A 57671-nucleotide genomic window follows, 5' to 3' on the forward strand; every position below is an offset into this window, starting at 1 on the left:
ATGCTGAAGAAGGACGTTTTGTAGCAAGCACAATTTTTGAACAAAAAATGCAAAACCAATTGCATAATGGTTCGTTTGCCATTTTGTATCGTACCAATGCACAATCGCGTGCAATGGAAGATGCCTTGAGAAAACGTGATATTCCGTATCGTATTTATGGTGGATTATCATTCTACCAACGTAAGGAAATTAAAGACGTTCTGTGCTATTTAAGATTAGTAATTAATCCTAAGGATGAGGAAGCATTGGTTCGTGTTATTAATTATCCGGCTCGTGGAATTGGTGATACTACTGTTGAAAAATTGACAATTGCAGCCAATCATTATAAGCGTTCGATTTGGGAAGTGATGGTCAATATTGATAAAATTGACTTGAAACTGAATGCAGGGACAAAGAAAAAAATCAATGATTTTGTAACGATGATACAGAGTTTTCAAGTCATTGATCAAAACCAAGATGCTTTTTATATTACCGATCATGTTGCTAAAAAAACAGGATTAGTACAAGAACTTAAAAAAGATGCTACACCTGAGGGTATGGCAAAAGTTCAAAATATTGAAGAATTACTAAATGGTATAAAAGATTTTACCGAAGGTCAGAAAGAAATTGATGGAGCAAGAGGTGCATTATCCGAATTCATGGAAGATGTAGCACTTGCAACCGATTTAGATAAAGATACTAGTGATGAGGACAGAGTTGCCTTAATGACGATTCACCTTGCAAAAGGGCTAGAATTTCCTCATGTTTTTGTTGTCGGAATGGAAGAAGATTTGTTTCCTAGCGCAATGAGTATGAGCACAAGAAGTGAATTAGAAGAAGAACGTCGTTTATTTTACGTAGCTTTAACACGTGCAGAGCATCAAGCTTATTTAACATATGCACAGTCACGATACCGATGGGGAAAATTAACAGATAGTGAACCATCCCGTTTTATAGAAGAAATTGATGCTCAATATTTAGAATATCTAACACCCGCTGAAAGTAATTACCGCTATAAACCAATGATTGATAGCGATATTTTTGGTGACGTTGATAAATCTAAATTGCGATTAGCAAAGCCTATTGGAACCACACCTCCTAAAACAGCTAATAATAATGAACCAAAAACGGATTTAAATATCCGTAAATTAAAACCAGTATCTAGTAATCCAAATAATGCAAGTGCGCCAAATTTATTCGATAGTAAATTTACAATTGGAAATATTGTAATGCATGAACGATTTGGAAAAGGTGAAGTTGTAAATCTAGAAGGAGTAGGAGCAGACAAAAAAGCAGAAATAAAATTTGAAGTAGGCGGAATTAAAAAATTATTGTTACGATTTGCTAAATTAGATGTAATAGGATAACCAATGTTTCAGGTTTCATGATTCAAGTTGCTGTCGGCTAACTTGAATCATGAAACAAATTAAACTTTAAACAAAATAAAAATGGCAGAATTTATAAAAATATATACTGATAAACCAAATGAAGCTGCTATTGCAAAAGTAGTAAAGGTTCTAAAAAATGGAGGTTTAGTAATTTATCCAACAGATACTGTTTATGGTTTAGGTTGCGATATCACCAATTCACGCGCATTAGAACGAATTGCAAAAATAAAGGGAGTTAAATTAGAAAAGGCAAACTTTTCATTTATATGTCATGATTTAAGTAATATTTCCGATTATGTACGCCAGATTGATACATCGACTTTTAAAATATTAAAAAGAGCATTACCTGGACCTTATACTTTTATTCTGCCAGGAAACAACAGTTTACCAAAAGAGTTTAAAAAGAAAACAACAGTCGGAATCCGTGTACCAGACAATTCAATAGCACTAGAAATTGTACGTCAGTTAGGAAACCCTATTGTTTCTACATCTATACGTGATGAAGATGATGTTATCGAATACACAACCGATCCAGAGCTAATTTTTGAAAAATGGCAAAATTTAGTAGACATGGTTATTGATGGGGGTTATGGAGATAACGTTGCATCAACTATAATTGATTTATCCGAAAATGAACCAATTATAATCAGAGAAGGAAAAGGAAGTTTAGATATTCTGTAAAAATACTTGGCTTCGGCAAGATATTTGAAGTTAATTACCTAAATTAGAGCTATATTAATAAATTATCATATACAATATACACGATAATGTTATTCTTAATTAGTATTTAATTGGTTATTAAAAAAGATTAAGGATACATAAAAGCAGGTCAATCGACCTGCTTTTTCTGTTTTTATAAATAAACATATAAGACATAAAAAAAACCAGTGAAATGATTTCACTGGTTTTAATTTATTCTAGAATCTTAATCCTAAAGGAGGATTCTAATATGAAATCATCAGATTATTTACCTGATTGTTTTTTCATTTCTTTTTCAATCATATCATAGAATTGATCAATTTTTGGCATTACAACAATACGAGTTCTTCTGTTACGCGCTTTGTTGTCAGGTGTATCATTTGCAACTAATGGAATATAAGAACTTCTACCAGCAGCAATTAATTTTGCAGGATTAACACCAAGATCATTTGTTAATACACGAACGATAGATGTAGAACGTTTAACACTTAAATCCCAGTTGTCTAATATTATACCATTACTCTTGTATGGAACATTGTCTGTATGACCTTCAACCATACATTCAAAATCTGGTTTGTCATTAACTACTTTTGCAACTTTAGCCAAAACTGTTTTAGCTTTGTCAGTTACTTCATAGCTACCGCTTTTAAATAATAATTTATCAGCAATAGAAATAAACACAACTCCTTTTTCAACATTAATTTCGATATCTGGATCACTAATACCAACAGCTCCTTTTAAACTAGTAACCAAAGCAAGAGTAACACTGTCTTTCTTAGTTAAAGCATCTTGAAGTCTAGATATCTTTAAATCTTTTTCTTTTAAACTTTCTAAAGATTTTTCTAAATTTTCAGCTCCTTTAGAAGTAAGCATTGTTAAGTCTTTAGAACTGTTAATCAAATTCTGATTGTGATCTTTTAATGAAGCAACTGTAGCAGTTAATCCAGCTTTTTCTTCTAAACAAGAATTTAATTTTACAGTACAAGAATTTAATAAATCTTGAGTTTCTTTGTTTTTAGCTTCTAAATCAGCATATTTCTTTTTAGAAACACACGAAGATAGTACCATTAGTGCAGTTAGAGCGATGAATATTTTTCTCATAAAAAATAAAATTTAATTAGACTTATGTCTACAAAGTTAAGGGTTATTAATTTGATTATTGTTAAAGATATCTTTAAATACGCGGATTCTCTTCACATAGTACAAGAAAACGATACTTTTAACTATATAGTATTCTTGTGTTTGAAAATTAATTCTTGTTTTATAGTATTTATAAAAAAGGCTATAAAAAGAAAAATGAGCTTTTACAATTGCCCAAGTGTGTTTAAACTTTCCTTGTGTTAAAAATTGTACCCCAGCGATACCATCAAGTACTAATCTAGCAAAAAGAATGCCATAAAAACCTTCTTTAGGCAAGTTTTTAGTAAGCATCAATAGAGAATTTCTAAAATTTAAAAAGGTCTTTCTTGGGTTTCCTTGTTGCAAAGTTGCACCACCTACATGATACACAACTGCTTGTGAATTATATTTAATAGTATGACCTAGATTAATTGCTCTCCAGCACAAATCAATTTCTTCCTGATGAGCAAAAAAACCTTCATCAAAACCTTTTAATTCTTTATAAACTGTACTTCTAATAAAGAAACACGCCCCAGAAGCCCAAAACAATTCACAATTATCATCGTACTGATTATTATCTTTTTCGATAGTATCAAAAATGCGTCCTCTACAAAACGGATATCCATATTTATCAATAAATCCACCTGCAGCGCCAGCATATTCAAAGTAAGCCTTACTTTTGAAATCTAAAATTTTTGGTTGAATAATAGCTGTCTTTGGTTCTTTTACGAAAGTGTCCAAAATAGGTTGTAACCAGTTTTCAGTAACTTCAATATCAGAGTTAACCAAGGCATATATATCGGCATCAATATATTGCAATGCATCATTGTAGCCCTGAGCATATCCATAATTACCATCATTCACTACAATTCTCACAGTAGGAAAATGCTCTTTTACATAGGCAATAGAACTATCAGTCGAGGCATTGTCGGCTACATATATAATTGCTTCGGGTGAAAACTGCACTACCGAAGGCAAAAATTGCTCTAATAATTTTACTCCATTCCAATTTAAAATGACAACTGCTATTTTATTCAAGTGTATTGCGTTTTATTAATTTACAGAATTATAGTTGGGTAATTCCCTTAGGAATTCATATTTTTCATTTTCAAAATCCATTTGACAGAAATAATGATGTAATCCGTTAGTAACAGTCAAAAACTGCGCATTCATAGTCATATTATATCGGGCAATCTGGTCAAATGTCGCTTGCGAAATCTTTACTTCAGGCGCTTTGCATTCTACTAATATGTATATAGTACCATCGGGATTATACACTACAATATCATATCGTTTTCGCAACCCATTGACTTTCAAAACCTTCTCTACATTAATCAATGATTTAGGGTATTTCTTCTCTACCATCAAAAACTGGACTACGTGCTGACGAACCCATTCTTCAGGAGTGAGAATGATAAATTTTTTCCTGATTTCATCAAAAATAGACACTTTATTTTCGCTATTTTTGAATCGAAATATATAAGAGGGAAAATTTAGTTTTTGCATGAAGCAAAAATATAAAATAGTTTTAGGTTTCGGGTTTAAAGTTTCAAGATATTGAAACAACAGCCTTAAACATTAAACTTGAAATAATAAAGAAATGGATGAAGTTATAAAAATTGTTAATGATATTAAAGCGGGAAACATCAAGCCTATCTACTTCCTTATGGGAGAAGAACCTTATTACATTGATAAATTAGCCGAATATATAGAAAAAAACATCCTATCTGAAGAAGAAAAAGGATTCAATCAAACTGTTTTGTACGGTCGTGATGTATCTGTAGATGATGTTGTTTCAGCTGCAAAACGTTATCCAATGATGGCAGACCGACAGGTTATTATTGTAAAAGAAGCACAGGATTTATCGAGAACAATAGATAAACTAGAGACTTACGCAAGTAATCCAATGGAAACAACGGTTTTGGTATTTTGTTACAAATATAAAACGCTTGATAAACGTAAAAAAGTAACCAAATTATTAGGTCAGAAAGGACTAGTTTACGAAAGTAAAAAGCTATATGAAAATCAGGTTGGTGACTGGATCAAGAGAGTTTTATCTGGTAAAGGGTATTCAATCGAACCCAAAGCCAATGCAATGTTGGTAGAATTTTTAGGAACTGATTTAAGTAAAATTAATAACGAACTTGAAAAACTGCAAATAATTTTACCAAAAGGTACCGCAATCACACCAACACATATTGAGGAAAACATTGGTTTTAGTAAAGATTACAATGTGTTTGAACTACGTAAAGCAATCGGAGAACGCAATCAAATTAAAGCATATAAAATTGCCGAAAACTTTGCACATAACCCCAAAGATTATCCGTTAGTTATGACAACAGGATTAGTTTTTGGTTTTTTCATACAATTATTAAAATACCATGGATTGAAGGATAAAAATCCAAAAAATGTAGCAACAGCTATAGGTGTAAATCCCTATTTCTTAAAAGAATACGATTTGGCCATAAAAAATTATCCCATGAGAAAAGTAAGTCAAGTAGTATCTGCATTACGTGATATTGATGTTAAAAGTAAAGGAGTGGGAGCCAATGCATTACCACAATCTGATTTATTAAAAGAAATGCTCTACAAAATATTTAATTAAGCCACTAAAATTACCGATATTTGTAAGCTTATATAATATAAAAAAAATACCGCGATTATGGGGATGAATAAAAACACAATCTTAGGATGGGCGACTTTTATAATGTTTATAATGGGATTTCTCCTAATTGGACTTGGAATTTTTAGATATAGAGATGTTTCAGGTTGGGGATTTGCTGCAACAGGAGTAGGATTTTTAGCCAATGCATGGGTTTTCAATGCATTAAAAGGAAGAGTTTAAATAAAAAAGTAATAAAATTTTAAAATAAATTTATAATGTCAGACGATAAGAAAGTAATTTTCTCCATGTCAAAACTGAGTAAAACATACTCAAGTAGCGACAAGCAAGTGCTAAAAAATATCTATCTAAGCTTTTTTTACGGAGCTAAAATTGGTATTTTAGGTTTAAATGGTTCAGGAAAATCTTCACTTTTGAAGATTATTGCTGGTGTTGATAAAAATTACCAAGGTGATGTAGTTTTTGCTCCAGGCTATACAGTAGGATACCTAGAACAAGAGCCGCAATTAGATGATGAAAAAACAGTTATTGAAATTGTTCGTGAAGGAGTTGCTGAGACAATGGCAGTTCTTGAAGAATACAATAAAATCAACGACTTATTTGGTCTTCCTGAAAACTACGAAGACGCAGATAAAATGGATAAGTTGATGGATCGTCAAGCTGCTTTGCAAGATAAAATTGATGCTTTGGGAGCTTGGGAAATCGATACCAAACTAGAAATTGCAATGGATGCGTTACGTACTCCAGACGGAGATACACCAATCAAAAACCTTTCAGGAGGAGAGCGTCGTCGTGTTGCATTATGTCGTTTATTGTTACAACAGCCTGATGTATTGTTACTTGATGAGCCTACCAACCACTTAGATGCTGAGTCGGTACTATGGTTAGAACAACACTTAGCTCAATATGCTGGAACTGTAATTGCTGTAACGCACGATAGATATTTCCTTGATAATGTTGCAGGTTGGATTTTAGAGTTAGATAGAGGAGAAGGTATTCCTTGGAAAGGAAATTATTCTTCTTGGTTAGATCAAAAATCAAGCAGAATGGCACTTGAAGAAAAAGTAGCTTCAAAACGTCGTAAAAACTTAGAGCGTGAACTTGACTGGGTTCGTCAGGGAGCAAAAGGGCGTCAGACAAAACAAAAAGCACGTTTACAGAATTACGACAAATTATTAAACGAAGATCAAAAACAACTAGATGAAAATCTAGAAATCTATATCCCGAACGGTCCACGTTTAGGAACAAATGTTATCGAAGCTAAAAACGTAGCTAAAGCTTTTGGAGATAAATTATTGTATGATAATTTAAATTTCACTTTGCCACAAGCTGGAATTGTTGGAGTTATCGGACCAAACGGTGCTGGTAAATCGACTATTTTCAGAATGATTATGGGCGAGGAAAAGCCAGATAGCGGTGAATTTGCTATAGGTGAAACTGTGAAAATTGCTTATGTCGATCAAGCGCACTCTAATATTGATCCAAACAAATCAATCTGGGAGAATTTTTGCGATGGTCAAGAATTAATCATGATGGGCGGACGTCAGGTAAACTCTCGTGCTTACTTAAGCCGTTTCAACTTTGGCGGAAGCGATCAAAACAAAAAAGTTTCGACATTATCTGGTGGTGAGCGTAACCGTTTGCACCTTGCAATGACATTGAAAGAAGAAGGAAACGTACTTTTATTAGATGAGCCTACCAATGATTTGGATGTAAATACACTTCGTGCACTTGAAGAAGGTTTGGATAATTTTGCTGGTTGTGCAGTAGTTATTTCTCACGACAGATGGTTCTTAGACAGAATTTGTACGCACATATTGGCTTTCGAAGGAAACTCAGAAGTATATTATTTCGAAGGAGGTTTCTCTGAATACGAAGAAAACAAAAAGAAACGTTTAGGTGGAGATTTGACTCCAAAACGTCTGAAATACAGAAAATTGATAAGAAACTAATATTCTTATCAATCACAAAAAGCCTCAAATTTAATTATTTGAGGCTTTTTTTTATATAGTAAACGTAGTATTTTTTGGAGCTATCCCGATAAATATCGAGACTTGTTGTATTTTTTTATTTTTAAAGAAAAATTCGAAATAATGAGATTGAATTAAAATTTAGTATAAAATAAAATCTGCCAAATCTGTAAAATCTGCGTTCAAAAAAACTTTTTTAGCAGAACCAATTTCTAAAATCTCTTTTTCATTTTAAATGACAGGATTGCGTGCAACCAAATTTAGTATAAAATAAAATCTGCGTGCAAAAATAAATTCTTATAAAAACTTAGCTTTTAATTCAGGTGTAGGAATCATACAACTTTCCTTTTTGCCATACCATTTATATCTATTCTTGGCAATATAATTATATAGCGGATCTCGCAAAAAAACAGGAATTACTTTAAAAACAGAAAACCAACTCCATAAAACACCAAGATTTTCGGCAATTGCAATTGCGGCTCCGGATTTATAATAATAAGCTATTCCTGGTTCATAAAATATAATACTATCAACCTTGGATGTATCAACTCCTATATGTTTGCAAATTTCTTTTCCGATTTCAGATTCTAAAGCTGCAAATCGAAAAACATCTTTTTTATCATTCTTAATAATAAATTGTACCGCCGAATCACATAAATTACAAACTCCATCAAAGAGAATTATTTTTTTGTTCTCAGCATTCTTTGCAAGAAACGAGGCAATTCCATCTTGTGAATTCATTTTTTTTATTAAAATTTAAAAAGCTATATATAGTTATTCGTTAAAAATGTCCCTTTTATGTAGTCATTAGTTTAATCTATCGAAATTTATATTTATATAAGTTTTACAAATCAAAAACAACCTCTATAAATAACATATAAGCTGTTTTTAAAAACGTTTTAATCTATTAGTCGTTTTTCAATAAATACGTACTTAAATCGCTTTATTTAATTTTTTATCTAAATTTCACGTTTATAAAGATTGAAAACTGCGACCAAGAACTAAAAACTTACTTTTTCCCAGCTTCTACAAATTCTAATTCATCTAAATTTACTTTTGAAGTAAAAATACCATAATTTACTGTAGCCTTATTTTTTTCGATAGCATCAATACTTCCAACAGATCTTCCGTCAATCATTCGCACTCGATCTCCAACTTTTAAAGTTACTTTTGGTTTTTCGACAACAGCTTTTAATTTCTTTTCTTTTTTCTCTTTTCGAATTTCTTCTACCTGAACTGTTACTTCAGCAATAACTTCTTTTTTCTTTTCAACTATTGCTTTTGCTTCTTTTGGAGTTGCTTTTTTACGTTTTGAGTTTTCAATTTCAATAATCTTCAAAAATTCTCCTATCAGTTCTTTTTTATTTTTATTATTGAAATACTTCTCCGAAATATCTTCAATTTTTTGCCCAATATAAATTGTCTTCTGATTACTATCATATAATTCCTGATAGCTTTCTAGTTTTTGTTTTATCTTGACATTTATATTTTCCATTTTATTACTTTCGGCACGCGCTCTAGTTTCTTCCTCTTTTAAGTTCAAAGAAGTTTTTTCTAATTTAGAACGCTCTTTTTGTAAAGTGGCAATAGTTTTATCAAAACGAACTTTTCCAATTTCGATTTTCTTTTTTGCACGATTAATTAAACCATATGGAATTCCATTTTTTAATGCGACTTCAAATGTAAACGAACTTCCCGCTTGTCCAAGAACCAACTTATACATAGGCTCTAATGATTTTTCATCAAAAAGCATATTTGCGTTTGTTGCATAAGGCAGTTCATTTGCCAAAATCTTAAGGTTAGAATAATGCGTAGTTATAATCCCGAATGCTTCACGATGGTAAAATTCTTCTAAGAAAATTTCAGCTAAAGCTCCCCCTAATTCAGGATCTGAACCAGTTCCAAATTCATCAATCAAAAACATAGTTTTACGATTGCATTTTTTAAGGAAATAATTCATGTTTTTTAATCTATAGCTATAGGTACTCAGATGATTCTCAATAGATTGATTATCTCCAATATCTGTTAAAATTCTATCAAACAAAAAAGTTTCACTACGTTCATGCACAGGAATTAACATTCCAGATTGTAACATCAATTGCAATAGCCCAACCGTTTTAAGAGAGATCGTTTTTCCTCCCGCATTTGGTCCAGATATAACAATAATCCTATTATCTTGCTTTAATTCAATTGTTTGTGGATGCGTAACTTCATTCTTTTGTTTGTTATTTAAATACAAAATCGGATGAAAAGCATCTCTAAAATACAAGCGACGTTCTTCAGTAATTGTTGGTAAAATACCATTTATCTTATTAGCATATTTTGCTTTGGCCGCAACAACATCTATATCACTTAAAAAAGCCTGATATTCAATCAATAAAGATAAATAAGGACGAATTGCATTCGACAATTGTTTTAAAATACGAGTAATTTCTTCTTTTTCCTCATATTCTAAATTACTCAATTCTCTAGAGTATTGTAAAGTTGTCTCTGGTTCAATATAAGCGATACTCCCTGTTTTAGAACTTCCTAAAATAGAGCCTTTTACCTTACGACGGTACATTGCCAAAACTGCCAAAACTCTACGGTTTTGTACAAAACTCTCCTTAATATCATCCAGATAGCCTAAGCTATTATATTGTGTTAAGGCTACACCAAAACTTTGATTTACTTTTCCTCGGACCAAATTCATATCGCGACGAATGTTAGATAATTCAGGAGATGCATTGTCTTTTATCTCACCATACTTATCAACAACTACGTCTATCTGCGAAATAATTTCTTTGGTAAACTCAACTTGAGAAGCTCTCGCATTTAGGTTAGGATAATAGTCATCGAATTTTTTTAAGAAATTCAATAAAAAATTTACTGTAGATGATAACGTTGCAATTTTTCTAAAACTTCCAACTTCAAGAAAACTATCTTCAATTGCCAAAAATTTTATTTCATAACTAATTGCATCAAAACCGTGATTTGGAATTGCATTATTATTTTGGAAAGACGAAACGTACTCTGAGGTTTGCATTAATGCCTGCATCAAAGTTTCTTTATCTCTAAATGGTATTATTTCTAAAGCTTTTTGCTTGCCTATATCAGTATTACAAATATCCGAAATAGTTTCGAGTACTGTAGGGAATTGTAAATCTTGTAATGTTTTATCAGTAATAGATATCATATTATAACATAAGTTGTAAAGTTTCAAAGTTACAAAGTTTTGAAACTAAATAGTAGTATTAATTGGTACTTTGCAAAAAACTTTACTTAATTTGTAGTAAAATTTATTGAAATGAAAATTAACCTCAATCCAGATTGGCAAACCATATTATCAGAAGAAATAGCAAAGCTTTACTTTAATGATTTAATAACAAATGTAGAAGAAGAATATAAAAATAATGTTTGCTTCCCGCCAATTGATTTAATTTTCTCAGCATTTAACCATTGCACATTTCAAGATATAAAAGTGGTCATCATCGGACAAGATCCATATCATGGAGTAGGTGAAGCAAATGGTTTAAGCTTTTCTGTAAATGACAATATAAAAATACCTCCTTCGCTACGAAATATTTACAGAGAATTAAACACTGATTTTGATTCTGTATTTATGCCAACTTCTGGTAATTTAGAATCTTGGGCAAAACAAGGCGTCTTACTTTTAAATGCTTCATTAACCGTTCGAAAAGACACACCAAATAGTCATAAACATTTAAAATGGAATTTATTTACAGATGCAGTGATTCAAGCCATATCAGATAAAAAAGAAAATGTGGTTTTCTTATTATGGGGAGCGTTTGCACAAAAAAAAGGGCGAAAAATAGATACTACAAAACATTTAGTTCTTGAGTCTGGACATCCATCACCTATGAGTGCCAATCAAGGGAAGTGGTTTGGAAACAAACATTTTAGTAAAACAAATGTTTTTCTGAAATCAAAAGAAATTCCCGAAATCAAATGGCTCTAATCAGCTTGTTTTTTTTCTATAGATTCTAAAACAGCTTTTCCAGGATAATTAATTACTTTAAGTAGTACTTTTTGGTTCTTTAAAGTTTTACCTTCAATAACATATAATTTTCCTTTTTTATATTCTGTGTTGCTTTTATCAAAATCGATATCACCAAATTGTAATGTATTTTTAATATCTGAAGTATCGATCCATTTTTCTGCTAGAACTTTAGAAGCTTCATCTGAATAGTGGAATGGTTTGTTTCTTAAATCATTTAAAACTCTTGCATTTGGAAAATAATTACAACGTGTGTCTTTTCCACTAAATACAAGGCCTACAAAGAAACATCCAATAACCAAACCAACTAAATAATAAGCAAAACGATGTGTAAATTTCATGAATTCTATTTTTGGCAAAGGTACGCTAAAGATGCCTTAGAAAACAAGTAAATTAATATCATTATCAGGCAAATCAAACCATTCACCTATAGCTTTGTTGGTTAAAATTCCATGATATATATAAACACCATTTTTTAAACCTTTATCACGTCTTATCGCACTTTCAATTCCACCATCTTCTGCAATTTGCAATAAATAAGGTGTAATAATGTTACTTATTGAAAGTGAAGCTGTTTTAGAATATCTTGAAGGAATATTAGGTACACAATAATGTAAAACATTGCTCTTTATAAACGTTGGTTTTTCATGTGTCGTCACTTCCGAAGTTTCAAAACAACCACCTGTATCAATACTCACATCTACAATTACTGCGCCTTTTTTCATATGTTCCACCATAGTTTCAGTTACAATAATTGGGCAACGTTCTTTTCCACGCATAGCACCAATTGCCACATCACAACGTCTTAAAGCTTTCAACAAGGCCTTTGGTTGTATGGTTGATGTAAAAACACGCTGATTTAGATTGTTTTGTAATCGACGTAGTTTAGTAATTGAATTGTCAAAAACTTTGACGGTCGCTCCAAGTCCAATAGCAGTTTTTGCAGCAAATTCACCAACAGTTCCCGCTCCTAAAATTACAACATCAGTAGGAGGGACCCCAGTTATATTACCAAACAATAGTCCTTTTCCAATCTCATCAGTAATCATTAATTCAGCTGCGATTAGTATTGATGCTGTTCCTGCAATTTCACTTAATGATTTCACAGCAGGATAGGAGCCATCTTCATCTTTTATATATTCGAATGCTAATGCTGTTATTTTTTTCTGAGCTAAAGCTTCAAAATAAGATTTTTTCTTAGTTTTTAATTGAATCGCAGATATCAAAATTGTTTCTGGATTAATTAATTTAATTTCTGCTATCGTTGGCGGTTCAACCTTTAACAACATCGGACAGCCAAAAACTCGTTTAGTATCCTTTGTTACTTCTGCACCCGCGTCACTATATTCTTTGTCAGTATAACTTGAACTTTCACCAGCACCAGATTCGATCATTACTCTATGTCCCTGATAAGTGAGTGAATTCACTGCATCTGGCGTTAAACAAATACGACGTTCCTGATAACTTGTTTCCTTAGGAATCCCAATAAAAAGTTCTCTCTTGTATTTGCCAATCTCAAGTTTTTCTTCTTGAGGCAACAATTCTTGTTTCGTAAATGGAGTTATCGTTATTGACATTGTTTATGCAAAATTAAGAGTACAAATTACGTAAAAAGTTTTTAATAAAACAGTATTCCCAAGGCTAATACGCTTTACTTCAAGAAGTATAAATTCAGTTTAGAAAAATCAAACTAATTTTAATAAACGCTTCCCGTCAGGTAATAATTCAATTGTAATAACAGAATGTTCATTTGGAATTAAACTTGGAATTTTCTCAGACCATTCTATAAAACACCAATTTCCTGAATATAGATAATCATCAACTCCCATATCCAAAGCCTCAGTTTCATGATTTAATCTATAAAAATCAAAATGATAAACCGTCTGATTGTCATTTGTTTGATATTCATTAACTAAAGAAAAAGTAGGGCTGCTTGTAGCATCCTCAATCCCTAGACTTTTACATAACTGCTTAATTAGCGTTGTTTTACCAGCACCCATTTCTCCATTAAAAAGAAGAATTTTATTTGGATTTTGAGCTAAAATTTGTTCTGCAACTTCCTGAATTTGATCTAACGAAAAAGTAACTTCCATTTTTTATTTATATTTTTTTTAAGCTAATTTCTATTACTGAGACTGATACTCAAAACTAAAAACTTTCTTTACTTAGGATTAAATATCAAGAATGGGATAATCATTTCTTCTAATGAAATTCCACCATGCTGATAGGTGTTTTTATAATAACTCACATAATGATTGTAATTATTTACGTAAGCCAAAAACAAATCATTTTTTGCAAAAATAAACGAACTGCTCATATTTATGGCAGGTAATCCTATTTTTTTTGGTTCTTTTACAACATACACATCTTTATGCTCATAGGTTAAACTGCGCCCTGTTTTGTATCGAAGATTTAAACTTGTATTTTTATCTCCTACTACTTTTGATGGGTTTTTTACATTAATTGTACCATGATCTGTAGTAAGAATTAATTTAAATCCTAAGTGCTGAGCCTGTTGTATAATTTCTAACAGTGGAGAATTTTTGAACCAACTCAATGTCAGCGATCGGTACGCTTTATCATCTGAAGCTAATTCTTTTACAACATCCAGTTCTGTTTTGGCATGTGACAACATATCAACAAAATTATAAACTACCGTAACAAGATCATTGTTTTTTAGTGCCTTAAAATTTTCAGCCAGTTTTTTTCCACTTGCCAAATTGGTAATTTTGAAATAATCTTCTTTAATATTTAATCCCAAGCGTTTTAATTGTGCACTTAAAAATTCAGCCTCAAATAAATTTTTCCCACCATCTTCTACATCATTTTTCCAATATTCCGGAAATTGTTTTTCCATTTCTATAGGTAGCAAACCTGAGAATATTGCATTTCGGGCATATTGAGTTGCTGTTGGAAGTATTGAGAAATAAGGAACTTCTTTTTCTAACTTATAATAGTTTCCTACTACAGTTTCAAATGATTTCCATTGATCATAACGCAAATTATCTATTACCACAAACAAAATTGGTTTGTCTTTCTTCTTAATTTCCGGAACCACCAATTCTTTAAACAAGGTATGCGATTGAATTGGTTTATCTGCTTTTGGCTCAAACCAGTCTTCGTAATTACGCTCTATGTATTTACCAAATTGCGAGTTAGCTTCAACTTTTTGAGATTCTAAAATCTGAATCATTCCTTGATCATTAATATTCTCAAGTTCTAACTCCCAAAAAACTAGTTTTTTATACAGTTCAATCCAATCTTCGTAAGAATTTACCATTGCCATTTCCATAGCTATTTTTCGGAATTCCTTTTGATAATCTAATGTCGTTTTTTCAGAAATTAATCTGGAGTGATCCAGATTTTTCTTTAAACTCAATAAAATCTGATTTGGATTCACAGGTTTTATCAGATAATCAGCTATTTTAGAACCGATAGCCTCTTCCATAATATACTCTTCTTCACTTTTGGTAATCATAATCATCGGAATGGTTGATTTTTTTTCTTTCATTTCAGAAAGTGTTTCTAATCCGCTCATTCCAGGCATATTTTCATCAAGAAAAACTATATCAAAATTGTCTTCTTCAAAAATTGTAATTGCATCAAGACCATTATTACAAGTCGTTACTGCATAATTTTTTTTCTCCAAAAATAGTATGTGTGGCTTTAATAAGTCGATTTCATCATCAACCCAAAGTATTTTTATCTTGTCCATAATTATATAGCTTGTTCAAAATTGTTAAATCTAAGTGGCAATTTACTTCTTTTTAAAACGGCTATTTATTAATATTATGATAATTTTTAGTATAAAAAAACAAAACCACTGAATATAAAAATACTCAGTGGTTTAAATATAAAAATTAATAAGTAACCTAACTATGAAATCTTACTGCCATCCACCACCAAGGGCTCTATATAATTGAATAATGGCATTATATTGTGAAAATTTATTATCAATTAAAGTTAATTCTACATTTAACGCATTGTCTTTTGCAGTAAGAACTTCTAAATAATTTACTAAACCATATTTAAGCAATTCATCTGAATAATCTGTAGCTACTTTTAATGCATCTACTTGTTTCTGACGAATTACAATTTTTTTGGTTTCGTTGTTATACTGTGCTAATGCATCTGAAACTTCTTTTCCCGCATTTAGCAATGATTGCTCAAATTGTATGTATGCTTTTTCTTGATTTGCTTTAGCTATTTCTAAATTTGTTTTATTCAAACGTTGATTAAAAATTGGCTGTGTTAATCCTGTTACAATATTAGCAAAAAATGAATTTGAACTAAACCATTCTTTAAGATCTATACTTTGTAATCCTCCAGTTGCAGTAATCTTAAATGTTGGGTAAAAGTTACCTCTTGCAACATTTGTTCTTTCAAAATTTGAAATCAAATTATACTCTGCTGCAATTACATCTGGTCTGTTTCTTAATAAAGTTGCAGGCACTCCAAGAGTGATATCTGGTTGCATTTTTTGAACTTCAAAACTGCTTCTTTCTACTTTGGTAGGTGCTACTCCTAAAAGAATACTCATTTTGTTTTCAAAAAGTATCGTGCTTACTTTTAAGTCAGCGATGATAATTTCTGTAGCATATTTTTGAGCTTCTGTTTGTTTAACTCCAACTTCGGTTACATTTCCTGCATCTTTTAAAGCAATAATCGTTTCAACACTTTCGATTCTGTTAATCAAAGTCTCTTCTGATAATTTAATTTGCTCATCTATTGCAATCAACTGATAATAAGTTGCAGCAATATCTGCAATTAACTGTGTTTTTACAGCTTGATTTGCAGCAGTAGTTTGTAAATAAGCTGCATTTGTTGCACGTTTATTACTTCTTATTTTTCCCCAAATATCAGCTTCCCAACCTAATGTTCCAGCTACTTGATATTGATCGGTACTACGATTTTGAAGTAAAGCACCAAATTGGCTGTTTTTTGATAACTGTTGATGCGTCCAGTCTGTACCAACCGAAAGAGTAGGGAAGTACCCTGCTTTTCCTTGTTTCATTGATGCTTCGGCCGCTGCAATGTTTTGCATTGCAATTCGAATATCTAAGTTATTTTCCAATCCTTTTCTGATATAACCTTGCAAAATAGGATCTGTAAAAATTTTATCCCAAGAAAGATTTGCCATTGAAGTACTATCTTTTGCGACTACTTCAGTTCTATATAAATTCTCAGTTTTAATATCCTTAGGTCTTTCGTAATCTTTTGCAACGAAGCAGGATTGCATAACTGTTGCCGTGAAGGCAACAGTTACTATTTTATATACATTATTTTTCATTTTCTTCGTCTAAAAGTGTAACATCTGATTGTTGCTCTGTAAATGGTTTTCCAGAGATTCTTTCTTGTAAGCTTTGGAAAATAATAAACAATATCGGAATTACAAATACTCCAAAAATTGTTCCTATCAACATTCCACCTACAGCTCCCATACCGATTGAACGGTTACCTACTGCACCTACTCCTGAAGAAAAAGCCAAAGGCATTAAACCAAAGATAAAGGCAAGAGAGGTCATTAAAATAGGACGTAAACGTGCTTTTGCACCTTCTATCGCAGCCTCTGTCAAGTCCATTCCGTGTCGTCGTCTTTGTATAGCAAACTCAACTATCAGAATGGCATTTTTGGCCAGTAGTCCTATAAGCATTATCAGGGCTACCTGGAAATAAATGTTATTTTCTAATCCAGCTAGTTTCACAAAACCAATAGCTCCAGCAATACCTACAGGTAATGAAAGCAATACTGATAATGGTACTAAATAACTTTCGTATTGTGCACTTAATAAGAAATATACAAATATCAAACTCAACAAGAATACACCCGCAGCCTGACTACCTGCAAGAATCTCTTCACGTGTCATTCCAGAGAATTCATAAGTATAGGTTTTAGGCAAATGCTGCGCTGCTACTTCCTGAACTGCTTTAATTGCATCTCCAGAGCTATATCCTGGTTTTGCTTTACCATTTACGTTTACAGCTTTTAATAAGTTGAAACGGGCAACAGCTTCTGGTCCATAAATTCTTTTAAAATCAACAAACTGATTTATAGCTACTTGTTTTCCTGCGGCATTCTTAACATAAATAGTATTAATTGATTCAAGAGTTGCTCTTTCAGAAGGTTTTGCTTGAATCATCACACGATATTGTTTACCAAATTTATTAAAATCTGTAGTATACAATCCTCCATAATACCCTTGCATAGTATTAAAGATTTCTGAAACTGAAACTCCTGCATTTTTAGCTCTTTCTACATTAATATCCATTTGATATTGTGGAAAGTTAGGGTTGAAGTTTGTAATAGCATATTGAATTTCAGGTCTTTTCATTAATTCACCTAAGAACTCATTACTTACTTTACTTACTGTTGCCCAATCATCATCACCTTTATCTTGAATTTTTAACTCAAATCCGTCTGCAGATCCAAAACCTTGTACACTCGGAGGTGTAAAAAATAATGCTTTGGCATCTTTAAAATGTGCTGTTCTTCCAAATAGCTCACCAACTACAGCATCTACCGATTGATTGGCTTCCTTACGGTGTTCCCAGTCTTTTAATTTAATTACAGAAAAGGCATAAGACCCACCATTTACACTATTTAACAAACTAAAACCAACAACACTCATTCGTGATTCAACAATGTCCATTGAGGCCAAAATAGAATCCAATTCATTAACTGCCTTTTGAGTTTTCTCGATTGTTGTTCCTGGAGGAAGTGTTAAATCGGCAAAGATAATTCCTCTATCCTCATTAGGAATAAATCCTGATGGTGTAGTTTGGAACAAAATGATAGTAATAGCACAAAACGCTATCAATCCTGATATTGCAACCCATTTCTTTCTTGCTAAGAACCCTAAAGACTTAACATATTTATTATTCATCCTATCAAAACTAGTATTGAAAGCAATGAAGAATCTATCTTTAAAATTTTTATCATGATGCTCTGATGCTTCGTGAGGTTTCAAGAATAGTGCACATAAGGCCGGACTTAAAGTCAATGCATTAATAGCCGAAATCAAAATCGCAATTGCCAATGTAATAGCAAACTGTTGATAGAAAACCCCTGAAGGTCCACTTAAGAATGATACTGGTATAAATACCGCTGACATTACTAATGTGATAGAAATAATAGCTCCTGTAATTTCGCTCATTGCAGAAATAGTAGCTTCTTTTGCAGATTTCACTCCTTCATCTAACTTGGCATGTACAGCCTCGACGACGACAATCGCATCATCGACCACAATACCAATAGCCAAAATCATTGCAAACAATGTTAACATATTGATAGAGAATCCAAATACCTGCAGGAAGAAAAATGTACCAACAATTGCTACAGGAACTGCTATTGCAGGAATTAACGTAGAACGGAAATCCTGTAAGAATAAAAACACTACTATAAATACTAATATAAAAGCTTCAATCAATGTTGAGATTACTTTTTCTATCGATGCATCAAGGAACGTTTTTGTATTATATGGAATTACGTAATCTACACCCTTTGGAAAATCTGGTTTAGTGTCCTCCAAAATGGTCATAACTTCGGTAATAATATCTTGTGCATTCGAACCAGAAGTTTGGAATATACCAACAGCAACACCTTGTTTACCCATTGCTATGTTCTTGTTTCCATAATTAAAAGCTCCCAACTCTACAGTTGCAACATCTTTTAAATGAACGAAATTCCCATTACCTGTAGCTTTAATTACAATATCTTCGTAGTCTTTAATTTCAGAAAGACGTCCTTTATATTTAATTACATATTCGTAAATACCATCAGCATTTTCTCCAAATTTACCTGGAGCAGCTTCTACGTTTTGCTCTTGCAATGCTGCCTGAATATCTTTTGGCGATATTTCGTAAGCAGCCATTTTTTCTGGATTAATCCAGATTCTCATAGAGTAATCTTTGGCTCCAAAAACATTTACTTGTCCTACACCTTTAACACGCTGTAATTTAGGTACAAGGTTAATTTTAGCATAATTCTGAATATAAGTTTCATCAAAATCTTTGTTGTTCGAATACAAAGCAAAGAACATCAAAGCACTCGTCTGACTTTTCAGTGTCGTAACCCCAGTTTGTACAACTGCTTGTGGCAATTTACTGGTAGCTCGAGAAACTCTATTTTGAACGTTTACCGCAGCAATATCTGGGTCAACTCCAAGTTCAAAATAAACAGATATTTTTGCAGAACCATCATTCGCTGCTGAAGATGTCATGTATGTCATTCCTTCTACACCATTTATTTCTTCTTCTAGAGGAATTACAACACTATTTAATACTGTTTCAGCATTAGCACCTGTATATGTTGCAGTTACTTGAACTGTTGGAGGGGCAATTTCGGGGTATTGCTCTATGGGTAATGACATCAATCCTAAAACACCCAGTATGGTGATTAAGATAGATATTACCGTCGAGAGAACTGGTCTTTCTATAAACGTCTTTAACATCTTGTATATTATTTTTTAGCTGTAGTATTTTTTGTTTCTGCTGTTTCAACAGCTGGATCTTTAACAGGCTGTGGTGTAATTTCCATATCATCTTTTAATTTAGATGCACCTTCTACAACTACAACGTCTCCATCTTTTAGTCCACTTGTAACAATAAAGTCTAAACCTGAAGTTCCGTTTGTTTCAACAATTGTAGATTTTACTTTGTTTCCTTTTTCAACAATATAAAGTGTTTGTTTTCCCTGCACTTCGAAAATTGCATTTTGGGGAACCAACATTACATTTTTTTGTTCGATAGGCAAACGAATAATTCCAGTACTACCACTTCTTAGGATACCTTGAGGATTATTAAAATCTGCTCTAAATTGTGTATTTCCTGTTGCAGGATCTACTAAACCATTCATTGTAGCGATTTTTCCTTTTTGGTCGTATTCTGTGTTATCAACTAAAATCAATGAAACTGGTGGTGCAGCTTTCAATTTTTCTGCTGTAGTTGCACCTTTAAATGTTTTATTAAAGAATAACAATTGTTTTTCATTCATTGAGAAATAAGCACGTACGATTTTTGTATCAGATACAGTTGTCAAAGGCACTTCACTAGTTGCACTAACCAAGCTTCCTTCTCTAAAAGGTAAACCTCCAATTACTCCACTTACAGGAGAAACAATTGTTCCGTACCCAATATTTGCAGCAATACTACCGTAAGTACTTTTTGCTTGTGCTAATTTAGCTTTAGCAGTTTCTAATTGAACAACACTAATGATCTTTCTGTCAACTAGTGGTTTTAATCTATCAACTTCTACTTGTGCAGCCTGAACAGAAGCTTTGGCAGCAGATGCATCTTGATTTAAAGTTTGAGTTTCAAGTTTAAAAAGTAATTGTCCTTTTTTAACAACTTGACCTTCATCAACATATATTTTTTGAATATACCCATTCACTTTTGGGCGGATTTCGACATTATGCTGTCCTTCGAGGTTTGCACTATACTCTTGATATACTACAGCATCTTGTACTGAAATTGTTCTAACTGGGAACGGAGCTGGACCTTGTGGTGGAGCTTGTTCTTCCTTTTTTTTACATGACGCAAAAACCAGCATGATAGCTATTAGGGAGAATGAAATATTCTTCATTTGTATTAAAATTTGATTTATGATTTATTATTAACTTTTTCTATTTCTATAATCTCAGTAATTGTTTCTTTAACTAATTCTTCAACTTTTATGATGTGGCTTTTATATGCTTTTGCATGCTCCATATTCATTCTTTCCTCAGGGCTACTCATTGTTTTCTCTCTGTAAAAAATCATTTTATCAATTATTTTATTCTCAAACTCAAGAATTTTTAAATAATTAGTAAATCGTTCACTAAACGGAGGAGGTCTGAAATATTTTTTTCGATCACCATGTAAAGTGTAATAATCTATCTTTCCTATTTTTAAAAGGAAATTTAAATTTGTAGACACTGAACTTTTACTAGCGCCCATTTTTTCTACTATTTGTTCAAAAGTGAGCCCATCTTTATAAGCTTCAACAATTAATAATCCCAGAATTCTTGAACAAAGTGGAGCCATGTTATACACTGATTCGAAATGAATGCCGAATAACTCTATAAGCTCTTCTCTTTCTTTTTCTGTATTAGTATTCATGGTTTTTTTGGCAAAGATAAAATTGGTTCGTAATTTACCGAACTAAACGAACTTAAATTTGTGTTAATTGTTTGTTACCTAAAAAAAAGCGTAATATTGTCTTTTCGTTGTACTAATTTAAAGAATTATGATAACATTTCGTCATAAAAATTTATTTGTTTGCTTTTTTACCGAAAATGTAAAACAGAATAAGTCTTTAATTAGTTATATTTGTTGACCTAAAAAAGAACCCAATAGTGAATATTATTAATAAGCTGAAAATTTTCAATGATCCCATTTATGGCTTCATTTCCATTCCAAATGCTTTAATATATGATTTAATAGAGCATTCCTATTTTCAGCGTTTACGCCGAATTTCACAAATGGGACTGTCATATTTAGTATACCCAGGAGCAAATCATACTCGTTTTCATCATGCCTTAGGTTGTATGCATTTAATGCAAAAAGCAATTGAAACATTACGTTTCAAAGATGTTACAATTTCTGCAGAAGAAGAAAACGCATTATATGTAGCTATTTTACTACATGACATAGGGCACGGACCATTTTCTCATGCTATGGAGAGAAGTATTGTTGAGGATGTAAATCACGAAGCGATTTCGCTATTATTTATGAATCAATTAAATATAGAATTTAACGGAAAACTAAGCTTAGCTATTCAGATATTCAAAGGAGATTACCATAGAAAATTTATGTTACAATTAATATCTAGTCAACTAGATATGGATCGTATGGACTACCTTAAACGCGATAGTTTTTATAGTGGCGTAGCTGAAGGGAATGTTAATTCAGAACGCTTAATTCAGATGATGAATGTTGTAGATGATGTTCTGGTTATCGAAGAAAAAGGAATTTACTCTGTTGAAAAGTTTTTACTTTCTCGCAGATTAATGTATTGGCAGGCTTATTTGCATAAAACAAGTTTAGTTGCTGAACTTATTTTGACGAAAGTCTTAAAAAGAGCCAAAGAATTAACTTTAAAAGGAATTCACCTTCCTTGTAGCGAACCTTTGTTATTTTTTATGCAAAATAAAATTAACTTAGAAACATTTACTCCTGAAACATTAGATTTATTTTCTCAATTGGATGATTTCGATATAATAGGAGCTTTAAAATCTTGGCAAAAACACGATGATTTTATACTTTCTACCTTAAGTAAAATGATAGTAAACAGAGATTTATTAAAAATTAAACTAACTAGCGAAAAAGTATCACTAGAAGAATTACAAAGTTTAAAAGAACGATTTGCCGCTCAGAACAATATCTCAGCAATTGACGCAAGTTATTTTATATATAGAGGAAAAATAAAAAATCAAGCTTACAGTAAAGAAGCTGAACCTATACGAATATTAAAAAAAGATAAGACAATTGAGGACGTTGTTGAAGCCTCAGATCAGCTGAATTTGAAATCGTTATCTAAATTGGTAACTAAGTATTACATCTGCTTTCCAAAACAACTGATCTAAAATTAACATTTAAAACCTATTTTTTTATATTTTTGTCGCAATGAAATTTACAGCAGAACAAATAGCAGAAATTTTAGGAGGTGAGGTAGTTGGTAATCCCAATGCAGAAGTTTCTCGCTTATCTAAAATAGAAGAAGGTACAGAAGGATCTCTTACTTTCTTAGCTAACCCTAAATATATCAATCATATATATTCGACAAAAGCATCAGTAACAATAGTTAACGATACTTTTGTACCCGAAACAGAAATTAGCACAACATTAATTAAAGTTGATGATGCTTATGCGTCGTTTTCTAAATTATTAGAGTTTTATAATCAAGTAAAATTGAATAAAAACGGAATTGAGCCACAATCTTTCTTATCTGAAAGTGTAAAATATGGAGACAATCTATATTTAGGTAGCTTTAGTTATGTAGGTCAAAATGTAGTTTTAGGTAACAATGTCAAAATTTATCCTAACTCTTTTATCGGAGATAATGTTGTTATTGGCAATAATGTACATATTTTTGCAGGCGCTAAAATTTATTCCGAAACAATAATTGGAAACAATTGTACAATTCATTCGGGAACAATTATTGGTGCTGACGGATTTGGTTTTGTGCCAAATGAAGAAGGCATTTATAGTAAAGTCCCGCAAATTGGTAATGTAATTATCGAAGACAATGTTGATATTGGAGCAAATACAACTATAGACAGAGCCACTTTAGGATCAACAATTATCCGAAAAGGAGTGAAGTTAGACAATCAAATACAGATTGCCCATAATGTAGAAATTGGTGAAAACACCGTAATTGCAGCACAATCTGGCGTTGCTGGTTCTACAAAAATCGGTAAAAATGTTATGATTGGAGGACAAGTAGGTATTGCAGGACATTTAACTATTGGAAACAATGTTAGATTGCAAGCCCAATCTGGAGTTGCCAGAAATATTAAAGATGACGAAATTTTACAAGGAACACCTTCACTTGGATATACTGATTTTAACAAATCGTATGTTCACTTTAAGAATTTACCTAAAATCGTTGCTGAACTAGAAGAATTAAAAAAACAAATATTAAACCAAAAAAATGGAAATAATGGTTAAACAGAAGACCATCAAGAAGGAAATTTCACTAACAGGAGTTGGACTACACACTGGGAAAGAAGTAACAATGACTTTTAAGCCTGCTCCAATAAATAATGGATTTACTTTTGTGAGAGTTGATTTGCAAGGTCACCCAATTATTGAGGCTGATGCTAATTATGTAGTAAATACTCAAAGAGGGACAAATTTAGAAAAATTAGGTGTTAAGATTCAAACACCAGAGCACGTTTTAGCTGCATTGGTTGGTTGTGATTTAGACAATGTTATAATCGAATTAAACGCATCAGAACTTCCAATTATGGATGGTTCATCAAAATATTTTGTTGAAGCAATTGAAAAAGCCGAAATAGAAGAACAAGAAGCACAACGTAATGTATATGTTGTTAAAGAAGTTATCTCTTTTACAGACGAAGCAACAGGAAGTGAAATCCTTGTTATGCCAAGCGATGATTACCAAGTTACAACTATGGTTGATTTTGGTACTAAAGTTTTAGGTACACAAAATGCAACCTTAAAAAGTATTGCCGATTTTAAATCAGAAATTTCTAATTCAAGAACATTTAGTTTTTTACATGAATTAGAATCTCTATTAGAACACGGATTAATTAAAGGTGGAGATTTAAACAATGCAATTGTCTATGTAGATAAAGAAATATCTGACTCTACAATGGAAAATTTAAAGAAAGCTTTTGGAAAAGATAAAATAACGGTTAAACCAAACGGTATTTTAGACAATCTTACTTTACATTATCCTAACGAAGCAGCAAGACATAAATTACTTGATGTTATTGGAGATTTAGCCTTAATTGGAGTAAGAATTCAAGGTAAAATCATTGCTAACAAACCAGGGCATTTTGTAAATACTCAGTTTGCTAAAAAATTAGCAAAAATTATAAAAATTGAGCAAAGAAACCATGTGCCAGTTTATGATTTAAATCAAGAACCATTGATGGACATTCATAAAATCATGTCGGTTTTACCTCATAGACCTCCATTTTTATTGATTGATAGAATTATTGAGATGTCTTCTAATCATGTTGTAGGATTGAAAAATGTTACCATGAACGAAAACTTCTTTGTTGGTCACTTCCCTGAAGCTCCGGTTATGCCGGGTGTTTTAATAGTAGAAGCAATGGCACAAACAGGAGGAATCTTAGTATTAAGTACAGTTCCGGATCCAGAAAATTACTTGACTTATTTTATGAAAATAGATAATGTTAAGTTCAAACACAAAGTGTTACCTGGAGATACATTAATATTTAAATGTGAATTAATTTCTCCAATAAGAAGAGGAATTTGTCACATGCAAGCTAATGCTTATGCAAATGGTAAATTAGTTACCGAAGCAGAGTTAATGGCACAAATTGCAAAAAAACAATAAATAAAATAGTTAGTTATTTAGATTTATTGTTTCAAAAAAAGACAATTTTAATTTAAAATATAAAAAATACAGATGAATCAACCTTTAGCTTATGTTCATCCTGGCGCCAAAATCGCTAAAAACGTTGTAATAGAGCCATTTACAACAATTCACAATAATGTAGTTATTGGTGATGGTACTTGGATTGGTTCAAATGTAACCATAATGGAAGGCGCGCGAATAGGGAAAAATTGTAATATTTTCCCAGGCGCAGTTATTTCTGCAGTACCTCAAGATTTAAAGTTTGGAGGAGAGGATTCTTTAGCAATAATAGGAGATAATTGTACCATTAGAGAATGTGTTACAATTAATCGTGGTACAGTTGCATCAGGACAAACAATTCTTGGTAACAATTGTTTAATTATGGCTTATGCTCATATTGCTCACGATTGTGAGATTGGTAATAATGCTATTATTGTAAACGGTGTTGCATTGGCAGGACACGTTGTAGTAGGAAATCATGCTGTAATTGGTGGTTTGGCTGCAATTCATCAATTTATTCATATTGGAGATCATGCAATGATATCAGGAGGTTCTTTGGTAAGAAAAGATGTTCCTCCATATACCAAAGCTGCAAAAGAGCCATTATCATACGTAGGAATTAATTCAGTAGGTTTGAGAAGAAGAGGTTTTAGCACAGATAAAATCAGAGAAATTCAAGAAATTTATAGAATTTTATACCAAAAAAATTATAATACAACTCAAGCACTTAGCATAATCGAAGGTGAAATGGAAGCAACTCCAGAAAGAGATGAAATCTTAGATTTTATTCGAAACTCATCACGTGGAATTATGAAAGGATATTCAGGAAATTACTAGAAAAAGTTCTATCGTGGATTTGTTTCATCGTTTAATCGAAAGCAAATAAACGGTTAAACGATGAAACAAAATAATAAATAAAACAAAATCATAATGGCATCAACATCAGACATAAGAAACGGACTTTGTATCAAATACAATCACGACATTTATAAAATCATTGAATTTCTTCACGTAAAACCAGGTAAAGGCCCTGCTTTTGTTAGAACAAAATTAAGAAGTTTAACAACTGGAAAAGTATTAGATAATACATTTTCTGCAGGACATAAAATCGAGGATGTTCGTGTTGAAACACAAACATACCAATTTTTATATGCTGAAGGTGATGATTTTCACTTTATGAATAATGAGACATTTGAGCAAATTTCTTTAAATAAATCAATTTTGGATGCTCCAGGATTATTAAAAGAAGGAACTAACGTAATGGTTCAAATTAATACTGAAACAGATTTACCTCTTTCAGTAGATATGCCAGCTTCTGTAATCCTAGAAGTTACTTATGCTGAGCCAGGAATTAAAGGAAACACAGCGACAAATGCAACAAAATCTGCAACTGTTGAAACTGGAGCTACAGTAAACGTTCCTTTATTTATTAATGAAGGCGACAGAATTAAAATCGATACTGCTTCAGGTTCTTACATGGAGCGTGTAAAAGAGTAGTTTATTAATTAAGATAATTTGTCAATGAGTCAATTAGAAAATTGATGGACTAGTAGCAATTCAAACTAAAAGTTCTTATTTTTCTAATTGACACATTTTTTTAATTGACACATTCTCTAATTGACAAATTTTCTAATTATAAAATATGAAATTTCAAAAAGTTTACTCTTTAGAAGAAATTGCAAATTTGCTTAATTGCGAATTTGTTGGTGATAAAAACTTCCAAGTCTCAGGTATGAATGAAATTCATGTTGTCGAGCCTGGAGATATTGTTTTTGTAGACCATCCAAAATATTATGACAAAGCTTTAAATTCAGCAGCAACTATTGTTTTAATCAACAAAGTTGTAGATTGCCCTGAAGGCAAAGCACTATTAATCTCTGATGATCCTTTTAGAGATTTTAATAAACTTACAAAACATTTTAAACCTTTTCGATTTGCTAATGTTGCCATATCGGATTCTGCGATAATAGGAGAAGGTTCATTAATACAGCCTAATTGTTTTATTGGAAATCATGTTACAATTGGTAAAAACTGCTTGATACACTCTAATGTATCAATATATGATCATACTGTAATTGGTGACAATGTTATCATACATGCTGGAACAATATTAGGAGCAGATGCTTTTTATTACAAAAAACGCCCTGATGGTTTCGACCAATTAATCTCAGGAGGAAGAGTTGTAATAAAAGACAATGTTGGAATTGGAGCGCTTTGTACTATCGACAAAGGTGTTACAGGCGACACAACTATTGGAGAAGGAACCAAACTTGATAATCAAGTTCACGTAGGGCACGATACTGTTATTGGAAAAAAATGCTTAATCGCTTCACAAACTGGTATTGCTGGTTGTGTAATTATAGAAGACGAAGTAACCATTTGGGGTCAAGTAGGCACAACAAGCGGTATTACGATAGGAGAGAAGGCTGTGATAATGGGACAAACAGGAGTTACTAAATCGGTAGAAGGAGGGAAATCTTATTTTGGTACGCCAATTGAAGAATCAAGAGAAAAGCTAAAACAATTAGCTAATATCAAGAAAATTCCTGAAATTCTAAATAAATTAAAATAACTATGACTGCTAAAGAATTTATTCAGAAATTTTATAAGTCGGATGCTTTAATTGATAGCGAAACCTTCAAATTATATTTACATCCAGAAGTAATCGTAGATTGGCATAGTACAAAAGGACCTATCCAATTAGATTACAATGGAGTATTAGACTTATCTAACGAATTAAGTAGAGCCTATGTACGTTCTAAAGTTCGAATTAGTCATATAATCGAAGAGGATGATTTAGTTTCAGTACGTTATTCACATTATGTAAAAACTATCGAAAACCCAAGAGAAGAAATGTTATTAGCCCATTTTATGGCTATTTGGCAAATAAAAGATAATAAATTATACCGAGGTTATCAAATGAGTCAATTATTATAAGATATTTTGATAATAAAAAGGTTCAAAATAATTTACAAAACCTTACTTTTGCATCACAATTTTAAAAACTACATAAAATATATATCATGAGTGTTTTAGTTAATAAAGATTCCAAAATAATTGTTCAAGGATTTACAGGAAGCGAAGGAACTTTCCATGCTTCTCAAATGATTGAGTACGGTACTAATGTTGTTGGTGGTGTTACTCCAGGAAAAGGGGGAACTACACATTTAGATCGTCCAGTTTTTAACACAGTAAAAGATGCTGTAGAACAAGCTGGAGCTGATACAACAATTATTTTTGTACCACCTGCATTTGCTGCTGATGCAATTATGGAAGCAGCTGACGCTGGAATTAAAGTTATCATTGCTATTACTGAAGGAATTCCTGTAGCAGATATGATTAAAGCCAACAGTTATGTAAAAGAAAGAAATGCTAGATTAATTGGTCCAAACTGTCCAGGTATTATTACTCCAGGTGAAGCAAAAGTTGGAATTATGCCAGGTTTCGTTTTCAAAAAAGGAACTGTAGGAATCGTTTCTAAATCAGGAACTTTAACTTACGAAGCTGCTGACCAAGTTGTTAAACAAGGATTAGGAATAACTACAGCAATTGGTATTGGTGGAGATCCAATTATTGGAACTACTACAAAAGAAGCTGTTGAGTTGTTAATGAACGACCCAGAAACAGAATGTATCGTAATGATTGGTGAAATTGGTGGACAATTAGAAGCTGATGCTGCTAAATGGATTAAAGCTGATGGTAACCGTAAGCCAGTTGTAGGTTTCATCGCAGGAGTAACTGCTCCAGCAGGACGTACAATGGGTCATGCAGGTGCAATTGTTGGTGGTACTGATGATACAGCTGAAGCTAAAAAGCAAATTATGAGAGACAACGGAATTCACGTAGTTGATTCTCCAGCTGAAATTGGTAAAAAAGTAAAAGAAGTATTAGGATAATCTCCAATATTTAAAATAATAAATTCCAAAAAAAAGTCTCAATATCTGTTGAGACTTTTTTTACATTAATAGAATGTATGGAATATAACAAACACTTAGTAACTAAGTTTCTTTAGAATCTTAGAACCTTCGTGAAAAATCTGAAGAAATATGTACAAAGAATTAGAAAATTTTACAGTAAAAGGAAATTTTACTTACACACTAAACGATAGTCTAGAAGAAGTATGCAATGCATCTGAATCTGGAAGTGGAGTTTTTGTTGTTTACGCTGTTGATGGTGAAAACAAAGAATTAATCATGGTAGGTTCTACTGGAACTGTTCAAAATGATGGAACTCTAAAAAGTAAAAATGGTGGATTACACGATAAAATCGTAAACGGTCACCAATTTGCAAAAACAGGAAGAAAATATTCTTGGCCAGCACAAATGAAAATTGAAGGAATCGAAAGATTAGAAGTTTCTTGGTATGAGACTTTTAATGCAGATGTAAAAATAATCCCAACTTACATTGAAGGGAAAATTCTACAAGATTTCTTAGATGAAAACGGTAGATTACCAAGATGGAATGTAGCTTTCTAGTTATTCTCCTGATAACAATATAAAAAAGCTTCACCTTGGTGAGGCTTTTTTGTATTACAAATTTTATAAAACGCCTAAATAATCTATATTTGTATTTAGAAAATAAAAAACGAATACCATAATATGAAATTACTAGAAGGAAAAGTAGCCATTATAACTGGCGCAAGCCGCGGAATAGGAAAAGGAATTGCTGAAGTTTTTGCAAAACATGGTGCAAATGTGGCTTTTACATACAGTTCATCTGTAGAATCAGCTTTGGCTTTAGAAAAAGAATTGAACGCTCTAGGTATTAAAGCGAAAGGATATCAATCAAATGCAGCTGATTTTACAGAAGCTCAAACTTTTGTTGAAGCTGTTTTAGCTGATTTTGGAACTGTAGATATTTTGATAAATAATGCTGGTATTACAAAAGATAATCTTTTAATGCGTATGTCTGAAGCTGATTTTGATCAAGTTATTGATGTTAACTTAAAATCAGTTTTTAATATGACTAAAGCAATTCAAAAAACATTCTTAAAACAACGCTCTGGATCGATCATCAACATGAGTAGTGTTGTTGGAGTAAAAGGAAACGCAGGTCAAACTAATTATGCAGCTTCAAAAGCTGGTGTTAACGGATTTACAAAATCAGTAGCACTAGAATTAGGTTCTCGTAACATTCGTTGTAATGCAATTGCACCAGGATTTATTGAAACTGAAATGACTGCAAAATTAAGCGAAGATGTAGTAAAAGGTTGGAGAGAAGGAATTCCGTTGAAACGTGGAGGAACTACTGAAGATGTTGCAAACGCTTGTCTTTTCTTAGCTTCAGATATGAGTGCTTACGTTACAGGACAAGTTCTTAATGTTTGTGGAGGAATGCTTACTTAGAAAGCTACTGAGGTTCTGAGTAACAAAGATTCAAAGGTTTACTATTAAAATCTTTAAAACATAATTTTTTTTAATAAAAAACATGACTACAAACACGATTCTATTATTGGTACTTTCATTAGTAGTTGCAGGAGGTTTGTCATTTTTTCAATATTATTATAAAGTCAAAAGCAAATCAAAACTGAATTTGTTTTTGGCTTTTTTACGTTTTCTATCCATTTTTGGGATATTAGTTTTATTGATTAATCCAATCATTACCAAAAATTCATTAGAGATCATTAAAACTCCATTACCAATTGTAGTGGATAATTCCAGTTCAATAGCTGCTCTGAATTCGAAAGAGAAAGTTATCGAATTGTATAAAAAACTGACTTCGAATAAAGAGTTACAAGATAAGTACGAAATTCAATCGTATCAATTTGATGCTGACTTTAAGCAATCGGAAGAATTCGATTTTAAAGGAACTCAAACTAATCTAGACGAAATTGCAAAGAATCTAAAAAGCATCAATAAGAATGTAGTTTTCCCATCTGTAATTATTACTGATGGAAATCAAACTACAGGAAATGACTATGTATATCGTTTTGACCCAAACAATAAAGTTTATCCTATTATTGTGGGAGACACAACCACTTTTTTAGATTTAAAAATAAATCAGCTCAATGTAAACAAATACGCCTTTTATAAAAATAAATTTCCAGTTGAAGTATTCCTTCAATATTCGGGAACAAAAAATATAAATTCTGATTTATCGATTTCTCAGGGAGGTACAGTTTTAATAAAAGAAAAGATTTCTTTTTCTCCATCAAAAAAAACAGCTACTTTAAATATACTATTGCCTGCAGATAAAGTAGGAGTCCAAATTTTTAAAGCTACTATTTCGTCAAGCGAAAAGGAAAAAAACTCTTATAACAATACAAAGAATTTTGCTGTTGAAGTTATAGACCAGAAAACTACGGTAGCCATTGTTTCGGCAATAAACCATCCAGATATTGCAGCTTTAAAACGTTCAATCGAAACTAACGCGCAACGCAAAGTTGTTCTAGTTAAGCCAAACGAAATTAAGTCATTACAAGATTATAATATTTTAATTTTATACCAACCATCGGGTGCTTTCAAACCAATTTTTGATTCAAACAAAGCGGCTGGAATTAATACCTTTATTATAACTGGAAATAATACAGACTTCAATTTCCTAAATCAACAACAAACTGCTTTCTCATTTAGAATGAGCAATCAGAAAGAAGATTATTTGTCCGAATTTAATTCGCAATTCAATCTTTTTGCAGCTGAAGAAATTGGATTTGGAAATTTTCCTCCTTTGCAAAATTCATTTGGAACAATTACTACAAATGAAAATGTTTCCGTTTTACTTTCGTCAAAAATTAGAAATGTTGCAACCAATGCTCCTTTATTAGCTTTTACAGAAAATCAAGGAAAAAGAGGCGCCTATCTTTTTGGTGAAAACACATGGAAATGGCGCATGCAAAGTCATATCGACAATCAATCATTTACCAAATATGATATTTTTATCGATAAAATCATTCAATATTTAGCTTCAAATAATACTAAAAAATCTTTGGTAGTAAACCACGAAAGCTTTTATAATTCAGGAGATGCTCTGGAAATTAATGCACAATATTTTAATAAAAACTATGAGTTTGATGAGAAAGCAAATCTCTCCATTTCAGTAACCAATACAGAAACCAAACAAACCAAAAATTACGATTTATTAAAAGGAAACAATTCTTACTCCGTAAACCTAGATGGACTTCCTGCTGGGAAATATTCTTTCTCTGTTAAAGAATTAAATTCAAAAACTACTTATTCAAGTCGTTTTGAAGTATTAGATTTTGATATCGAAAAACAATTTGTAAATCCAGATGTTCAAAAATTACAGCAATTGGCATTACAAACTAATGGAAAAGCATTTTTTCAAGATCAATCGGATGCTTTGATAAAAATACTTTTGGAGAATCCTGAATATAAGGCAATTCAAAAAAACGTGAGTACCAAAACTCCTTTAATTGATTGGGTTTGGCTTTTAGTTTTAATTGCTTTCGCTTTAGCAACTGAATGGTTTGTTAGAAAATACAATGGGTTACTTTAATAGTTATAAAGGTTCAAAGTCGCAAAGAATCAAAGTTTTCTTAACTTAAAATAATATGTAATCTCTAGAAGCTATATTTTTTTGAATATCATGTCGATAATATGTTATCAATATAATATGCATCTATAATAAGATTTCATTTTTAAATATTAAATTCGTGATAATTCGTGAAATTTGCATTTCACTTTCAATAAATAAATTATGGATTTCAGGCTAAAAGTATTTTCTGCTGTTGCAAATAGGTTGAGTTTTACCAAAGCTGCAGCTGAATTGTATATTACACAGCCAGCAGTTTCTAAGCATATTCAGGAATTAGAAGAAACCTATAAGACCAAGCTTTTTGAACGAAATGGTTCTAAAATTACTTTGACCAAAGCTGGAGAAATTCTTTTAAAACACACCAAAGACATATTCGAAATTTATAGAGAAATCGATTTTGATATGAGTACGTTTATCAACGAACGTCAGGGATTATTGCGATTGGGAGCAAGTACAACCATTTCTCAATACATTATTCCGCCTTTATTAGCACGCTTTCATCAGAAATTGCAGGACATAAAAGTCAATTTACTAAACGGAAATACAGAGCAAATCGAGAGTGCTTTAATCAACAAAGAGATAGAAATTGGTATTGTCGAAGGGCAATCTAAAAACCAATCAATCAAATATACTGAGTTTTTAAAGGATGAATTGGTCTTGGTTTGCAGTAGTAAAAATCCATTAGTCAATAAAAACGAAATTTTATTAGAGGATCTACAGAATTTACGCTTTATTACACGTGAAAGAGGTTCTGGAACACTTGAAGTTATTGAATACGCTCTAAAACAATTCAATATCAAGCTATTAGAACTACAAATCGAAATGCAGCTAGGAAGTACCGAAAGTATTAAATCCTATTTATTAAATTCTGATTGTGTCGCCTTCATGTCTATCCATGCCGTTGATAAAGAACTAAAAAATAATGAACTAATTGTTCTTGATGTAGAAAAATTAACAATCGAGAGATACTTTTATATCATAACGCTACACGGAAAATCGGATGCTCTTACCGAATTGTTTATAAAAAATATGGCGAATTACTATAACTTGAAGTTATAGCCTATTGCGATTTACAATTGGCAATTGTTGCAATAACTACAGATCTTTGTACTGTAATTATTAAATACTATTACCTTGAAAACAAATCAACATACAACAAGTCATTTATTTGAGATTAATACAATCTCGAAACAAATTATTTTTGCCCTCTTATTACTACTTTGCTTAACTTCAATTATATCACCTCCAGTAGCTTTATTATTAGGCTTATTGGTAGCCAATTTGTCTGGAAACCCATTTTTACATTTCAATCATAAAGCAATTACTATTTTATTACAATTTTCTGTGGTAGGATTAGGATTCGGAATGAATGCTACAAGCGCATTAACTGCTGGAAAAGAAGGATTGGTTCTTACTATTGCTTCGATATTTAGCACTATAATATTAGGATATTTTTTAGGAAAATGGTTTAAAATCGATAAGAAAACATCTCACTTAATCTCTTGTGGAACTGCTATTTGTGGAGGAAGTGCCATTGCAGCAATTGCTCCAGTAATAAAATCAGACGAGAAACAAACATCTGTAGCATTAGGAGTAATTTTTATATTAAACTCAATTGCCTTATTTTTATTCCCTTATATAGGACATCAATTAGACTTATCCCAAAGAGAATTTGGCTTATGGTGTGCTATAGCAATTCACGATACAAGTTCGGTAGTTGGTGCAGCTAATAAATTTGGAGCTGAAGCTTTGCAAATCGCTACTACTGTAAAACTAGCGCGTGCCTTATGGATTATTCCTATTGCGCTTCTTACAACTGTACTTTTTAAAAACAAACAAACAAAAATTAAAATCCCTTACTTCATCGGATTGTTTATTTTGGCGATGTTGTTAAATACTTATGTGCCACAAACTGCAATCATTGCACCAACATTAGTTCTCTTGGCTAAAATCGGGTTAACAGTAACTTTATTCTTAATTGGAGCAGGATTAAACCTAAGTGTTTTAAAAACTGTAGGAGTGAAGCCTTTAGTACAAGGAGTGCTGCTTTGGATTGTTATTGCTAGTTTAAGTTTGATTTCAATTTTATACTTCAATTAAATAAGTTTAAAACTTGAAATTATTTTATATTTGATAATTTTACAATTGGTTCACCTACGACGAAATACCACTTCCCATTAAAGGAAAGACGCTTTTCGATTATAAAATTAAATTGTTTTTTTGTCTTTGCAATTTCACTAATTTCCTTTGGCATATCTACTTCATAATCTTCTTCAGTTCCTTTAGCTTTGTGATAAAATCCAGTTGTTGTAATTAAAAAATCCTTGAAAAACTTTTTCTTGCCATCATTAATCACTTTATAAACGCTTGACCACTGTGTATTTTCCGGACCATTATTTGTGAGGTTATAATAACCTAAGTCCATTATAGGTTGGTATTTTCCACCGAAACCAGCAATAAGATAGAGGTAACCTGAATATGGAGCACCTGCACCTCCGTTTGCCTGAATTAATGTAAATGCATATTGGTCTTCTCCTATTTCTACCAACTTAGGTGAAGGAGCTCTAGAAAATGCTCCAAAGGCAGCAATTGCAGGCTGAAAGGATCTCATTTGCCAAATATTATCATTTTTTGCAAACTTGGCAATTCCTATCAAACCACCAGAGAATCTGCCAGTTTGAGCCCCATCAGTATCATAATCAGAATGATTGAACAACAGCAACTTAAATTGATTACCTTTTGAATCTACGTAATCAATATTATCAAGAACCCTTGTGGCAACCCCTTCTTTATATGGGAATAATTGATCTCCTTCAATTTCATTAGCATCAGCATAAGGTAAAGGTTTACAGCTATTACATTTCCAACTTACAAAAACATTGTCACCAGAAAGTTTATATAATTTACCAGGAAACAATTTTTGCATTGTTTTTACAGGATTAAACGGATCTGACACATTTAATGCTCTTTTCGAATTTAAGATTGTATCACTAACATTTTTTAATTGTATAATATCTTCTTGTGCTGAACTAATTAAAGAAAACAAGAATAAAAGAATGCTGAAGTAGTTGGAACGCATATGCCTAATTTTAGAGTAAAAATAAGGCAAAATTTTAAATGACATCTACTGATATTGAAAATAAACGAATATAAATTAACATAATCTTAATTGATATTCTTTTAAATCATATTTAATAAATTACATTTGCACCCCTAATAAATATACAAATGAAAAATTTCAGAATGAAACCTAAATTTATTGCAATCATAGCGATTGGAATTGGTTTTTTAACATTATCGTGGGGGATTGTTGGTCATGAGCGCATCAATAAAGCAGCAGTTATGGCTCTTCCACGTCAATTACAAGTGTTTTTTTATAATCACATCGATTTTATTACACAAGAAGCTTCAGTACCAGATATTCGTAAATATGCCTTGAATTATAAAGATGAAAATCCTAGACATTACTTTGACATGGAAAATTTTGGTTCTGCAGATAGCATACCAAAAACCTTAGAAGAAGCAAAGAAAAAATACGATGATAAATTCTTGCAAGTAAATGGAATTTTACCTTGGTACATCGAAGATATGATGGTTAAATTAACCAAAGCATTTAAAGATAAAAATCGTGCAGAAATTTTATTTCTTGCTGCCGATTTAGGTCATTATATTGGTGATGCACACATGCCTTTGCATACTTCTGCTAATCATGATGGACAATTAACAGATCAAAAAGGAATTCATTCGCTTTGGGAAAGTAGACTTCCTGAATTATTTGCTAAAAATTACAAGTTAAATGTTCCTCAGGCACAGTATTATGAAGATGTTCATAAAGCAACTTGGGATATGATTAATGATACACATAGTTTAGTTCAGCCATTATTAGAGGTTGATAAAAAACTAAGAACTGCAACTCCTGAAAATCAAGTTTTTAAAATCGATGCTGATGGAAAAGTAGTAAAGAGCAAATACAATTCGGCTGTTTTCTCTGATGAATATGCTAAGAAACTGCATAAAGAATTAAACGGAATGGTTGAAAGTCAGATGAAAAAAGCTATTACAGCAACTGCAAGTTTTTGGTACACTGCATGGGTAAATGCAGGAAAACCTGATTTAAGCGATTTAGATGCTCCAGCGGTTACACAAAGAAACAATCAAGCTTTAAAAGATGATTTAAAATTATTTCAAAGCGGAGATTTATTCGGAATAAAGAATCAAAATGACTAAGGAGAAGGTTCAAAGGGACTGAGGTTCTGAGGTTCTGAGGTTCTGAGGTTCTGAGGTTCTGAGGTTCTGAGGTTCTGAGGTTCTGAGGTTCTGAGGTTCTGAGGTTCTGAGGTTCTGAGGTTCTGAGGTTCTGAGGTTCTGAGGTTCTGAGAAAGACAAAAAGGCTCAAATTCTATTGAATTTGAGCCTTTTTTATTACTTTCACTTTGCGAACTTAGCGGTTAAATCCTTTGAGCCTTTGTACCTTTGAGCCTTTGAGCCTTTGAGCCTTTGAACCTTTGTACCTTTGTACCTTTGTACCTTTGAGCCTTTGAGCCTTTGAGCCTTTGAGCCTTTGAGCCTTTGAAACCTTTGAACCTTAATATCTTAGAACCTCAGAAACTTTAATTCTTCTCATATTTCTTATGCTTCAACATATCCGAAGCTGTTTGATAATATGAAATTGTTTCGTTTACCAAATCCGTTCTTTCTTTGGTTAATGGAATTTCATCATAAAAAATTTGATATTCGGGTGCAATACCCTCTTTTGGGATCAGATTTAATTGAAACTGTTTTACCTTTTGCTTTGGCGAAAGTATCGTTAATACATTATCCTTTATCAATCCCATATCCTGATATGTTGCGATAAAAGCTCTTGGTTTATAATCTGATTTTAAAACATCTTCTCCATAAAACTTACTTTCGTAACTAAAGTTCAGTAAACCAAATAAAGTGGGCATGATATCAATTTGTGACATTAGCATGTTGTACTTCTGTGCTGGAACAAACCCCGGACTGTAAATAAAAGCAGGAATTCTATATTTATCAAGCGGAAGTTCTGTTTTTCCTGCACTCGATGCACAATGATCGGCAACAATTACAAAAACGGTGTTTTTGAACCAAGGTTGTTTACTTGCCATTGCAAAAAATCTTTTCAGTGCATAATCTGTATATTTAACACCTCCATCACGAGATTTGACATCTCCCGGAATATCAATCTTACCATTTGGATACGTAAACGGACGGTGATTACTCACTGTCATGATATGATTAAAGAAAGGTTTATTTGTTTTAGCTTCAGCATTCATAACCTTTATTGCTTTATTAGACATGTCTTCATCACAAACTCCCCAAACATTTGAAAATGTAACTTCGTCGCGGGTGAAACTCGATTTATCTACAATATCATAATTATTACCCGCAAAAAAATCTTTCATATTATCAAAATAAGCATCACCTCCATAAAGATATTTTGTAGTATATCCTTTTTTCATAAAAACAGAACCTGTTGAGAATTTATTCTTGTTGTCCTGTCTTTTAACCACACTTTCTCCTGCAGTAGGAGGAATACACAAAGTTACTGCCTCCAAACCACGAACAGTTCTATTTCCAACAGCATATAAATTGGTAAATTCTAAACTTTTATCAGCCAAACTATCCAGAAAAGGAGTGATATTCTGATCATTACCATATCGCTTCATGAACTCAGCACTATAACTCTCAATCGTAATTAAAACTACATTTTTACGTTTTTCGGCAGAATCACTTTCTATTTTTCGTAAAGTACTTTCACCAGAAATCGTTGGCAGTTGCTGTTTCAATATTTCATATGCTTGAGCATTAGGAATTGTTTTGTAAAATTTAAAATAATCTAAACTACTATTTTTATAAGCTAAATAAAATTTATACAAACCATTTGATTGTAACTCATTAGAAAATGTGTTTTCAGAATTTTCACTTAGTGCCAAGCGAGGAATCACAAATAAAGAAAAAGCAAAAAGTGTAATGTATAATGCTGAAATTTTTATCTTCTCTATAAATGTGGGGATATTGTCGATATAAATTCTCGTTCTTTTTACAATAAAATAAGTTACCGTTCCTGCAGTTAAAAATAAAGCTGAGAACAACGGAATAACAGGGTAAGACTGCATTATATTACCAATTACTTCATTGGTATAAACCAAATAATTCACTGCAATGAAGTTATATTTTACTCCAAATTCATTCCAGAAAAAATATTCACTAATTCCATTTTGTAAAATTAGCAACACATATAAAAAGATTACAAATGCAAATAACCAAAATCTAATTTTATCGCGATAATTAGGAAGGAAAAGTAATAAGCCGAATAAAAATGTTTTTATACCAATGAATATAAGCACAATTTTTGGCAAAGCTCCTCCATACTCATTAAGAATACTTTTGCCACTTGCTATATAAAGAAATAAAGCTAGAAACACACCAAAAATAATATAACCGGTAGGTTTTAAATATTTAGAATTGGATATAAAAATAAGATACAACCATAAAAAAATACTAGCAATAACAGAAACAAATACATCTGAAACCAATCCAAGTCCAAATATTTTTATCGTATCAGTAAAACTAAAGGATGTTTCGGTTATCGGATGAAAAAATAAAACTAGTCTTAATACGAAACTTACTAGCAAGTAAAAAAAAGTGAGATAATAAAACGGGGCGAGCTTTTTATATAATACCATATTAAAAAATTTGTTGCAAATTTAACTGTTTCTCCTTGTTAGCTATTAGCCTAATCTTTTGTGTAACTTAGCATTACCTTAAGATTACCTTAAGATAATAGATTTTTTCTGTTTTAACAAATATTAAAGTCGTTATTTTTAAGAATACTATTCTTGTTAAAATATATTTTTCAATCAGAAATACCAAGTCATTGCTAACAGAGTCCAAAAACATTTATCTTTGAAAGGAGTAAACTGGCTTATTAATAAATTTTATTACAGACAGTACAAACAAATTTAAAATACAAATAAGTTAAAAATGCATATTTTAATAGTCGAAGATGAAGCAGGTATTGTGCAATTTCTTAAACAAGGTTTAGAAGAGGAAGGGTATGAAATAACCACTACTTCTGATGGTTTGGCCGGCTTTGAATTAACACAAAAGCAAAAATTTGATCTAATTTTACTCGATTGGATGCTTCCTAAAATCAATGGATTAGATTTATGCAAAGCCATTAGAATTAAAGACACAACAACACCAATACTCTTTTTGACTGCAAAAGACACTGTCCTTGAAACCATAGAAGGATTAAAAGCAGGTGCAAATGATTATATAAAAAAACCATTTAGTTTTGAAGAATTGATTGAACGAATTAAAATCCATTTCAGAAACCAAAATACTCCCGAAATACTTACACTTGGAACTATCAAAATTAATTTGGCACAACATACTGTTTGCACAAATGGCATTGAGGTTTCGCTTACACAAAGAGAATTTGATTTATTAACTTATTTGGTTAAGAATAAAGGAAATGTATGCACTCGAAATCAAATATTACAAGCCGTTTGGCAAATTAATTTTGAATATGACACCAGCGTTATTGACGTTTTTATGAATGCAATTAGAAAAAAATTGAATTTAAAAATCGAAGAAGATTATATAAAAACAATTCGAGGTATTGGTTACATCGCAAACGACTAATTTTAGATGCTACAGTTTTCATTTAAGGACCGAATCGCATTTAATTATATTGCGATCACTGCATTGTTAATTTTTGTAGTGTTTTTTACTATCTATACAATTGTAAAACAAAATGTTTATAGTCATATCGATAATGATATCATAGTAGAAATTAAAAATCATTTAGACGAGATAAATGTTAAAAATGGTACTCTAACTTTGATTGATGTAGAGGAGTGGAATGAAAGAGAACACAATACTGTTGACGTAAACCCAGTCTTTGTTCAGTTTTTAGATTTAAACGGGAAAATTATAGAGAAATCCCCCAATTTAAAATCCGAAACCTTAGTTTTTCATAGTCAAAAGGAGAATTTTGAATTCTTTAATGCTAAGTTATTAAAGAATATTATCAGACAGATACAGGTGCCTATTTATGTAGAAAATAAAAAAATAGGCTCCTTAATAATCGCCATGTCTTTAACCGATTCTACGATGGTGCTCGACAACCTATTTTATATATTAGTTGTTGCTTTTCCACTTATTTTGATATTATTATTTTTTATCGCACGATTTTTCGCAGGGAGAAGTATTAAGCCTATTAATACTATTATCGAAACATCAAATAGTATTACTAAAGACAATTTAAAAACTAGAATTCCACTACCAGGAAATCGAGACGAATTATATATATTATCGAAAACAATAAACAGCTTATTAGACCGAATTGAGAATACTCTTGAAAAAGAAAAACAATTTACATCTGACGCTTCACATGAGTTAAGAACACCACTTACTATTATAAAAGGTACACTTGAAGTTTTAATACGTAAACCCCGTGGAAATAAAGAATATGAAGAAAAAATAAACTCCTGTATTTCTGAAGTTGACCGACTAAATACATTGGTTGATCAATTGTTATTATTGGCTAGATTTGAAAATAAAGATCCTGATTTAAAAAAAGAAAAAGTATATCTAAATGCTTTAATTTTAGATACAATTTCACGACATTCAAATACAATACAATCTAAGAAGATTCATCTTTCAACAAAATTCCAAAAAGATTATTGCTTAGATACTGATCCGTATTTGCTGACTATAATCCTTAACAACTTAATTTCTAATGCCCTAAAGTATTCTAAACAAGATGGCAAATTAGATATTATTGTTACAGATGTTTTAAATGAAATCGAATGTCAGATTATCGATTACGGAATAGGAATTCCATCTGAAGATATACAAAAAGTATTCAATCAGTTTTTCCGTTCACATGCAGAATTACATCCCGAAATAAAAGGAATTGGCTTAGGATTATCTATTGTAAAAAAAATAAGTCTATTACTAAATATTCCTATTTCAGTTTCAAGTAAGTTAAATGAAGGAACAACTGTAAAATTAGTTTTTTATAAAAATCCAGCCAATTAAAACTTAATAAAACAAGTGTGTTTTCTTTAAATAAATAGCAATGATTACTGGCTACATCCCAGCAGAATTATTAAATTTAACAATAAAATCATTTTAAGTTAAATTAAAAATTGTTTTATAATTAATTTATCCTGTATATTTGCAAACGAAACAAAGAAAAAATAAACTTTAGTTATGTCATTAATTCAATTACATCATCATCATTTTCATTATTGCTCTCAAGCGATGTGTTAATGGTATGCATGTAAATCATCATATTTTAAAACCCGTTTGAGTACTCAAACGGGTTTTTTTGTACCCAATTCTTTGTACTCAAACTATTAATTTAAACTAAAAAACTAAAATGAGTACGTTAAAAATTGCAATTCAAAAATCAGGTCGTTTAAACGAAGAAAGCATTCAAATCTTAAAAGATTGCGGAATTTCGATAGACAATGGTAACGACCAATTAAAAGCAGAAGCCACTAATTTTCCTTTAGAAGTTTTATTCCTAAGAAATTCTGATATCCCACAATATTTAATCGATGGCGTTGTAGATGCTGCCATTGTTGGAGATAACCTATTAGTCGAAAAAGGAAAAGGAATTCAAATTGCACAAAAATTAGGCTTTTCAAAATGTAAAGTTTCAGTTGCAGTACCTAAAGCATTCGAATACAATTCAATAAAAGACCTTGACGGATTACGCATTGCAACTTCATATCCCAATACTGTTACTGATTACTTTAATTCATTCGGACTGTCTGTAGACATACACCAAATCTCAGGATCGGTAGAAATTGCACCAAATATTGGTCTTGCAGATGCTATTGTAGATATTGTATCAAGCGGAAGTACATTGTTTAAAAACAACCTGAAAGAAGTAGAAGTGATTTTGAAAAGTGAAGCTGTTCTTGCAGTTTCTCCAAAAATAAATCCTGAAAACCAAAGACTAATTGATACTCTTAAATTTAGAATAGAATCTGTTTTAAGAGCCCGAAAATCAAGATATATCTTAATGAATATCCCGAATGATAAAATCGAAGACGTTGGAAAAATACTTCCTGTTCTACGAAGTCTTACCGTATTGCCTCTAGCGCAAGAAGGATGGAGTAGTGTACACTCAGTAATAGATAAAGACACATTTTGGGATGTAATAGACCAATTAAAAGATGTTGGTGCTGAAGGAATTTTGGTATGCCCAATTGAAAAAATGGTGCTTTAATAAAAAGCTTTGCTTTTAGCTTTAGCCAATAGGCTTTAAGCTTTGCAAAAAAAACAAGATATACTTCAATGCTTAAAAGCTTTAAGATTAAAGTATAATACAAATAAAAAAATAGATTCTAATTGCTTACAGCTTAAAGCCTAAAGCATAATGCAAAAAATAATGAACAAGATATATAATCCAACAGCCGAGACTTGGTCAGAAATATTAAAAAGACCAACCAAAACAATCGATGATATCGAAGTTACAGTTAAAGAAATCTTTAAAGAAGTACAGAAAAAAGGAGATGAAGCAGTTTCAAAATACACTTCTATCTTTGATGGTATTGCTTTAGACAACAATGAAGTATCCCAAGATGAGATAAATGAAGCAATAGCCTCAATATCAGAAGAACTTAAAGAAGCAATACAGTTAGCAAAAAACAATATTTACAAATTCCACTCAGCACAAAAAACCGAAAGAATAACGATTGAAACCACTGAAGGAGTTAATTGCTGGCAAGAAAAAAGACCAATTCAAAAAATTGGTTTATATATCCCTGGAGGAACAGCTCCTTTATTCTCGACAGTTTTAATGCTTGCAGTCCCTGCGGCAATAGCAGGTTGCAATGAAATCGTTTTGTGCTCACCACCAGATAAAAATGGAAAAATAAATCCCGCCATATTATATGCAGCAAATTTATGCGGTGTAACCAAAATCATAAAAGTAGGAGGAATCCAAGCCATTGCAGGAATGACCTTTGGTACTGAAACCATTCCTAAAGTATATAAGATATTTGGTCCAGGAAATCAGTTTGTAACCGTAGCAAAACAATTAGCAACACAGTTTGGCGTAGCAATAGATATGCCAGCAGGTCCATCAGAATTATTGGTAGTTGCCGATGATACAGCAGTTCCTGCCTTTGTAGCTTCCGATTTATTGTCACAAGCAGAACACGGAACCGATAGTCAGGTAATTCTAGTTTCTACATCTAAAACTCTGATTGATGCTGTAGAAAACGAAATTCAAACGCAAATTGCCCTTTTACCAAGAAAAGCAATCGCCGAAAAAGCAATCGCAAATTCAAAATTGATTTATGTTGAAAACAATACAGTTGCTCTAGAGCTAATTAATGAATATGGCCCGGAACACTTTATTATTTGTACCGAAGATGATGATTTTTATTCGGATGGAATCTATAACGCTGGATCTGTTTTTATTGGTAATTATACACCCGAAAGTGCAGGCGATTATGCATCTGGAACCAATCATACTTTGCCAACAAACGGTTATGCCAAGAACTATAGCGGAGTAAATCTGGATAGCTTTATGAAATCAATGACTTTTCAGAAAATAACCGAAAAAGGAATTCAGAATATCGGTAAAGCAATAGAAGTCATGGCCGAGGCCGAAGGATTACAAGCTCATAAAAATGCAGTAACATTACGATTGGCACAGATAGAGTTAAGAAAATAGAAGCAAGAGAATAGGTTTGAGAAAAAGAAGCAAGAGACAAGATTATTGAAGGTAAAGATTAATGGATAATAGATTTAAGAACATAGAGCAAATACTCTACGTTATAAATTAAAATAGAGTATAAACTACAAGCAGAATAAAGAGAATCAATATAATATTTTAGAACAATAGTAATGTCTATTACCTATCATCTTGACTTTATTCTCCTGACTCTTAACTCCGTAATCTTGACACTGCTAAAAAAACAATAACATGGAAAATTTTGATATAAATAACTTAGTACGCGCAAACGTAAAAACATTAAAACCCTATTCGTCTGCACGTGATGAATTTGAAGATTTTGACACTGCTAATATGGTCTTTTTGGATGCCAACGAAAATCCTTTTGAAAACGGCGTAAATCGTTATCCAGATCCACAACAAAATAATGTGAAACAGGTTTTAGCAAAGCAAAAAAATGTAAACCAAAATCAGATATTATTAGGAAACGGAAGCGATGAAGTACTAGATTTACTATTTCGTGCGTTTTGCGAACCAAAAAAAGACAATGTGATTTCATTACCACCAACATACGGAATGTATAATGTGTTGGCAAATATAAATGATGTAGAGAATAGAGAAGTTTTGCTTTCAGAAGATTTTCAGCCACAGATTGAGAAAATCTTAAGCGCTGTAGATGAGAATACTAAAATTATCTTTTTATGCTCACCAAATAACCCAACAGGAAACTCCTTTTCGGATGAAAGTGTGGTTACATTATTACAGAATTTTAAAGGCTTGATAGTTATTGATGAAGCTTACATCGATTTCTCTAAAAAAGAAAGCTGGATTAACGAATTGGATGCATATCCTAATTTAATAATTACCCAAACACTCTCAAAAGCATATGGCCTAGCGGGGATACGATTAGGAATTTGCTACGCCACTGAAGCGGTTATCGCTGTTTTAAACAAAATAAAACCACCATACAACGTAAACGAACTAACACAACAAAGAGCAGGTTTACGCTTAAAAGAAACAGCTAAAACAAATACAGAAATAGCTTCTATTATTGAACAAAGAGAACAATTACTTAAAGTATTACTTAATGTAGATTATATTGAAAAAATATATCCAACAGAAGCTAATTTTATATTAGTAAAAGTAGATAATGCCAACAAAAGATACGATGAATTAATTGCAAAAGGAATCGTTATAAGAAACAGAACAACTCAGCCATTATGCGAAAATTGCTTACGATTAACTATTGGAACTGAGGCAGAAAATAAAAAATTAATTAATGCATTAAAGCCATTAAGCTAAAATAAGATCATAGATTAAAAAAAAATCAATAATCATTTTATCCCGACAACTATCGGGAGTGGCAAAGGAAAAACAAACCATGAAAAAAGTACTTTTTATAGACCGTGACGGAACAATGGTTCTAGAACCAGCAGACTACCAATTGGATAGTTTTGAAAAATTAGAATTCTACCCAAAAGCATTTCAATATTTGGCTAAAATTGCCAATGAACTAGATTACGAATTAGTAATGGTTACGAATCAAGACGGATTAGGAACTGATTCTCATCCTGAAGAAACATTCTGGCCAACACATAACTTTATAATAAAGGCATTCGAAAATGAAGGAGTTGTATTTGATGCTGTTTTTATAGACAAAACCTTCCCACACGAGAACGCACCAACTCGCAAGCCAAGAACAGGAATGCTTACGCAATATTTAAATAATCCAGAATATGATCTAGAAAATTCATTTGTTTTAGGAGATCGCTTGACTGATGTAGAATTGGCTAAAAACCTAGGTTCGAAAGCTATTTTTATCAATACAGATGAAGGTTTGGGCAGTGCTGAAGTAGCATCAAAAAGAGAAGAATTAGATCCTGTCATTGCTTTACAAACTACCGATTGGAAAACTATTTATGAGTTCTTAAAATTAGAAGCGCGTTCGGCTACAATCACCCGCAAAACCAATGAAACAGATATTTATATTAACCTGAATCTTGATGGAACCGGAAAAAGCAAAATCGAAACCGGAATTGCATTTTTTGACCATATGCTTGACCAAATCGCGCGTCACGGACAAATGGATCTTGAAATCCTCGTAAAAGGGGATCTCGAAGTCGATGAGCACCACACAATCGAAGATACTGCAATTGCGCTTGGTGAAGTTTTTGCAAAAGCACTAGGAAACAAACTAGGTATTGAACGTTATGGTTTTTGCCTACCAATGGACGACTGTTTATCGCAAGTTGCCATAGATTTTGGAGGCAGAAACTGGTTAGTTTGGGAAACTGAATTTAAACGTGAAATGGTTGGAAAAATGCCAACGGAAATGTTTTATCATTTCTTTAAATCATTCTCCGATGGTGCCAAAGCAAATATTAATATCAAAGCCGAAGGTACAAACGAGCACCACAAGATAGAAGCTATTTTTAAAGCTTTTGCTAAATCAATAAAAGTAGCCGTAAAAAGAGATACCGAAAAAATGATTTTACCATCGACAAAAGGAATGTTGTAAAAAATGTTTCAAGTTTTAGGTTTCAGGTTCGATATGTAACTTGAAACTTGAAACTTTAAACCTGAAACAAAAATTAAATGAAAATAGTAATTATAAATTACGGTGCAGGAAATATCCAGAGCATTATGTTCGCAATCGAAAGATTAGGATTTAAAGCTACTTTAAGCAATAATCGTAACGAAATATTATCCGCAGACAAAGTAATTTTTCCAGGTGTTGGAGAAGCAAGCTCTGCAATGGAAAAATTAATAGAAAGTGGTTTATATACTTTGATTCCAAATCTAAAACAACCCGTTTTGGGAATTTGCTTAGGAATGCAATTAATGTGTAAATCAACTGAAGAAGGAAATACATCTGGATTAGGAATTTTTGATGTTGATGTAATAAAATTTGCACCTATTCTAAAAGTACCACAAATGGGGTGGAACACTATTTATAATTTGCAATCTCCTTTGTTTACAGAGATTAACGAAAACGAATATATGTATTTGGTTCATAGTTTTTATGCACCACTTTGCAAAGAAACAATTGCTACGACCAATTATGGAGTAGAATATGCATCGGCATTACAGAAAAATAATTTTTATGGAACACAATTTCACCCAGAAAAAAGTGGAGCTATTGGAGAACAAATATTAAGAAATTTTTTAAATATATAAATAAAATCTAGAGTCTTTAATGACTTTAGTCTTTCAAATTTTAAGACTTAAAACAATGAGAATAATACCAGCCATAGATATCATTGAAGGAAAATGTGTTCGTTTATCCAAGGGGGATTACAATACCAAGATTATTTATAATGAAAACCCGCTTGAAGTAGCCAAATCATTTGAAGCACACGGAATAGAAGACTTACATTTAGTCGATCTAGATGGAGCAAAATCTAGCCAAATTGTGAATTATAAAATTCTAGAACAAATTGCTACAAAAACAAGCTTAAAAATTGATTTTGGTGGCGGATTAAAATCCGATGCCGATTTAAAAATTGCTTTCGAGAGTGGTGCAAACCAAATTACTGGCGGAAGTATTGCGGTAAAAAACAGGGAAATATTCGAAAAATGGATTGCCGAATATGGCTCAGATAAAATAATCCTTGGAGCCGATGCCAATAACGAAAAAGTAGCAGTTTCAGGCTGGCTAGAAGATTCTAACGAAGATTTAATACCGTTTATTAAAGAGTATATAAAAAAAGGAATTGAATATGTGATTTGTACAGATATTGCCAAAGACGGAATGCTTGAAGGCCCAAGTTTTGATTTGTATAAAAAAATAGTAGATCAAGGAGCAGTAATTACAGATAATAAAGCGATCATAAGAAAAATAAAACTTATTGCCTCTGGTGGAATTTCAACATTTGATGAATTACCAAAACTAGCCGAATTAGGTTGTGAAGGAACCATTATCGGAAAAGCAATATACGAAGGACGAATTTCATTGAAACAATTAGAAAGCTTTATAATTAGATAATTAGACAATTGCTTCTATCGCGCTTAACATTATCTAACTATCACATTTTCTAATTTTCTCATTAAAACACATTAACAACTTGAAGAAATGTTAGCAAAAAGAATTATTCCTTGTCTTGATATAAAGAACGGAAGAACAGTAAAAGGCGTAAATTTTGTAGATTTACGCGATGCCGGAGATCCAGTAGAACTAGCTAAAATATACTCTGATGAAGGTGCAGATGAACTAGTTTTTTTGGATATTTCAGCAACAGAAGAAAGACGAAAAACCTTAGTAGATTTAGTTCGAAAAGTTGCTTCTACAATTAATATTCCGTTTACTGTAGGTGGTGGAATTTCATCTGTAGAAGATGTTGCTATTTTACTAAATAACGGAGCTGATAAAGTATCTATAAATTCCTCGGCAGTAAAAACCCCTCAGTTAATTAATGATTTAGCACAAAAATTCGGAAGCCAATGTGTGGTAGTTGCCATAGATGCCAAACAAATTAACGGGCAATGGATTGTACATTTAGTAGGCGGAAAAGTTCCAACGGAATTAAACTTATTTGATTGGGCAATAGAAGTTGCAGAACGTGGAGCAGGTGAGATTTTATTCACATCGATGGATAACGATGGAACAAAAAACGGGTTTGCAAATGAGGCCTTAGCTAAGCTTTCAGAATTAGTAAACATACCAATAATTGCGTCGGGTGGAGCAGGAAACATCCAGCATTTTGTAGATGCTTTTAAAGAAGGAAAAGCTGATGCTGCATTGGCCGCAAGCGTTTTTCACTTTAAAGAAATTGAAATCAAAGACTTGAAACAACAAATTAAAAATAACAATATAGAAATTCGAATCTAGTTTTTTCTTTAAGACTTTCGAATTTATAACTTTTGACTAAATATTATGAATATAGATTTCTCAAAAAATACTGACGGATTAATTCCTGCAATTATCCAAGATGCCGAAACCAAAAATGTGTTGATGCTTGGTTACATGAACGAAGAGGCGTATCAAAAAACCATAGAAACTCAAAAAGTTACATTCTATAGCCGCACTAAAAAACGATTATGGACAAAAGGCGAGGAGAGTGGCAACTTCTTACACCTAAAGAGTATCAAAAACGACTGTGATAACGATACCTTATTAATTCAAGTACAACCCGAAGGACCAACTTGTCATACAGGAACAGATACTTGCTGGCAAGAAGAGAACAAAGCAAATTACGGATTCATTTCAGATCTTGAAAAAACTATTCAATCAAGAAGAGATAATGCCGATTCAGAAAAAAGCTATGTCGCTTCACTATTCAAATTAGGGATTAACAAAATTGCCCAAAAAGTAGGAGAAGAAGCTATAGAAGTTGTGATAGAAGCCAAAGATGATAATGATGATTTATTCCTTAGCGAAAGCGCCGATTTACTTTTTCACTACCTGATACTGCTACAAGCCAAAGGTTTCCAAATAAATGATGTCATAGATGTATTAAAAAAACGTCAGAAATAATTTAAGAAGCCGACTTATAGATGCAAAATCATTATGATTTTTCTACAATTTCATTCTCAAAATTGTCTTTCTGAGTAACGAAGAATCTTCGCAAGAAACTAATAGTTTTCCAAAAATGGCGAGCTACTAACAGAGATTCTTTGTTACTCAGAAAGACAACAATGTGGTTACTTAGTCAAAAAAATCTGCAACCAAAATCTCAATGCAACCTTTGTCAAGTTTTTTTACTTTGAGCCTTTGCCTCACTAAACCTTAAAACTTAAACTTTTACTCCACAAATTCAAAAACTGCAAATTCCTGTGATTGATGAAATCCAAATTGTAAACTCTTGTAAGATTGTAAAGCTTGATATTCTGTAGTGTTACCATAATCGATTCTAAAAAAATTTCCTTTCCATTTTGCACCAACTATTGGAGTTGTAAAGCCCGCTTTTTTAATCGCATTCAAGCTAGAAAACGGAATTTTAATTTCGACATTATAACCATCTGCTGTAAATTTACTACTAGTTATCATTCCCAAAATATCCAATGACATATCCGTATTCCATCCACCACACAAGGGCGAAATACAGTTAATAATCATATCATAATTACTAGAAAAAGCATTGACACCAATCTCAAGATAATGCTTAGAATCTCCATCAGGATCAATGAACAATTCGACTAAATCATCGCTTTTAAATATTGGTGCATCATGTTTTTTTACTGATCCAATAATTTTAGAATCGATACATTTATACGCCAAATATAAATTTTCATTATCCCATGAAAGAGAAATATAAGTTTCCTGCATCGCTTTTACTCCAGAATCATGTATAACAAATGGTCCTAAAAAAGGCGTTTTCCATTCTGATAAATCACCATCTATAATTAAGGGATTGGAGATTTTATGAATAGGAAAAGTTTGCGAATAAGATAGAAAAGAAATACTAAAAACTACAAAATAAAATAAATAGGAAAGCCTCATAACTAAATTTATAGTTTATATCGCACTAAAATAAACAAGAAATTTTAGATAGCAATAACTAATTTCGATAATTTGAAAATTGAAATTACCATGAATTTAATCCGATTGGTTACATTTGTTGAAATAAAAATTATTACAAGAAAATTATCGATAATCCAAAACTACAATTCATGAAAAAATGTTTTAGCATTATTTTTTTCGCAGCGTTTGTTTTTAATCATGCAAGTGCACAAGGGCTTCTTAACAAGTCCGAAACTGCTTTTACAAGACAAGATACCTTACGGGGCAGCATTACCAAAGAAAGAGCTTGGTGGGATTTAAAATATTATCATCTAGATGTAAAGGTAAATCCAAAAGATAGTACGATTACGGGATCAAATACAATTCGATATACCGTTTTACAGGATTACAACAAAATGCAAATTGATTTGCAAAAACCAATGGATATCTATAAAGTAATCCAAGATGGAAAAGAATTAAAATTTGAAAGAGAGGGAAATGCATTTTTCATTCAATTAATTGCAAACCAAAAAGTTGGTGAAGTAAAAGAAATAAAAGTATTTTTTGGAGGAAAACCTAAGGTTGCTGTACGACCACCTTGGGATGGAGGTATTACTTGGAGAAAAGATAGCAATGGAAATGATTTCATCGCTTCATCATGCCAAGGATTAGGAGCCAGCGTTTGGTGGCCAAATAAAGACCATATGTACGACGAGGTCGAAAATATGCTTATTAGTGTAAATGTTCCGGGGCATTTAATGGATGTTTCTAATGGCCGTTTACAAAGTGTCAAAAAATTAAAAGACGGTACAAAAACCTTTAATTGGTACGTAGCAAATCCAATTAACAATTATGGTGTAAACATAAATATTGGAGATTACGTTAATTTTTCTGAAAAATATAAAGGTGAAAAAGGAGATCTGGATTGTAGCTATTATGTTTTAAGAGATAATTTAGCCAAAGCCAAAATACATTTTAAAGACGCACCAAGAATGCTTAAAGCATTTGAACATTGGTTTGGTCCTTATCCATTTTACGAAGACAGCTACAAGCTAGTTGAAGCACCTTATTTAGGGATGGAACATCAAAGCAGCGTCACTTATGGTAATGACTATAAAAATGGATATAAAGGACGTGATTTAAGCGGAACAGGCTGGGGGTTAAAATTTGACTTTATCATTATTCACGAATCAGGGCATGAATGGTTTGCCAACAATATCACATATAAAGATATTGCTGATATGTGGATTCATGAAAGTTTTACCAACTATTCTGAAAGCCTTTTTGTTGAATATTATTATGGTAAAGATGCAGGTGCAGAATATGTAATTGGATGCAGAAAAATTATCACCAATGATAAGCCTATTATTGGTAATTACGATGTAAATAATGAAGGTTCAGGCGATATGTATCCAAAAGGCGCTAATATGTTGCATACAATACGTCAGGTGATTAACGATGATGAAAAATGGAGAGGAATTTTAAGAGGTTTAAACAGTACTTTTTATCATCAAACGGTTACAGGCAAACAAATTCAGGATTATATTAATACGCAATCAGGAATCAATTTCAATAGGGTTTTTACACAGTATTTAACCACAACTCAAATTCCGGTTTTTGAATATATCTTTAAAAATGGATCTTTCGGATATCATTGGACTAACTGTGTAGCAAAATTTGATATGCCAGTTAAAGTAAATCTAAACGGCGAAGAAATATGGCTAAAACCAACTACAGAATGGAAGTCGGAAAAAATAACAAGTGATAAACGAACGGTTGAAGTAGATAAAAATTTCTATGTAACAAGTTCTAATATTGTAGAATAATTTAAATAGAAAATCCAATTACTAGAATTTCGGATTTTTTATTTATGAGGAATAAACATCTTCAGAATAAAAGCAGTGAAGGCTTCCCCAATAGCGGAAGCCTTTTTTATTTGCTATAATTAAACACAAAAATTTAAAAACAAAAACAAGTTATTCTTACAAATATTAAAAAAAGAGTAATTTATAAAAATATTTTTTTAATTTAGACAATGATAAATTAAGCGATAACCGTTTAATTATTAATAGATTAAAAAGCGTAATCCGAAAAGCTAAAGAGTAGGAAAAAATTAAATTATTACAATTATGAAAAATTTAAAAAACCTAAAAAACATTGAAATTGTTACTAATGAAGCTCAAAAACTTATTTTCGGAGGTACTAAACTTCCATATGTAAATCCAACAATCGGCTTATGCGACAGATTATGTGGAGAAGGAGGAGGAGTACTATCAAATACACCAGGAAAAGGAGATGTTTGCTTACAAGGAACATCAACATGTTGCTATTGCAGATAAAATAGGCTCAAAGGTTCTGAGGTTCTAAGTTGCAAAGGTTTAAAATTATTCTAATTTTCTTAGAATCTCAGAATCTCTGTACCTTTGAGCCTTTGTACCTCTGAACCTAGAAAAAAACTTATCTATTAATGAGTTTTGCTTTTTCTTTCATGATATCAGCAATTTTTCGATTCTCAATTTTGCTTTCAAGCCATGAAATAATATCCAAATATAAAAAAGCTCTTTTTTCGTAAGTGTTTTTTTCTAACTCAATAAAACGTTCACGCATCTTTATGAATTCCTTCTTAATATCGTTAGGGTAGAAGTTATTCAGGTTTTTCAAGAACTTAATAATTTCTTTTTGCACTTCGTGTAAGTCATTCATTTTTAATAAAAACTTATACGTATTTTTCAATTGATTCTCTAAGTAATAATCTTTACCTAATTCATAATGAACTATAAGACATAATATTCTAGAGAAACACATTAAATCTTCACGCATTGAAAGATTCTTATTATTTATAATTTTCTCTAGATAAAATATAGATTCATTATACTTCTCATTACCAAAATAAATACAAGCGATTTTATAGAAAAACAACATTTCATGATGTTCATCAAGATGTTCGCTATGGAGCTTTATTTTATCTAGAATTTCGGGAATTAAATACTCGCTTTCAGCAAAAGATGCATCGAGCATATGATAATTTAGTTTATTATTATATAAATACAAAAACGATAGTGAAGCTACATTATCATTAACTGGGAAACGTGGATCATTAATGGTTTCTTCTAATAAAGTCAAATATTTCTTAAAATTCGACTTGTATTTCAACATATAAAGAGACTCTAAGAAATAATTATTCCCTTTTAAAAAGAATACAGGATTCAGATAAATCATATTGGGATTATCATAAAACAATGTGACCCATTTATAAGAATACTTATAGCTTGCCAAAAAGTCCTGAACCAAGAAACTACGCCATAAATTGGCATTATAAAACCAATATTTCTCACGGAAACCAAACTTACTTTCGTCTAATTTAGCAATATGTTTGTTAAAATAATCATCAATATATTTATATTCTTCATCACTCTTTACATAACCTGTTTTCAGCATTATACCGTATAGCTGTAGAGATAGATTAGAAAGCTTACTAGAAATTGTATTCCGGTAATTTAACTCTTTAGCCTGAATTACTAATTCATCTGCACGTCCTTGAATACTTCGTGTAATATATTGAGACTCGATCAATTTCTCGAATTCAACAATTTCATACGCCATATATTTTTCGTCATTCTCCATTGCTTGTATTTTGGTTTTATCCAAAATTTTCAAACTCTGTTTGTACAAACCTTTATTATATAAAATAGCTGCAAAATCAATTTGTTCACGTAATTGATAACGAATGTTTTGGCTGGGAATATTCAAGCGGATACTAACTAAAATTTGCTTGTACAAATACGATTTAAGATTAGATAATTGCACTTTTTTAATAATACCACTTTTCAAAATGAGCTTCTCATCGTAGACTTCAGACTTGTCTAAAATATTAAAAAGTTCGATAAATTTTGTATTTGAGCTAGTCTCTAATCGACTGGCAAAAATCTTAAATTGTCTTTTTTCGGATTTGGAAAGGGATTTTATTAATACAAATAAAAAATCTTTTTGATGGTTAGCCATTGTAAAATATAATAATGTAATTTATTGATATTTAGATAGTTAATAACTTTTAAATTGTGTTATGAACAGTATATTTTCATTATAATGAATTTCATACTAAAGTAATACAATATATGTTTGTTATCAGGATGTGAAATTACATTAAATATATTAAAATGAATAGAGAGAAAGTTCAAATTTTTGACACCACCTTAAGAGATGGCGAACAAGTCCCAGGATGTAAGTTAGATACAAAACAAAAGTTAGTAATAGCAAAGCGCCTGGATGAAATGGGAGTTGATATTATTGAGGCAGGTTTTCCTGTGTCTAGTCCAGGAGATTTTTTATCAGTCTCTGAGATTTGCAAAATTGTAGAGAATGCTACTGTCTGTGGCCTTACAAGAGCTGTAAAAAATGACATTGATGTTGCAGCAGCAGCATTAAAACATGCAAAAAAACCAAGAATCCATACCGGAATCGGAACTTCTGAATCTCACATCCTCCATAAATTAAACACGACCAGAGAAGATATTATAGCAAGAGCAAAATTTGCCGTATCACACGCCAAATCATATGTAGAAGATGTAGAATTTTATGCTGAAGATGCAGGTAGAACTGAAAATGCTTTTCTTGCAAAAGTTTGTGAAGAAGTAATAAAATCAGGCGCAACGGTACTAAATATCCCAGATACAACAGGATATTGCTTGCCAGAAGAATATGGAGCAAAAATCAAATATTTAAAAGAAAATGTAAAAGGTATTGAAAATGTAATCCTTTCATGCCACTGTCATAATGATTTAGGAATGGCAACTGCAAACTCAATTGCAGGAGCTATAAATGGAGCAAGACAAATCGAATGTACTATTAACGGTATCGGAGAGCGAGCTGGAAATACAGCACTTGAAGAAGTAGTGATGATATTTAAGCAACATCCTAACCTAAACCTAGATACAAATATCAATACTCGTCAACTAAACGAAATGAGCCGTTTAGTTTCTGAAAGTATGGGAATGATTGTACAGCCAAATAAAGCGATAGTAGGAGCAAATGCTTTTGCACACAGTTCAGGAATTCACCAAGATGGTGTAATAAAAAACAGAGCAACTTACGAAATCATGGATCCACTAGATGTAGGAGTAAATGAATCTTCGATTATACTTACAGCAAGAAGTGGTAGAGCAGCATTAGCATATCGTGCTAAAAAAGTAGGTTATGAACTTACCAAAGTACAATTGGATATTGTATATCTAGAATTTTTAAGATTTGCAGATATTAAAAAAGAAGTGATAGATGAAGATATTCATCAAATAATAGAAGCTTGTAAAATAGAAAGTGAATTAGTTAGAAGCTAATTATAAAAAATAAATTAAGATTTAAATACATAAAGAACGAGGCATTATGAATTTGAAAATAGCAGTTTTATCGGGTGACGGAATCGGACCAGAGGTAATATTACAAGCCAAGAAAGCATTATATGCTATAGGCGAGGTGTACAATCATGAATTTGTTTTTGAAGATGCACTCATGGGAGCAATTGCAATCGACAAAACAGGAAATCCACTGCCAGAGCAAACTTTAAACCTTTGCCTGAATACTGATGCTGTATTATTTGGCGCAATCGGAGACCCTAAATATGATAACAATCCAAATGCAAAAGTTCGACCAGAGCAAGGATTATTAAAACTGCGCAAAGAACTTGGTTTATTTGCAAATATTCGTCCGATAAAGCCATACAAAGCATTATTAGATGCATCACCTTTAAAAAGAGAAATTATCGAAGGTGCTGATTTTACTATTTTCAGAGAATTAACAGGAGGAGCTTATTTTGGTGAGAAAAAACTAAACGAAGCAGGAACACAGGCGTCAGATTTATGTGAATATTCAGAAGAAGAAATTACAAGAATTACACATTTAGCATTTAAAGCAGCACAAAACCGTCGTAAAAAAGTAACAATGGTTGATAAAGCCAATGTACTGGAGACTTCAAGGTTGTGGAGAAAAGTTGTAAAAACGGTAAGTGAGAATTACCCAGATGTAGCTTTAGACTTTCTATTTGTAGATAATGCAGCAATGCAAATTATTCTTAATCCAAGACAGTTTGATGTTATTTTGACAGAAAACTTATTTGGAGATATCCTATCAGATGAAGCAAGTGTAATAACAGGTTCAATCGGATTGCTAGCATCTGCATCATTAGGAGGGAAAAATGC

Annotated in this window: 51 protein-coding genes (2 of these 51 cut by a window edge); 34 read left to right on the forward strand and 17 right to left on the reverse strand. The window is 31.8% G+C overall.

The window, feature by feature from the left end; translation table 11 throughout:
• On the forward strand, window positions 1–1346 hold the 3' portion of the coding sequence (locus tag OIU80_RS16060; RefSeq protein ID WP_264288002.1) for an ATP-dependent helicase. Its footprint begins 991 nt before the window's first position; only the last 1346 of its 2337 coding nucleotides appear in the window; the start codon falls outside the window, past its left edge; its stop codon occupies window positions 1344–1346.
• Between the two features lie 81 nt (window positions 1347–1427).
• Window positions 1428–2048, forward strand: a complete 621-nt coding sequence (locus OIU80_RS16065; protein ID WP_264288003.1) for an L-threonylcarbamoyladenylate synthase — start codon at window positions 1428–1430, stop codon at window positions 2046–2048.
• A gap of 282 nt (window positions 2049–2330) precedes the next feature.
• On the opposite strand, the gene OIU80_RS16070 is transcribed toward OIU80_RS16065, so the two are convergent.
• The 3 genes from OIU80_RS16070 to OIU80_RS16080 are packed head-to-tail and all read right to left on the reverse strand — an operon-like array spanning window position 2331 to window position 4691.
• On the reverse strand, window positions 2331–3167 hold the full coding sequence (locus OIU80_RS16070; protein ID WP_264288004.1) for an OmpA/MotB family protein: 837 nt from the start codon (window positions 3165–3167) through the stop codon (window positions 2331–2333).
• A 36-nt stretch (window positions 3168–3203) separates the two neighbouring features.
• A complete protein-coding gene (locus OIU80_RS16075; protein ID WP_264288005.1) occupies window positions 3204–4223 on the reverse strand; it encodes a glycosyltransferase family 2 protein in 1020 nt (339 codons plus the stop codon).
• Between the two features lie 15 nt (window positions 4224–4238).
• Window positions 4239–4691 (reverse strand): type I restriction enzyme HsdR N-terminal domain-containing protein, encoded by a 453-nt coding sequence (locus OIU80_RS16080; RefSeq protein WP_264288006.1) that lies wholly within the window; start codon window positions 4689–4691, stop codon window positions 4239–4241.
• 94 nt (window positions 4692–4785) lie between these two features.
• Here OIU80_RS16080 and holA point away from each other — a divergent pair, with 94 nt between their 5' ends.
• From holA to ettA, 3 genes are read left to right on the forward strand one after another with little or no spacing between them, the layout of a single operon-like run.
• Complete coding sequence (gene holA, locus OIU80_RS16085) at window positions 4786–5790, forward strand: DNA polymerase III subunit delta (RefSeq protein WP_264288007.1); 1005 nt, start codon at window positions 4786–4788, stop codon at window positions 5788–5790.
• 57 nt (window positions 5791–5847) lie between these two features.
• A complete protein-coding gene (locus OIU80_RS16090) occupies window positions 5848–6030 on the forward strand; it encodes a CAL67264 family membrane protein (protein ID WP_129538482.1) in 183 nt (60 codons plus the stop codon).
• A 35-nt stretch (window positions 6031–6065) separates the two neighbouring features.
• Complete coding sequence (ettA, locus tag OIU80_RS16095) at window positions 6066–7760, forward strand: energy-dependent translational throttle protein EttA (protein WP_264288008.1); 1695 nt, start codon at window positions 6066–6068, stop codon at window positions 7758–7760.
• A 315-nt stretch (window positions 7761–8075) separates the two neighbouring features.
• On the opposite strand, the gene OIU80_RS16100 is transcribed toward ettA, so the two are convergent.
• Entirely contained in the window at window positions 8076–8519 is a 444-nt protein-coding gene (locus OIU80_RS16100; protein ID WP_264288009.1) for a thiol-disulfide oxidoreductase DCC family protein, read from the reverse strand.
• Between the two features lie 268 nt (window positions 8520–8787).
• A complete protein-coding gene (locus OIU80_RS16105) occupies window positions 8788–10953 on the reverse strand; it encodes an endonuclease MutS2 (protein WP_264288010.1) in 2166 nt (721 codons plus the stop codon).
• Window positions 10954–11064: 111 nt separating this feature from the next.
• Here OIU80_RS16105 and ung point away from each other — a divergent pair, with 111 nt between their 5' ends.
• On the forward strand, window positions 11065–11736 hold the full coding sequence (gene ung / locus OIU80_RS16110; RefSeq protein ID WP_264288011.1) for a uracil-DNA glycosylase: 672 nt from the start codon (window positions 11065–11067) through the stop codon (window positions 11734–11736).
• On the opposite strand, the gene OIU80_RS16115 is transcribed toward ung, so the two are convergent.
• The 8 genes from OIU80_RS16115 to OIU80_RS16150 all read right to left on the reverse strand — a co-directional run bounded on the left by OIU80_RS16115 (window position 11733) and on the right by OIU80_RS16150 (window position 21870).
• Window positions 11733–12116, reverse strand: a complete 384-nt coding sequence (locus OIU80_RS16115) for a DUF4258 domain-containing protein (protein WP_264288012.1) — start codon at window positions 12114–12116, stop codon at window positions 11733–11735. The two genes, ung and OIU80_RS16115, sit on opposite strands and share 4 nt — an antisense overlap.
• A gap of 36 nt (window positions 12117–12152) precedes the next feature.
• Window positions 12153–13352: an alanine dehydrogenase gene (locus OIU80_RS16120; protein WP_264288013.1), complete on the reverse strand. Its 1200-nt coding sequence runs from the start codon at window positions 13350–13352 to the stop codon at window positions 12153–12155.
• A 108-nt stretch (window positions 13353–13460) separates the two neighbouring features.
• On the reverse strand, window positions 13461–13868 hold the full coding sequence (gene tsaE, locus OIU80_RS16125) for a tRNA (adenosine(37)-N6)-threonylcarbamoyltransferase complex ATPase subunit type 1 TsaE (RefSeq protein ID WP_264288014.1): 408 nt from the start codon (window positions 13866–13868) through the stop codon (window positions 13461–13463).
• A 68-nt stretch (window positions 13869–13936) separates the two neighbouring features.
• Window positions 13937–15490: a T9SS response regulator signal transducer PorX gene (porX, locus tag OIU80_RS16130; RefSeq protein ID WP_264288015.1), complete on the reverse strand. Its 1554-nt coding sequence runs from the start codon at window positions 15488–15490 to the stop codon at window positions 13937–13939.
• A 171-nt stretch (window positions 15491–15661) separates the two neighbouring features.
• Entirely contained in the window at window positions 15662–17065 is a 1404-nt protein-coding gene (locus OIU80_RS16135; RefSeq protein WP_264288016.1) for an efflux transporter outer membrane subunit, read from the reverse strand.
• On the reverse strand, window positions 17055–20225 hold the full coding sequence (locus OIU80_RS16140; RefSeq protein ID WP_264288017.1) for an efflux RND transporter permease subunit: 3171 nt from the start codon (window positions 20223–20225) through the stop codon (window positions 17055–17057). The genes OIU80_RS16135 and OIU80_RS16140 overlap by 11 nt, the downstream gene beginning before the upstream one ends.
• Before the next feature lie 8 nt (window positions 20226–20233).
• Entirely contained in the window at window positions 20234–21355 is a 1122-nt protein-coding gene (locus OIU80_RS16145) for an efflux RND transporter periplasmic adaptor subunit (RefSeq protein ID WP_264288018.1), read from the reverse strand.
• A 17-nt stretch (window positions 21356–21372) separates the two neighbouring features.
• A complete protein-coding gene (locus OIU80_RS16150; protein WP_264288019.1) occupies window positions 21373–21870 on the reverse strand; it encodes a GbsR/MarR family transcriptional regulator in 498 nt (165 codons plus the stop codon).
• Between the two features lie 236 nt (window positions 21871–22106).
• Here OIU80_RS16150 and OIU80_RS16155 point away from each other — a divergent pair, with 236 nt between their 5' ends.
• From OIU80_RS16155 to OIU80_RS16215, 13 genes are all read left to right on the forward strand, one after another.
• On the forward strand, window positions 22107–23336 hold the full coding sequence (locus OIU80_RS16155; protein WP_264288020.1) for an HD domain-containing protein: 1230 nt from the start codon (window positions 22107–22109) through the stop codon (window positions 23334–23336).
• Window positions 23337–23376: 40 nt separating this feature from the next.
• Entirely contained in the window at window positions 23377–24420 is a 1044-nt protein-coding gene (lpxD, locus tag OIU80_RS16160) for a UDP-3-O-(3-hydroxymyristoyl)glucosamine N-acyltransferase (RefSeq protein ID WP_264288021.1), read from the forward strand.
• Window positions 24413–25801, forward strand: coding sequence for a bifunctional UDP-3-O-[3-hydroxymyristoyl] N-acetylglucosamine deacetylase/3-hydroxyacyl-ACP dehydratase (locus tag OIU80_RS16165; protein WP_264288066.1), 1389 nt, complete (start codon window positions 24413–24415; stop codon window positions 25799–25801). The genes lpxD and OIU80_RS16165 overlap by 8 nt, the downstream gene beginning before the upstream one ends.
• 72 nt (window positions 25802–25873) lie before the next feature.
• The gene (gene lpxA / locus OIU80_RS16170) at window positions 25874–26659 is read left to right on the forward strand and encodes an acyl-ACP--UDP-N-acetylglucosamine O-acyltransferase (RefSeq protein ID WP_035624097.1); all 786 of its coding nucleotides are present in this window, start codon (window positions 25874–25876) and stop codon (window positions 26657–26659) included.
• 93 nt (window positions 26660–26752) lie between these two features.
• Entirely contained in the window at window positions 26753–27319 is a 567-nt protein-coding gene (efp, locus tag OIU80_RS16175; RefSeq protein WP_264288022.1) for an elongation factor P, read from the forward strand.
• A 145-nt stretch (window positions 27320–27464) separates the two neighbouring features.
• On the forward strand, window positions 27465–28394 hold the full coding sequence (locus tag OIU80_RS16180) for a UDP-3-O-(3-hydroxymyristoyl)glucosamine N-acyltransferase (protein WP_264288023.1): 930 nt from the start codon (window positions 27465–27467) through the stop codon (window positions 28392–28394).
• A 2-nt stretch (window positions 28395–28396) separates the two neighbouring features.
• Window positions 28397–28759 carry a nuclear transport factor 2 family protein gene (locus OIU80_RS16185; RefSeq protein ID WP_264288024.1) on the forward strand — a complete coding sequence of 121 codons (363 nt, stop codon included), beginning with the start codon at window positions 28397–28399 and terminating at the stop codon, window positions 28757–28759.
• Between the two features lie 86 nt (window positions 28760–28845).
• Window positions 28846–29718, forward strand: coding sequence for a succinate--CoA ligase subunit alpha (gene sucD / locus OIU80_RS16190; protein ID WP_129538465.1), 873 nt, complete (start codon window positions 28846–28848; stop codon window positions 29716–29718).
• 150 nt (window positions 29719–29868) lie between these two features.
• Window positions 29869–30297 (forward strand): hypothetical protein, encoded by a 429-nt coding sequence (locus OIU80_RS16195; protein WP_264288025.1) that lies wholly within the window; start codon window positions 29869–29871, stop codon window positions 30295–30297.
• 123 nt (window positions 30298–30420) lie between these two features.
• On the forward strand, window positions 30421–31167 hold the full coding sequence (gene fabG, locus OIU80_RS16200) for a 3-oxoacyl-[acyl-carrier-protein] reductase (RefSeq protein WP_195736546.1): 747 nt from the start codon (window positions 30421–30423) through the stop codon (window positions 31165–31167).
• Window positions 31168–31249: 82 nt separating this feature from the next.
• On the forward strand, window positions 31250–33277 hold the full coding sequence (locus tag OIU80_RS16205) for a hypothetical protein (protein ID WP_264288026.1): 2028 nt from the start codon (window positions 31250–31252) through the stop codon (window positions 33275–33277).
• A gap of 201 nt (window positions 33278–33478) precedes the next feature.
• Entirely contained in the window at window positions 33479–34375 is an 897-nt protein-coding gene (locus tag OIU80_RS16210; protein ID WP_264288027.1) for a LysR family transcriptional regulator, read from the forward strand.
• Window positions 34376–34450: 75 nt separating this feature from the next.
• A complete protein-coding gene (locus OIU80_RS16215) occupies window positions 34451–35416 on the forward strand; it encodes a YeiH family protein (protein ID WP_264288028.1) in 966 nt (321 codons plus the stop codon).
• Between the two features lie 19 nt (window positions 35417–35435).
• Here OIU80_RS16215 and OIU80_RS16220 read toward each other — a convergent pair whose 3' ends face one another.
• Window positions 35436–36395: a hypothetical protein gene (locus OIU80_RS16220; protein WP_264288029.1), complete on the reverse strand. Its 960-nt coding sequence runs from the start codon at window positions 36393–36395 to the stop codon at window positions 35436–35438.
• Window positions 36396–36544: 149 nt separating this feature from the next.
• On the opposite strand from OIU80_RS16220, the gene OIU80_RS16225 reads away from it, so the two are divergent.
• Entirely contained in the window at window positions 36545–37543 is a 999-nt protein-coding gene (locus OIU80_RS16225; RefSeq protein WP_264288030.1) for a zinc dependent phospholipase C family protein, read from the forward strand.
• Window positions 37544–37926: 383 nt separating this feature from the next.
• On the opposite strand, the gene OIU80_RS16230 is transcribed toward OIU80_RS16225, so the two are convergent.
• The gene (locus OIU80_RS16230; protein WP_264288031.1) at window positions 37927–40023 is read right to left on the reverse strand and encodes an LTA synthase family protein; all 2097 of its coding nucleotides are present in this window, start codon (window positions 40021–40023) and stop codon (window positions 37927–37929) included.
• A 298-nt stretch (window positions 40024–40321) separates the two neighbouring features.
• On the opposite strand from OIU80_RS16230, the gene OIU80_RS16235 reads away from it, so the two are divergent.
• From OIU80_RS16235 to hisIE, 10 genes are all read left to right on the forward strand, one after another.
• Complete coding sequence (locus tag OIU80_RS16235; RefSeq protein WP_264288032.1) at window positions 40322–40984, forward strand: response regulator transcription factor; 663 nt, start codon at window positions 40322–40324, stop codon at window positions 40982–40984.
• Window positions 40985–40990: 6 nt separating this feature from the next.
• On the forward strand, window positions 40991–42385 hold the full coding sequence (locus tag OIU80_RS16240) for a sensor histidine kinase (protein WP_264288033.1): 1395 nt from the start codon (window positions 40991–40993) through the stop codon (window positions 42383–42385).
• 343 nt (window positions 42386–42728) lie between these two features.
• A complete protein-coding gene (gene hisG / locus OIU80_RS16245) occupies window positions 42729–43586 on the forward strand; it encodes an ATP phosphoribosyltransferase (protein WP_264288034.1) in 858 nt (285 codons plus the stop codon).
• A gap of 162 nt (window positions 43587–43748) precedes the next feature.
• The gene (hisD, locus tag OIU80_RS16250; RefSeq protein WP_264288035.1) at window positions 43749–45041 is read left to right on the forward strand and encodes a histidinol dehydrogenase; all 1293 of its coding nucleotides are present in this window, start codon (window positions 43749–43751) and stop codon (window positions 45039–45041) included.
• A 252-nt stretch (window positions 45042–45293) separates the two neighbouring features.
• On the forward strand, window positions 45294–46343 hold the full coding sequence (gene hisC / locus OIU80_RS16255; protein ID WP_264288036.1) for a histidinol-phosphate transaminase: 1050 nt from the start codon (window positions 45294–45296) through the stop codon (window positions 46341–46343).
• A gap of 79 nt (window positions 46344–46422) precedes the next feature.
• On the forward strand, window positions 46423–47559 hold the full coding sequence (hisB, locus tag OIU80_RS16260) for a bifunctional histidinol-phosphatase/imidazoleglycerol-phosphate dehydratase HisB (protein WP_264288037.1): 1137 nt from the start codon (window positions 46423–46425) through the stop codon (window positions 47557–47559).
• A 77-nt stretch (window positions 47560–47636) separates the two neighbouring features.
• Window positions 47637–48218 (forward strand): imidazole glycerol phosphate synthase subunit HisH, encoded by a 582-nt coding sequence (gene hisH, locus OIU80_RS16265; protein ID WP_264288038.1) that lies wholly within the window; start codon window positions 47637–47639, stop codon window positions 48216–48218.
• Between the two features lie 55 nt (window positions 48219–48273).
• Window positions 48274–49026: a 1-(5-phosphoribosyl)-5-[(5-phosphoribosylamino)methylideneamino]imidazole-4-carboxamide isomerase gene (gene hisA / locus OIU80_RS16270; RefSeq protein WP_264288039.1), complete on the forward strand. Its 753-nt coding sequence runs from the start codon at window positions 48274–48276 to the stop codon at window positions 49024–49026.
• 87 nt (window positions 49027–49113) lie between these two features.
• On the forward strand, window positions 49114–49869 hold the full coding sequence (gene hisF / locus OIU80_RS16275; protein ID WP_264288040.1) for an imidazole glycerol phosphate synthase subunit HisF: 756 nt from the start codon (window positions 49114–49116) through the stop codon (window positions 49867–49869).
• A 45-nt stretch (window positions 49870–49914) separates the two neighbouring features.
• On the forward strand, window positions 49915–50514 hold the full coding sequence (gene hisIE, locus OIU80_RS16280) for a bifunctional phosphoribosyl-AMP cyclohydrolase/phosphoribosyl-ATP diphosphatase HisIE (RefSeq protein ID WP_264288041.1): 600 nt from the start codon (window positions 49915–49917) through the stop codon (window positions 50512–50514).
• Window positions 50515–50781: 267 nt separating this feature from the next.
• On the opposite strand, the gene OIU80_RS16285 is transcribed toward hisIE, so the two are convergent.
• Complete coding sequence (locus OIU80_RS16285) at window positions 50782–51480, reverse strand: carbohydrate-binding family 9-like protein (RefSeq protein ID WP_264288042.1); 699 nt, start codon at window positions 51478–51480, stop codon at window positions 50782–50784.
• 170 nt (window positions 51481–51650) lie between these two features.
• On the opposite strand from OIU80_RS16285, the gene OIU80_RS16290 reads away from it, so the two are divergent.
• Together OIU80_RS16290 and OIU80_RS16295 are read left to right on the forward strand one after the other, a co-directional pair.
• The gene (locus tag OIU80_RS16290) at window positions 51651–53306 is read left to right on the forward strand and encodes a M1 family metallopeptidase (RefSeq protein WP_264288043.1); all 1656 of its coding nucleotides are present in this window, start codon (window positions 51651–51653) and stop codon (window positions 53304–53306) included.
• A gap of 303 nt (window positions 53307–53609) precedes the next feature.
• Window positions 53610–53819, forward strand: a complete 210-nt coding sequence (locus OIU80_RS16295; RefSeq protein WP_264288044.1) for a hypothetical protein — start codon at window positions 53610–53612, stop codon at window positions 53817–53819.
• A 118-nt stretch (window positions 53820–53937) separates the two neighbouring features.
• On the opposite strand, the gene OIU80_RS16300 is transcribed toward OIU80_RS16295, so the two are convergent.
• On the reverse strand, window positions 53938–55482 hold the full coding sequence (locus OIU80_RS16300) for a hypothetical protein (RefSeq protein WP_264288045.1): 1545 nt from the start codon (window positions 55480–55482) through the stop codon (window positions 53938–53940).
• A 155-nt stretch (window positions 55483–55637) separates the two neighbouring features.
• On the opposite strand from OIU80_RS16300, the gene OIU80_RS16305 reads away from it, so the two are divergent.
• A complete protein-coding gene (locus OIU80_RS16305) occupies window positions 55638–56813 on the forward strand; it encodes a 2-isopropylmalate synthase (protein ID WP_264288046.1) in 1176 nt (391 codons plus the stop codon).
• A gap of 46 nt (window positions 56814–56859) precedes the next feature.
• Window positions 56860–57671, forward strand: partial view of a 3-isopropylmalate dehydrogenase gene (gene leuB, locus OIU80_RS16310; RefSeq protein ID WP_264288047.1) — the 5' portion only. Its footprint extends 307 nt past the window's final position; the window shows 812 of its 1119 coding nt (coding positions 1–812); it begins with the start codon at window positions 56860–56862; the stop codon falls past the right edge of the window.

The organism is Flavobacterium frigoritolerans, from assembly GCF_025847275.1.
GTDB classification, from domain to species: Bacteria; Bacteroidota; Bacteroidia; order Flavobacteriales; family Flavobacteriaceae; genus Flavobacterium; species Flavobacterium frigoritolerans.

What these genes read in the sequence shown, in the direction of transcription:
- OIU80_RS16065 (WP_264288003.1), top strand. Translation starts at nt 1,428, where the DNA reads ATGGCAGAATTTATAAAAATATATACTGATAAACCAAATGAAGCTGCT.
- OIU80_RS16070 (WP_264288004.1), bottom strand. Translation starts at nt 3,167, where the DNA reads ATGAGAAAAATATTCATCGCTCTAACTGCACTAATGGTACTATCTTCG.
- OIU80_RS16080 (WP_264288006.1), bottom strand. Translation starts at nt 4,691, where the DNA reads ATGCAAAAACTAAATTTTCCCTCTTATATATTTCGATTCAAAAATAGC.
- holA (WP_264288007.1), top strand. Translation starts at nt 4,786, where the DNA reads ATGGATGAAGTTATAAAAATTGTTAATGATATTAAAGCGGGAAACATC.
- OIU80_RS16090 (WP_129538482.1), top strand. Translation starts at nt 5,848, where the DNA reads ATGGGGATGAATAAAAACACAATCTTAGGATGGGCGACTTTTATAATG.
- ettA (WP_264288008.1), top strand. Translation starts at nt 6,066, where the DNA reads ATGTCAGACGATAAGAAAGTAATTTTCTCCATGTCAAAACTGAGTAAA.
- OIU80_RS16100 (WP_264288009.1), bottom strand. Translation starts at nt 8,519, where the DNA reads ATGAATTCACAAGATGGAATTGCCTCGTTTCTTGCAAAGAATGCTGAG.
- OIU80_RS16105 (WP_264288010.1), bottom strand. Translation starts at nt 10,953, where the DNA reads ATGATATCTATTACTGATAAAACATTACAAGATTTACAATTCCCTACA.
- ung (WP_264288011.1), top strand. Translation starts at nt 11,065, where the DNA reads ATGAAAATTAACCTCAATCCAGATTGGCAAACCATATTATCAGAAGAA.
- OIU80_RS16115 (WP_264288012.1), bottom strand. Translation starts at nt 12,116, where the DNA reads ATGAAATTTACACATCGTTTTGCTTATTATTTAGTTGGTTTGGTTATT.
- OIU80_RS16120 (WP_264288013.1), bottom strand. Translation starts at nt 13,352, where the DNA reads ATGTCAATAACGATAACTCCATTTACGAAACAAGAATTGTTGCCTCAA.
- tsaE (WP_264288014.1), bottom strand. Translation starts at nt 13,868, where the DNA reads ATGGAAGTTACTTTTTCGTTAGATCAAATTCAGGAAGTTGCAGAACAA.
- porX (WP_264288015.1), bottom strand. Translation starts at nt 15,490, where the DNA reads ATGGACAAGATAAAAATACTTTGGGTTGATGATGAAATCGACTTATTA.
- OIU80_RS16135 (WP_264288016.1), bottom strand. Translation starts at nt 17,065, where the DNA reads ATGAAAAATAATGTATATAAAATAGTAACTGTTGCCTTCACGGCAACA.
- OIU80_RS16140 (WP_264288017.1), bottom strand. Translation starts at nt 20,225, where the DNA reads ATGTTAAAGACGTTTATAGAAAGACCAGTTCTCTCGACGGTAATATCT.
- OIU80_RS16145 (WP_264288018.1), bottom strand. Translation starts at nt 21,355, where the DNA reads ATGAAGAATATTTCATTCTCCCTAATAGCTATCATGCTGGTTTTTGCG.
- OIU80_RS16150 (WP_264288019.1), bottom strand. Translation starts at nt 21,870, where the DNA reads ATGAATACTAATACAGAAAAAGAAAGAGAAGAGCTTATAGAGTTATTC.
- lpxD (WP_264288021.1), top strand. Translation starts at nt 23,377, where the DNA reads ATGAAATTTACAGCAGAACAAATAGCAGAAATTTTAGGAGGTGAGGTA.
- OIU80_RS16165 (WP_264288066.1), top strand. Translation starts at nt 24,413, where the DNA reads ATGGTTAAACAGAAGACCATCAAGAAGGAAATTTCACTAACAGGAGTT.
- lpxA (WP_035624097.1), top strand. Translation starts at nt 25,874, where the DNA reads ATGAATCAACCTTTAGCTTATGTTCATCCTGGCGCCAAAATCGCTAAA.
- efp (WP_264288022.1), top strand. Translation starts at nt 26,753, where the DNA reads ATGGCATCAACATCAGACATAAGAAACGGACTTTGTATCAAATACAAT.
- OIU80_RS16180 (WP_264288023.1), top strand. Translation starts at nt 27,465, where the DNA reads ATGAAATTTCAAAAAGTTTACTCTTTAGAAGAAATTGCAAATTTGCTT.
- OIU80_RS16185 (WP_264288024.1), top strand. Translation starts at nt 28,397, where the DNA reads ATGACTGCTAAAGAATTTATTCAGAAATTTTATAAGTCGGATGCTTTA.
- sucD (WP_129538465.1), top strand. Translation starts at nt 28,846, where the DNA reads ATGAGTGTTTTAGTTAATAAAGATTCCAAAATAATTGTTCAAGGATTT.
- OIU80_RS16195 (WP_264288025.1), top strand. Translation starts at nt 29,869, where the DNA reads ATGTACAAAGAATTAGAAAATTTTACAGTAAAAGGAAATTTTACTTAC.
- fabG (WP_195736546.1), top strand. Translation starts at nt 30,421, where the DNA reads ATGAAATTACTAGAAGGAAAAGTAGCCATTATAACTGGCGCAAGCCGC.
- OIU80_RS16205 (WP_264288026.1), top strand. Translation starts at nt 31,250, where the DNA reads ATGACTACAAACACGATTCTATTATTGGTACTTTCATTAGTAGTTGCA.
- OIU80_RS16210 (WP_264288027.1), top strand. Translation starts at nt 33,479, where the DNA reads ATGGATTTCAGGCTAAAAGTATTTTCTGCTGTTGCAAATAGGTTGAGT.
- OIU80_RS16220 (WP_264288029.1), bottom strand. Translation starts at nt 36,395, where the DNA reads ATGCGTTCCAACTACTTCAGCATTCTTTTATTCTTGTTTTCTTTAATT.
- OIU80_RS16225 (WP_264288030.1), top strand. Translation starts at nt 36,545, where the DNA reads ATGAAAAATTTCAGAATGAAACCTAAATTTATTGCAATCATAGCGATT.
- OIU80_RS16230 (WP_264288031.1), bottom strand. Translation starts at nt 40,023, where the DNA reads ATGGTATTATATAAAAAGCTCGCCCCGTTTTATTATCTCACTTTTTTT.
- OIU80_RS16235 (WP_264288032.1), top strand. Translation starts at nt 40,322, where the DNA reads ATGCATATTTTAATAGTCGAAGATGAAGCAGGTATTGTGCAATTTCTT.
- OIU80_RS16240 (WP_264288033.1), top strand. Translation starts at nt 40,991, where the DNA reads ATGCTACAGTTTTCATTTAAGGACCGAATCGCATTTAATTATATTGCG.
- hisG (WP_264288034.1), top strand. Translation starts at nt 42,729, where the DNA reads ATGAGTACGTTAAAAATTGCAATTCAAAAATCAGGTCGTTTAAACGAA.
- hisD (WP_264288035.1), top strand. Translation starts at nt 43,749, where the DNA reads ATGAACAAGATATATAATCCAACAGCCGAGACTTGGTCAGAAATATTA.
- hisC (WP_264288036.1), top strand. Translation starts at nt 45,294, where the DNA reads ATGGAAAATTTTGATATAAATAACTTAGTACGCGCAAACGTAAAAACA.
- hisB (WP_264288037.1), top strand. Translation starts at nt 46,423, where the DNA reads ATGAAAAAAGTACTTTTTATAGACCGTGACGGAACAATGGTTCTAGAA.
- hisH (WP_264288038.1), top strand. Translation starts at nt 47,637, where the DNA reads ATGAAAATAGTAATTATAAATTACGGTGCAGGAAATATCCAGAGCATT.
- hisA (WP_264288039.1), top strand. Translation starts at nt 48,274, where the DNA reads ATGAGAATAATACCAGCCATAGATATCATTGAAGGAAAATGTGTTCGT.
- hisF (WP_264288040.1), top strand. Translation starts at nt 49,114, where the DNA reads ATGTTAGCAAAAAGAATTATTCCTTGTCTTGATATAAAGAACGGAAGA.
- hisIE (WP_264288041.1), top strand. Translation starts at nt 49,915, where the DNA reads ATGAATATAGATTTCTCAAAAAATACTGACGGATTAATTCCTGCAATT.
- OIU80_RS16285 (WP_264288042.1), bottom strand. Translation starts at nt 51,480, where the DNA reads ATGAGGCTTTCCTATTTATTTTATTTTGTAGTTTTTAGTATTTCTTTT.
- OIU80_RS16290 (WP_264288043.1), top strand. Translation starts at nt 51,651, where the DNA reads ATGAAAAAATGTTTTAGCATTATTTTTTTCGCAGCGTTTGTTTTTAAT.
- OIU80_RS16295 (WP_264288044.1), top strand. Translation starts at nt 53,610, where the DNA reads ATGAAAAATTTAAAAAACCTAAAAAACATTGAAATTGTTACTAATGAA.
- OIU80_RS16300 (WP_264288045.1), bottom strand. Translation starts at nt 55,482, where the DNA reads ATGGCTAACCATCAAAAAGATTTTTTATTTGTATTAATAAAATCCCTT.
- OIU80_RS16305 (WP_264288046.1), top strand. Translation starts at nt 55,638, where the DNA reads ATGAATAGAGAGAAAGTTCAAATTTTTGACACCACCTTAAGAGATGGC.